This is a genomic window from Amycolatopsis melonis (genome assembly GCF_040064235.1).
In the GTDB taxonomy this organism is placed as follows: Bacteria; Actinomycetota; Actinomycetes; order Mycobacteriales; family Pseudonocardiaceae; genus Amycolatopsis; species Amycolatopsis melonis.
The window spans coordinates 18,115-75,785 of record NZ_JBDZYD010000021.1 but is presented as its reverse complement, the minus strand read 5'-3'; the positions used below and the strand labels follow the sequence as shown (position 1 = coordinate 75,785).

At 72.2% G+C, this 57,671-nt stretch carries 45 protein-coding genes; 28 read left to right on the top strand and 17 right to left on the bottom strand.

What is annotated here, in order from left to right; translation table 11 throughout:
- Positions 1-64: 64 nt before the first annotated feature.
- Positions 65-1,081, top strand: coding sequence for an endo-1,4-beta-xylanase (locus ABJI51_RS41460; RefSeq protein WP_348956681.1), 1,017 nt, complete (start codon positions 65-67; stop codon positions 1,079-1,081).
- Between the two features lie 78 nt (positions 1,082-1,159).
- Here ABJI51_RS41460 and ABJI51_RS41455 read toward each other — a convergent pair whose 3' ends face one another.
- From ABJI51_RS41455 to ABJI51_RS41430, 6 genes are all read right to left on the bottom strand, one after another.
- The gene (locus tag ABJI51_RS41455) at positions 1,160-2,092 is read right to left on the bottom strand and encodes an acyl-CoA desaturase (RefSeq protein ID WP_348956680.1); all 933 of its coding nucleotides are present in this window, start codon (positions 2,090-2,092) and stop codon (positions 1,160-1,162) included.
- A gap of 303 nt (positions 2,093-2,395) precedes the next feature.
- On the bottom strand, positions 2,396-2,599 hold the full coding sequence (locus ABJI51_RS41450) for a cold-shock protein (protein WP_348956679.1): 204 nt from the start codon (positions 2,597-2,599) through the stop codon (positions 2,396-2,398).
- A gap of 99 nt (positions 2,600-2,698) precedes the next feature.
- Positions 2,699-3,982, bottom strand: a complete 1,284-nt coding sequence (locus ABJI51_RS41445) for a class I SAM-dependent methyltransferase (protein WP_431605718.1) — start codon at positions 3,980-3,982, stop codon at positions 2,699-2,701.
- Positions 3,964-5,355 (bottom strand): FAD-binding oxidoreductase, encoded by a 1,392-nt coding sequence (locus ABJI51_RS41440; protein ID WP_348956677.1) that lies wholly within the window; start codon positions 5,353-5,355, stop codon positions 3,964-3,966. Before ABJI51_RS41440 ends, ABJI51_RS41445 begins: the two co-directional genes overlap by 19 nt.
- A gap of 269 nt (positions 5,356-5,624) precedes the next feature.
- Positions 5,625-6,164, bottom strand: a complete 540-nt coding sequence (locus ABJI51_RS41435; RefSeq protein ID WP_348956676.1) for a DivIVA domain-containing protein — start codon at positions 6,162-6,164, stop codon at positions 5,625-5,627.
- On the bottom strand, positions 6,161-6,598 hold the full coding sequence (locus ABJI51_RS41430) for a DUF6292 family protein (protein ID WP_348956675.1): 438 nt from the start codon (positions 6,596-6,598) through the stop codon (positions 6,161-6,163). Before ABJI51_RS41430 ends, ABJI51_RS41435 begins: the two co-directional genes overlap by 4 nt.
- Before the next feature lie 222 nt (positions 6,599-6,820).
- Here ABJI51_RS41430 and ABJI51_RS41425 point away from each other — a divergent pair, with 222 nt between their 5' ends.
- The 6 genes from ABJI51_RS41425 to ABJI51_RS41400 all read left to right on the top strand — a co-directional run bounded on the left by ABJI51_RS41425 (position 6,821) and on the right by ABJI51_RS41400 (position 18,839).
- Positions 6,821-7,261, top strand: coding sequence for a DUF6292 family protein (locus ABJI51_RS41425; RefSeq protein WP_348956674.1), 441 nt, complete (start codon positions 6,821-6,823; stop codon positions 7,259-7,261).
- 7 nt (positions 7,262-7,268) lie between these two features.
- On the top strand, positions 7,269-7,754 hold the full coding sequence (locus tag ABJI51_RS41420) for a flavin reductase family protein (RefSeq protein WP_348956673.1): 486 nt from the start codon (positions 7,269-7,271) through the stop codon (positions 7,752-7,754).
- A gap of 45 nt (positions 7,755-7,799) precedes the next feature.
- The gene (locus ABJI51_RS41415) at positions 7,800-9,614 is read left to right on the top strand and encodes a S9 family peptidase (protein WP_348956672.1); all 1,815 of its coding nucleotides are present in this window, start codon (positions 7,800-7,802) and stop codon (positions 9,612-9,614) included.
- Positions 9,615-9,617: 3 nt separating this feature from the next.
- Positions 9,618-11,459, top strand: a complete 1,842-nt coding sequence (locus ABJI51_RS41410; RefSeq protein WP_348956671.1) for a S9 family peptidase — start codon at positions 9,618-9,620, stop codon at positions 11,457-11,459.
- Between the two features lie 451 nt (positions 11,460-11,910).
- Positions 11,911-16,455, top strand: coding sequence for a HAMP domain-containing protein (locus tag ABJI51_RS41405; RefSeq protein ID WP_348956670.1), 4,545 nt, complete (start codon positions 11,911-11,913; stop codon positions 16,453-16,455).
- 14 nt (positions 16,456-16,469) lie between these two features.
- The gene (locus ABJI51_RS41400) at positions 16,470-18,839 is read left to right on the top strand and encodes a SpoIIE family protein phosphatase (protein WP_348956669.1); all 2,370 of its coding nucleotides are present in this window, start codon (positions 16,470-16,472) and stop codon (positions 18,837-18,839) included.
- Here the strand turns inward: ABJI51_RS41400 and ABJI51_RS41395 are convergent.
- Entirely contained in the window at positions 18,829-19,926 is a 1,098-nt protein-coding gene (locus ABJI51_RS41395) for a calcium:cation antiporter (protein ID WP_348956668.1), read from the bottom strand. The genes ABJI51_RS41400 and ABJI51_RS41395 overlap by 11 nt on opposite strands.
- Before the next feature lie 51 nt (positions 19,927-19,977).
- On the bottom strand, positions 19,978-20,892 hold the full coding sequence (locus ABJI51_RS41390) for a LysR family transcriptional regulator (protein ID WP_348956667.1): 915 nt from the start codon (positions 20,890-20,892) through the stop codon (positions 19,978-19,980).
- A 70-nt stretch (positions 20,893-20,962) separates the two neighbouring features.
- Between ABJI51_RS41390 and ABJI51_RS41385 the strand changes: the two genes are divergently transcribed.
- From ABJI51_RS41385 to ABJI51_RS41375, 3 genes are all read left to right on the top strand, one after another.
- Entirely contained in the window at positions 20,963-22,696 is a 1,734-nt protein-coding gene (locus tag ABJI51_RS41385; RefSeq protein WP_348956666.1) for a pyruvate dehydrogenase, read from the top strand.
- Positions 22,697-23,852: 1,156 nt separating this feature from the next.
- On the top strand, positions 23,853-24,245 hold the full coding sequence (locus tag ABJI51_RS41380) for a hypothetical protein (protein WP_348956665.1): 393 nt from the start codon (positions 23,853-23,855) through the stop codon (positions 24,243-24,245).
- Between the two features lie 83 nt (positions 24,246-24,328).
- Complete coding sequence (locus tag ABJI51_RS41375; RefSeq protein ID WP_348956664.1) at positions 24,329-24,979, top strand: GmrSD restriction endonuclease domain-containing protein; 651 nt, start codon at positions 24,329-24,331, stop codon at positions 24,977-24,979.
- A 69-nt stretch (positions 24,980-25,048) separates the two neighbouring features.
- On the opposite strand, the gene ABJI51_RS41370 is transcribed toward ABJI51_RS41375, so the two are convergent.
- A complete protein-coding gene (locus ABJI51_RS41370) occupies positions 25,049-26,278 on the bottom strand; it encodes an HNH endonuclease signature motif containing protein (protein WP_348956663.1) in 1,230 nt (409 codons plus the stop codon).
- A 34-nt stretch (positions 26,279-26,312) separates the two neighbouring features.
- On the bottom strand, positions 26,313-27,161 hold the full coding sequence (locus ABJI51_RS41365) for a fructosamine kinase family protein (protein WP_348956662.1): 849 nt from the start codon (positions 27,159-27,161) through the stop codon (positions 26,313-26,315).
- Between the two features lie 54 nt (positions 27,162-27,215).
- On the opposite strand from ABJI51_RS41365, the gene ABJI51_RS41360 reads away from it, so the two are divergent.
- Positions 27,216-27,572: an MmcQ/YjbR family DNA-binding protein gene (locus tag ABJI51_RS41360; protein WP_348956661.1), complete on the top strand. Its 357-nt coding sequence runs from the start codon at positions 27,216-27,218 to the stop codon at positions 27,570-27,572.
- On the opposite strand, the gene ABJI51_RS41355 is transcribed toward ABJI51_RS41360, so the two are convergent.
- From ABJI51_RS41355 to ABJI51_RS41345, 3 genes are all read right to left on the bottom strand, one after another.
- On the bottom strand, positions 27,497-28,354 hold the full coding sequence (locus ABJI51_RS41355; protein ID WP_348956660.1) for a GNAT family N-acetyltransferase: 858 nt from the start codon (positions 28,352-28,354) through the stop codon (positions 27,497-27,499). The genes ABJI51_RS41360 and ABJI51_RS41355 overlap by 76 nt on opposite strands.
- 80 nt (positions 28,355-28,434) lie before the next feature.
- A complete protein-coding gene (locus ABJI51_RS41350) occupies positions 28,435-30,501 on the bottom strand; it encodes a putative Ig domain-containing protein (protein ID WP_348956726.1) in 2,067 nt (688 codons plus the stop codon).
- Between the two features lie 106 nt (positions 30,502-30,607).
- Positions 30,608-30,832: a hypothetical protein gene (locus ABJI51_RS41345; protein ID WP_348956659.1), complete on the bottom strand. Its 225-nt coding sequence runs from the start codon at positions 30,830-30,832 to the stop codon at positions 30,608-30,610.
- Positions 30,833-31,106: 274 nt separating this feature from the next.
- Between ABJI51_RS41345 and ABJI51_RS41340 the strand changes: the two genes are divergently transcribed.
- A complete protein-coding gene (locus tag ABJI51_RS41340; protein ID WP_348956658.1) occupies positions 31,107-32,306 on the top strand; it encodes a phospholipase D-like domain-containing protein in 1,200 nt (399 codons plus the stop codon).
- Between the two features lie 43 nt (positions 32,307-32,349).
- On the opposite strand, the gene ABJI51_RS41335 is transcribed toward ABJI51_RS41340, so the two are convergent.
- On the bottom strand, positions 32,350-35,325 hold the full coding sequence (locus tag ABJI51_RS41335; protein WP_348956657.1) for an AfsR/SARP family transcriptional regulator: 2,976 nt from the start codon (positions 35,323-35,325) through the stop codon (positions 32,350-32,352).
- Positions 35,326-35,625: 300 nt separating this feature from the next.
- Here ABJI51_RS41335 and ABJI51_RS41330 point away from each other — a divergent pair, with 300 nt between their 5' ends.
- A complete protein-coding gene (locus ABJI51_RS41330) occupies positions 35,626-35,994 on the top strand; it encodes a DUF488 domain-containing protein (RefSeq protein WP_348956656.1) in 369 nt (122 codons plus the stop codon).
- A 52-nt stretch (positions 35,995-36,046) separates the two neighbouring features.
- Here ABJI51_RS41330 and ABJI51_RS41325 read toward each other — a convergent pair whose 3' ends face one another.
- Entirely contained in the window at positions 36,047-37,084 is a 1,038-nt protein-coding gene (locus ABJI51_RS41325) for a LacI family DNA-binding transcriptional regulator (protein ID WP_348956655.1), read from the bottom strand.
- A 152-nt stretch (positions 37,085-37,236) separates the two neighbouring features.
- On the opposite strand from ABJI51_RS41325, the gene ABJI51_RS41320 reads away from it, so the two are divergent.
- The 13 genes from ABJI51_RS41320 (at position 37,237) to ABJI51_RS41260 (ending at position 52,077) form a co-directional block, all read left to right on the top strand.
- Entirely contained in the window at positions 37,237-38,751 is a 1,515-nt protein-coding gene (locus ABJI51_RS41320; protein ID WP_348956654.1) for a sugar ABC transporter ATP-binding protein, read from the top strand.
- Positions 38,748-39,788, top strand: coding sequence for an ABC transporter permease (locus tag ABJI51_RS41315; protein ID WP_348956653.1), 1,041 nt, complete (start codon positions 38,748-38,750; stop codon positions 39,786-39,788). The genes ABJI51_RS41320 and ABJI51_RS41315 overlap by 4 nt, the downstream gene beginning before the upstream one ends.
- Positions 39,781-40,770, top strand: a complete 990-nt coding sequence (locus tag ABJI51_RS41310; RefSeq protein WP_348956652.1) for an ABC transporter permease — start codon at positions 39,781-39,783, stop codon at positions 40,768-40,770. The genes ABJI51_RS41315 and ABJI51_RS41310 overlap by 8 nt, the downstream gene beginning before the upstream one ends.
- 5 nt (positions 40,771-40,775) lie before the next feature.
- On the top strand, positions 40,776-41,837 hold the full coding sequence (gene rhaS, locus ABJI51_RS41305; protein ID WP_348956651.1) for a rhamnose ABC transporter substrate-binding protein: 1,062 nt from the start codon (positions 40,776-40,778) through the stop codon (positions 41,835-41,837).
- 64 nt (positions 41,838-41,901) lie between these two features.
- The gene (locus ABJI51_RS41300; protein WP_348956650.1) at positions 41,902-42,246 is read left to right on the top strand and encodes an L-rhamnose mutarotase; all 345 of its coding nucleotides are present in this window, start codon (positions 41,902-41,904) and stop codon (positions 42,244-42,246) included.
- A complete protein-coding gene (gene rhaI, locus ABJI51_RS41295) occupies positions 42,243-43,406 on the top strand; it encodes an L-rhamnose isomerase (protein WP_348956649.1) in 1,164 nt (387 codons plus the stop codon). The genes ABJI51_RS41300 and rhaI overlap by 4 nt, the downstream gene beginning before the upstream one ends.
- Positions 43,407-43,408: 2 nt before the next feature.
- On the top strand, positions 43,409-45,439 hold the full coding sequence (locus ABJI51_RS41290) for a bifunctional aldolase/short-chain dehydrogenase (protein WP_348956648.1): 2,031 nt from the start codon (positions 43,409-43,411) through the stop codon (positions 45,437-45,439).
- Between the two features lie 16 nt (positions 45,440-45,455).
- Entirely contained in the window at positions 45,456-46,874 is a 1,419-nt protein-coding gene (locus tag ABJI51_RS41285; protein WP_348956647.1) for an L-fucose/L-arabinose isomerase family protein, read from the top strand.
- Positions 46,875-46,918: 44 nt separating this feature from the next.
- On the top strand, positions 46,919-48,271 hold the full coding sequence (locus ABJI51_RS41280; RefSeq protein WP_348956725.1) for a rhamnulokinase: 1,353 nt from the start codon (positions 46,919-46,921) through the stop codon (positions 48,269-48,271).
- 90 nt (positions 48,272-48,361) lie between these two features.
- On the top strand, positions 48,362-49,765 hold the full coding sequence (locus tag ABJI51_RS41275; RefSeq protein ID WP_348956646.1) for an MFS transporter: 1,404 nt from the start codon (positions 48,362-48,364) through the stop codon (positions 49,763-49,765).
- Positions 49,765-50,541, top strand: coding sequence for an isocitrate lyase/PEP mutase family protein (locus tag ABJI51_RS41270; protein ID WP_348956645.1), 777 nt, complete (start codon positions 49,765-49,767; stop codon positions 50,539-50,541). Before ABJI51_RS41275 ends, ABJI51_RS41270 begins: the two co-directional genes overlap by 1 nt.
- Entirely contained in the window at positions 50,525-51,079 is a 555-nt protein-coding gene (locus ABJI51_RS41265; protein WP_348956644.1) for a maleylpyruvate isomerase N-terminal domain-containing protein, read from the top strand. The genes ABJI51_RS41270 and ABJI51_RS41265 overlap by 17 nt, the downstream gene beginning before the upstream one ends.
- 29 nt (positions 51,080-51,108) lie before the next feature.
- A complete protein-coding gene (locus ABJI51_RS41260) occupies positions 51,109-52,077 on the top strand; it encodes an RNA polymerase subunit sigma-70 (protein WP_348956643.1) in 969 nt (322 codons plus the stop codon).
- On the opposite strand, the gene ABJI51_RS41255 is transcribed toward ABJI51_RS41260, so the two are convergent.
- The gene (locus ABJI51_RS41255; protein ID WP_348956642.1) at positions 52,074-52,682 is read right to left on the bottom strand and encodes a response regulator; all 609 of its coding nucleotides are present in this window, start codon (positions 52,680-52,682) and stop codon (positions 52,074-52,076) included. The genes ABJI51_RS41260 and ABJI51_RS41255 overlap by 4 nt on opposite strands.
- Positions 52,679-53,761, bottom strand: coding sequence for a sensor histidine kinase (locus ABJI51_RS41250; RefSeq protein ID WP_348956641.1), 1,083 nt, complete (start codon positions 53,759-53,761; stop codon positions 52,679-52,681). Before ABJI51_RS41250 ends, ABJI51_RS41255 begins: the two co-directional genes overlap by 4 nt.
- Before the next feature lie 32 nt (positions 53,762-53,793).
- Here ABJI51_RS41250 and ABJI51_RS41245 point away from each other — a divergent pair, with 32 nt between their 5' ends.
- Both ABJI51_RS41245 and ABJI51_RS41240 read left to right on the top strand, forming a co-directional pair.
- The gene (locus ABJI51_RS41245) at positions 53,794-54,282 is read left to right on the top strand and encodes a DinB family protein (RefSeq protein WP_348956640.1); all 489 of its coding nucleotides are present in this window, start codon (positions 53,794-53,796) and stop codon (positions 54,280-54,282) included.
- A 109-nt stretch (positions 54,283-54,391) separates the two neighbouring features.
- Entirely contained in the window at positions 54,392-57,571 is a 3,180-nt protein-coding gene (locus tag ABJI51_RS41240; RefSeq protein ID WP_348956639.1) for a TIM-barrel domain-containing protein, read from the top strand.
- Positions 57,572-57,671: the final 100 nt, after the last annotated feature.

Here is a 57,671-nt window from a genome sequence, read left to right as displayed (position 1 = left end):
TCACTGAAACCCGATTTGAAATGGTTCGAAACTTTCGGTCGCCCGGAAACGCAGGAAGGTGAAGATGCTGAGAAGAATTCCGAAGAAACGTGCCCTTGCGGCGGTCGCCGCCGTCATGGGTATTGCCGTGTGGCAGGCGCCGTCGGCATCGGCGTCGGTTCCGCTGCAATACACCACGCACCGTTACGTCGGCAGTGCCGTTGCGGCGCAGTACCTGGCGAGCGAACCGGACTACCGGGCGGTGCTCACCCGGGAATTCGACAACGTGACACCCGAGAACGAGATGAAGTGGGGCACGGTCGAAGCCGTGCGCGGGCAGCCGGACTGGTCGGGTGCGGACGCGATCGTCGAGTACGCCCAGCGCACCCACAAGACCGTCCGCGGGCACACGCTCGTGTGGCACTCCCAGCTGCCGGACTGGGTGTCCGCGCTGCCCGCGGCCGAGCTGCGGCAGGTCCTGCGCGACCACATCACCACGGAAGTCAAGCGCTACAAGGGAAAGATCCGCGCCTGGGACGTCGTCAACGAGATCTTCAACGAGGACGGCACCCGGCGTGACACGGTGTTCCACCAGAAGCTCGGCGACGGCTTCGTGGCCGACGTCTTCCGCTGGGCGCACGCGGCCGACCCGGCGGCGAAGCTGTACATCAACGACTACAACATCGAAGGGATCAACCCGAAGAGCGACGCGGTCTACGACCTGGTGAAGACGCTGCGGCGGCAGGGTGTGCCGATCGACGGCGTCGGCATCCAGGCGCACCTGTCGATCCAGTACGGCTTCCCGGCGCAGTTCCGCGAGAACCTGACGCGGTTCGCGAAGCTCGGCGTGCAGACCGCGATCACCGAGGCGGACGTCCGGATCCCGACCCCGCCGGACGCGGCGAAGCTGGCCACCCAGGCGGACTACTTCGGCAGGCTGTGGGACGGCTGCCACGCGGTGTCCCGCTGCGTGGAGTTCACGACGTGGGGCTTCACGGACCGGCATTCGTGGGTGCCGGACGTGTTCCCGGGCGAGGGCGCGGCGTGCCTGTTCGACGAGAACCTGCACCCGAAGCCGGCCTACTTCCGCATCAACCCCTGAGACGGCGAAAGCCGTGAAGGCCTCCTGACCGGCCACAAGAGCCGGTCAGGAGGCCTTCACGGACGATCCGGACGGCGTTCAGCGGGCCAGTGCGGCCAGCCGCTTGGCGGTCGGCCACCGCACGTTCCACGCCCAGCCGAGCTTCTCGAACAGCCAGATCACCCGTGCCGAGACGTCGAGCTGGCCACGCAGGACGCCGTGGCGGGCCGAGGTCGGGTCGGCGTGGTGGGTGTTGTGCCAGGACTCGCCCATCGACAGGATCGCCAGCGGCCAGAAGTTCGCCGACCGGTCGCGGCTGGTGAACGGCCGCTCGCCGATCATGTGGCAGATCGAGTTCACCGACCACGTCACGTGGTGCTGGAAGGAGATCCGGGCCAGGCCCGCCCAGAGGAACGCGGTCAGCGCGCCCTGCCACGACAGCGTGATCAGCCCGCCGAGCAGCGGCGGCAGCAGCAGGCTCAGCAGCACCCACACCGGGAAGAGGCGGTCGACGACACGCATGTCGCGGTCGCTCGCGAGGTCCGGGGCGAACCGGTCGATGTTGGTCTTGTCGCGGCCGAACAGCCAGCCCATGTGGGCGTGCCAGAACCCGCGGGCCAGCGCCACCGGGGACGTGCCGAACAGCCACGGCGAGTGCGGGTCGCCTTCGCGGTCGGAGAAGGCGTGGTGACGGCGGTGGTCGGCGACCCAGCCGATCACCGGGCCCTGGGCGGCGAGGCCGCCGGCGATGGCCAGTGCGACCCGCAGTGCCCGCTTCGCGCGAAACGAGCCGTGCGTGAAGTAGCGGTGGTAGCCGACGGTGATGCCGAGCGTCGACACGACGAAGAACGCGCCACCGATGACCAGGTCGAGCCAGCTGACGCCCCAGCCCCAGAACACCGGGACGGCCGCGGCGAGCGCGAGGAACGGGACCAGCAGGAACGTGCGGATGGTGATCAGCTCGGCGACCGTCTGACGGCCGGAGAGCACGGGTTTGGGGATGGATCGGGGAGCCTTCACGGAGGCGGTCATGCATTACTCGTTTCGAAGTCTGCGCCGCGCTGCAGGAGACCCGCGCGCGGGGGACCGGGGTGGAAACACCCGGTGGTCAGCGGTGATCGGGGGTGGCCCGGGGGAGGGTGGGTGGTCGCCGCTCCTGATCGGCGATCGGCCCTGCCTGCCACGTGAGGCGGGAGTGAAGCCGGCCCGGACGCCGGCATGCGAGGTGCTCCCGCTTCTTCCGAGGCTACACGAGCACCGCGGGTTCGCAGCGTGGCGGAAACGAGGAAGGCCCCCGCCCGGGTGACGGGCGGGGGCCTTACGGTGCCTCGTGGCTCAGATGACGCTCACGCGCTGGGCCTGCGGGCCCTTCTGGCCCTGGCCGATTTCGAACTCCACCCGCTGACCCTCGTCGAGCGACCGGAAGCCGTTGCCCTGGATCTCGGAGTAGTGGACGAACACGTCCGGACCCCCGCCGTCCTGGGCGATGAAGCCGAAGCCCTTTTCACCGTTGAACCACTTGACACTGCCCTGAGCCATACCCATACCTACTCTTTGTAGTGAGCCTGGGCGTCCCGTTCGGACGCCCTGGTCTCGCCACCATCCTCCCAGAAGTGCCCGCGCGGGGCACTCCCGGTCTCAAACTCCCCAGTCGGGGCGCAGCGGCATGCCCATCCCGCCCTCGCTGTCGGTCCGCACGCCGAGGATCTGGTGCAGCTCGATCTCGCGCCGTTCGAACGCCAATCGGCAGGCCGCGAGGTACAGCGCCCACACCCGGCTGCGGCCGGCGCCCGCTTCGGCGACGGCCTCGTCCCAGTGCTCGTCGAGGTTGGCGCACCAGCCGGCCAGCGTCTTCCCGTAGTGCTCGCGCAGGTTCTCCGAGTGCCGCACCTCCAGCCCGGCGTCGTGCATGGCCGTGACCAGTTCGCCGGGGGCCTCGAGCTCGCCGTCGGGGAAGACGTAGCGGTCGATGAACCCGCGCGAGCGGTGCGCGACGCTGGTGTCCGGGTTGGTGATGCAGTGGTTGAGCAGCCGCCCGTGTGCCTTGAGCTTGCCGGCGAGGAACCGGAAGTAGCCCGGCACGTTCCGCGCCCCGATGTGCTCGGTGAGGCCGATCGACGAGATCGCGTCGAATCCGGTCTCGGTGACGTCCCGGTAGTCGAGGTGCCGGATCTCGGCGCGGTCGGCCAGGCCCAGCGCGACGATGTTCTTCTGCGCCCACTGGGCCTGCTCGCGCGAGAGCGTGACGCCGATGGCCTCGACGCCGTAGTGCCGCACCGCGTGCGCGACCATCCCGCCCCAGCCGCAGCCGACGTCGAGCAGCCGCATGCCGGGCTTGAGTCCCAGCTTCCTGCACACGAGGTCGAACTTGTGCGCCTGCGCCTCCTCCAGCGAGGCGTCCTCGGTGGGGAAGACCGCGCACGTGTAGGCCATGGACGGGCCGAGGACCAGCTCGTAGAACCGGTTCGACACGTCGTAGTGGCTGGCGATGGCCTCGCTGTCGCGGGCCTTGGAGTGCCGCAGCGCGGTCAGCCCGCGCCGGAACCGGCTCGGGTGCTCCTCGGGCGGCGGCTGGACCGGCCGCAGGTGGCGCGGGCCGAGCTTGCGCAGCAGCCACAGCCGGTCGGCCGGGGTGAGTTGGTCGACCTGGGCCGACAGCGCGCGCAGCGCGGTGTAGATGTCGCCGGAGACGTCCAGCGCGCCGGCGACGTAGGCGCGGGCGAGGCCGAGGTCGCCGGGGGAGGACATCAGGTAGTCCAGCGCGAGCGGCGAGCGCACCTGGATGGCGACCGGCGCGTCGGCGGGGCCGCTGCTGCTGCCGTCGTAGGCGGTGATCGACACCTGGGCGCGCGGGCCGAGCAGCCGCTCGAAGATGGTTCCGACCGGGGTCATGTTCGTTCCTTTCACCGGCGGCGGACGCATTTCTCGTAGAGGCCGAGCAGCCGCCCGGCCGGGTCGTAGGCCCGCTTGAGCTCGCGGTAGGCATCGCCGTTGTAGAGCCGCCAGAACTCGTCCTCGGTGTAGAAGCTGTCCGAGTAGAGGGACTTGCGCCCGCCGAGGCGGGTGACTTCGGCTTCGATCATCCGGTTGTGCGTGCCGTCGCGCTCGCCGGGGTCCAGCGGCACGGCCGACCAGAAGCCGAAGTTGACGTACAGCTCTTCGGGGTCGAGTTCGTACAGCGGCCAGCGGACGCCGCCGGGCCGCTGCCGCAGCGGGCAGATCCAGACGGGACTGATCGGGATCTCGCGTTCGAAGAATTCGAGGAACTCCGCGGCCCGGCTCAGCGGGACCTCGATGTCCTGCACGATGGTCTCTTCTGGCGGCATCCGCCGGAGCTTGAGCAGCCGTTCGGCGATCCGGAACCGCCGGTCGAGCGCGACGGCCTTCCAGTACACCGAGGACCGCAGGAACCGCCGGCCGAGCAGCAGCCGCGGCAGCCGGTGCTGGACGCCGAACGCGCGCGAGCACCAGAACCAGTCGGTGTCCCAGCGCCAGAGGTAGTCGCGGACGGTGAGGTGATCGGTTTCGCGCCGCTGGATCGAGCGGTAGTAGATGTCGAGCCAGGTGTAGTCGCTGGTGGCGGGCGCGCTGTCGGTGAAGGTGCCCAGCGTCAGGTACAGCTCGCCGGGCCCGAAGATCGTGCCGTCGACGAAGTCGTGCTCGCCGCTGTCGCAGGCCTCGCCGAGTGCGCGGAAGTAGGTGTCGCGGTCGTGGTACCGGACGTGCCGGAGTGCGACGAACGGCTTGACCGGTTCGAGCAGGATCCGCAGCCGCAGCGCGTAGCCGAGGGTGCCGTAGGAGTTCGGGAAGCCGTGGAACAGCGCGCGGTGCTCGTTGTCCGGCGTGGCGACGACGATCCGCCCGTCCCCGGTGAGGATCTCCATTTCCAGCACCGATTCGTGCGGCATGCCGTGGCGGAACGACGAGGACTCGATGCCCAGCCCGGTCACCGCACCGCCGAGGGTGATCGTCTTCAGCTGCGGCACGACCAGCGGCATCAGGCCGTGCGGCAGTGTGGCGTCGACGAGCTGTTCGTAGGTGACCATCCCTTCGACGTCGGCGGTCCGGGTCACGGGGTCGACGCGCAGTACGTGGGTGAATCCGGAGACGTCGAGGCCGGGATGTTTCGAGGAGGCTCTCGACCGGAAGAGGTTCGACGTCCGTTTCGCCAGCCGCACGGTGCTGTCCCCGGCCACGGCGGCTAGCTGCCGTCTCAGGACGTCGACGCGGGCTTCGTGCTCGGGGAACGCCGGGCCCGGACGGGCTTCGGGCACCCCCGCCTGATCGATGGTCACGCCATGATCCTGCCTGACGCCCAGGCGTGCCGCACTGTGCCCTCGTGCGGCGTTTCCTGCCGGAGCGGAACACGGGTGGGGAGGGGGTTCGGCGTTGGGGAGCCGGCTGCCCGGCTGTGGGGTCGCAGGCTTGGTCGGCGAGGCGGCCGCCCGCGCGGGATCAGGCGGCCGCGCGGAGCCGGTTCGGCCTCGGCGAGGCGCGTGGCTGCGCGCTGCTCGATCGCGGCGTTGTCCGGCTTGCTCGGCGAGGCGGCAGCCCCGCGCGGGGGTCAGGCCACCGCGCGGAGCGGGGTTCCCTCGGCCAGGAGGGTTTCCGCGTCGGCGAGGAACGCGTCGATCTCGGCAAGCCGCGCCGCCGTGCGGCGCTCGACTGCCGCGATGCGGTCGGCTCTCTGCCGGGCTTCGTCGACGATGCGGTAGGCGTGCGCGCGGGCATCAGCGTCGCGGCGGCGGGCCGTTTCGTCCGCTTCACGCACGATCGCGTCGGCGCGCCTGCGGGCCGTCGTCACGATTTCCGCCGCTTCGGTGTTGGCCAGGTCGAGGACCTGGCGGACGCGGTCGCCGACCGCGGCCGGGTCGGCCGGGGCCCGGCACAGCCGGTCGATGCGGGCGCGCAGTTCCGCGTTTTCCGAGCGGGTGCGCTCGAGTTCGCGCGTCAGGTTCTCCGCTTCCGCCACGGCCGCGTCGCGGTCGGCCGTCACCAGGCGGATCTCGGCGAGCAGTTCCTCCATGCGCTCGTCGACCTGCTCGCGGTCGTAGCCGCGGAACGTCAGCGCGAAGCTCTCCGGGAGGGGCAGCGGCGCCGTCATCGGGCCGCGGCCGGGTGGCGCAGCAGCGCGGCCAGCTCGTCGGCGGTGCCTGCCGTGCGCAGGACGACCGGGTCGGGACGGCCGATCGTGTGGTCGTCCTCGTGCAGCGCGGTGACGAACCGCGCGACCCGGCGCGGCGACGGCGCGATCGTGGAGCCGCCGAGGTAGCGCAGGACGATCAGGTCTTCGCCCGAGTGCGTCTCGATGGCCGCGGACCAGCCGCGTTCCTCGTCCCAGAGCAGGGCGACGTCGCGGTCGGGGTAGTGCGGCAGCCGGGTGTCGAGGGCGACGTAGGCCGAGATCGGGCTGTCGTGGTCGAGCGTGCAGGACTCGAGGCCGATCCCCAGTTCGGCGGTGACGTCCCGGAGGTAGCCGAGCAGGGCGGGGACGGCGGGGTGCTGGTAACCGGTCGGCAGGGTGATCGATGCGGTCACGGGGTCGTGCGGCCTTTCTCGGACACGGAGGCGGGGGTGGTGCGCTCCTGGGTTCGTCAGGCACCTTCCGTTCTAACATGTCATCGAAACGATGACAAGCGAGATGTCGCCGGAAGGACGACATGCGGTGCGAGGTATGCCGGGATTGAGCGCCCGGCCGCCGGGGTACCCGGACGGGGGACCGCGGGAATCCCGCGGCGGGACGGGGAAAGCGAGGCGGCGTTGAGCATTCTGATCGACTTCGGGCGCGACACGGAGTTCTCGTTCGAGCGGCGGTTGCGGGGGTACGTCGGCGCGGTGGCCCGGGCGGTCGGGGTGGGACTGGAGTCCTGCACGCTCGACGCGGGCACGCCCGCCGCCGCCTACATCGCGCTCGACTGGCGTCTCGCCCGGTTCCCCGGCCACGACCTGGCCCTCGTGTGGGACGAGGTCAACGGCTGGGCGGCGGCGATCGAGAACGCTCACGGCGACGCGGCCACGATCCTGAGATACCTGGGCGGCGAGGTGGTCCCCGAACCCCGCGCGGTGGTGAAGTTCCTCGCGGCGGTCCGCGCCGGCGACCCGGACGCGGGCACGCTCGAAGCCCCGGCGCTGCGCGAACCCGGCGACCACGAGCACCTGCTGGCCCTGGCGCCGGAGGCGAGCCCCGCGGCCGGTGGTTAGGAGCGCGGTGAACGGCGAGTTCGACGCCCTGGTCGGCGCCTTCGACTACCCGATGTACATCGTCACGTGCACCGACGGGACGCGGCTCGCGGGCTGCCTGGTCGGCTTCGCGGCGCAGTGCAGCATCGCGCCGCCGCGGTTCATGGCCTGGCTGTCCGAGAAGAACTACACGTGCGAAGTGGCCCGCGACGCCGACGTCCTGGTCGTCCACCGGCTGACCAGGACCGACCGCGAGCTGGCACGGCTCTTCGGCGGGACGACCGGGTTCGACGCCGACAAGTTCGCCCGCTGCGGCTGGCATCGCGGGCCGGGTGGGGCGCCGGTGCTCGACGACTGCCCCGGATGGTTCGCCGGCGAGATCCTGTCCCGCGAGGTCACCGGCGACCACGTCGCCCACCTGCTGCGCCCGGTCGCGGTGGAAGCAGGCGGGGCGGCCGAGCCGCAGCTGGGGTTCCAGGACGTCCGCGACTTCGAGCCGGGCAACGAGGCCTGACCGGCGATCTTGCCGGACGTGCCGCGGCGACGGCAGGATCGCGGCATGACGCAGCTGACGGCGGAAGCCGTGGTGGACTGGGCCGTGCCGCGGACACCGCAGGTTTCCCCGGACGGCCGCTGGGTGGTGTTCGGCAGCGCGACAGTGGGCAGGCACACCGAAAGCACCCTCTGGCTCGCGCCCGCCGACGGCAGCGCATCGCCTCGGCAGCTCACGACGGACAACGGGCGCGAGCCACGCTGGGCTCCGGATTCCGGCTCGGTGTTCTTCCTGTCCGGCCGGGACCAGGTCCACCGGGTCGGCCTCGGTGGTGGCGAAGCGGAGCAGCTGACGGACCGGCCCGCGGGAGTCCGGGCGTGCGTGCCGCTCGCGGACCCGAAGCGCGTGGTGCTGATCGCGCCGGACGAGCGGGAGCCTGCCGGCCCCCGGATCCGCACGGTCACCGCGGACGGCACCCACGACACCGGCAACCATCCCGACCGGCTCTGGCTGCTCGACTTGGCCACCGGCACGATCGAACCGCTCGCCGCCTTCGGGGAACGGCACGTCGTCGAAGCCGCGGCCCGCCCGGACGGCGGTGCCCTCGCCGTGCTCACCTGGTCGGTCGCCGAGCAGGATCCCGGCCTGTTCGAACCCGGGCTGCACGTCGTCGACCTCACGGAGGGCACCGTGCGCGAGCTGGGGGTCCCGGCGCTCTCGGCGTCGTCACTTTCCTGGTGGCGCGGCGAATCCGGGTGGCGCCTGTGCTACCTCGGCCTGACCCCGCCCGGCCTGGTCGGTGGCTTCGCCGTGTTCGACGGACAGCACCGCAATCTCACGGCGGGCATGACGGCCTGCCCGACCGAGCTGATCGCCGCGGACCCGCCGCTCGCGTTGTTCGCCGAAGGCCTCGACACCGCCGTCCGGCGGCTCGACCCGGTCACCGGGAAGTTCGCCGAACTCCAGCGTTTCCGGGGCCACCTCAAGGAATTGTCCGGCGATGGAACCACCATTGCGGTGGTGGCGAGCACGGCCGCGGCGCCACCGACTGTCCACATCGGACCTCCGGAAGGCCCGCTCACCCGCGTCGGCGCGCTCCCGCTGCCGGACATCCAGTGGGCCGGCCAAGAACGTCTCGCGTATCAGGCCGAAGACGGCCTGGAGCTGGACGGCCTGCTGCTCCTCCCGCCCGGCCGGACCCGCGCGGACGGGCCGTTCCCGCTCGTCACGGTGGTCCACGGCGGCCCGCACGACCGGTACGCCGACGGGTTCAACCTCGGCTGGTTCCCGTCCGGCCAGTGGCTGGCGACGGCCGGTTTCGCGGTGTTCCTGCCGAACGCCCGCGGCGGCCTCGGCCACGGGCACGCGTTCGCGGCGAGCGTGGCGGGCGACGTCGGCGGCGCGGAGTTCACCGACGTCCTGACCGGCATCGACCTGCTGGTGGCCGACGGCGTCGCCGACCCGCACCGGCTCGGCATCGCGGGCTGGAGCCACGGCGGTTTCGTGGCGGCTTGGGCGGTCACGCAGACCGGCCGGTTCGCCGCGGCGCTCGTCGGCGCGGGTGTGACCGACTGGCCGCTGCTGGCGGCCACCGGCGAGCACACCCGCTTCGAAGCCGCACTCGGCGGCCGCGAGAACAGCCCGATCACCTACGCCGGCCGCATCCGCACACCGGTCCTCATCCTGCACGGCGAGAATGACACGAACGTCCCGCTCTCCCAAGCCGAACTGCTGCACCGGGCGCTGCGGGACCGCGAGCACGAGTACGTGGTCTACCCGCGGGAGAACCATGCGATCCGGGAACGCGGTCACCAGCTCGACGTGCTCCGGCGGACCCGCGAGTGGTTCTCCCGGTGGCTCACGCCCGCCGGCGGGGCGTGACCCATGGGCAAGCTGACGGCGGAGGCCGTGGTCGACCGGATGGTGCCGCAGACGCCGAGGGTGTCGCCGGACGGCCGGTGGGTGGTGTTCGCGAGTGCGCCGGTGGGCCACCCCGGCGAGCACCCGGTGAGCGGGCTGTGGCTGGCACCCGCGGACGGGAGTGAGCCGCCCCGGGCGTTCGCCGACGCCGCGGCCGAGGACCGCGAGCCGAGGTGGTCGGCCGACTCCGCGTGGGTGTACTTCCTGTCCGACCGGGCCGGACGCGGGACCGCGCAGCTGCACCGGGCCGGGCTGGACGGCGTGCCGGAGCAGCTGACGGACTGGCGCACCGGTGTCACCGGCTTCGTGCTGCCGGACGGTGGTGCGGTGGTGCTCGTCGCGCCGGAGGAGAAGGAAGCGGCGGCCGACCCCCGGGTGCAGGTGGTGCCGTCCGGTTCCGGCTCCACGTGGGACACCGTCGCCCGGCCCGACCGGCTCTGGCTCCTCGATCCCTCGACCCGCGCTGTCCGCCCGCTCGGCGACTTCGGCGCGCGGCACGTCGTCGAGGCTGCCGCCCGGCCGGACGGCCACACCCTCGCCGTGCTCACCTGGTCCGTCGCCGACCGGGAGCCGGGGCTCTACGACTCCGGTCTGCACCTCGTGGACCCGGCCACCGGTGCCCGGCAGGATCTCGGCGTCCCGGCGCTGGAGGCCGAGTCGCTGACCTGGTGGCGCGACGACACCGGCTGGCGCCTGGCCTACCTCGGCCTCACTCCGCCGGGCCCGATCAGCGGCCGCGCGATCTTCGACGCCGATGGCCACCGGAATCTCACCGCCGGGATGAGCGTCTGCCCGGTCGACCTGGCGAGTGCGGGCGACGGCCGCTTGCTGGCCCTGTTCGCCGAAGGCCTCGACACCACGATCCGGCGCCTCGACCCCGCCGGCGGCACCTTCGCCGAACTCGGCCGCGCGACCGGTAGCCTGCTGGACCTGAGCGCGGGCGGGGACCGTATCGCGGTCGTCGCCAGCACCGCCACCAAACCCGAGACCGTCCACTGTGGATCACCCGGCGGCCCGCTCATCCGGCTGGGTGAACCGCAGCCGGGCGGAATCCGGTGGGGCAGCCAGGAACGACTGTCCTATCGCGCCGAAGACGGCCTGGAACTCGACGGCCTCCTGATCCTCCCGGCCGGCCGGACCCGCGCCGACGGGCCCTTCCCGCTGGTCACCCTCGTCCACGGCGGACCGTACGACCGCTACGCCGACCGGTTCCAGCTCGGATGGTTCCGCCAGGGCCAGTGGCTGGCCGCGGCCGGGTTCGCGGTGTTCCTCCCGAATCCCCGCGGCGGCCTCGGCCACGGGCACGCCTTCGCGGCGAGTGTCGCCGGTGACGCCGGAGGCGCGGAGTTCACCGACATCCTCACCGGGATCGATCTGCTCGTCGAGGCGGGCGTCGCCGACGAAGACCGGCTCGGGATCGGCGGTGGGAGCCACGGCGGGTTCGTGGCCGCCTGGGCCGTCACGCAGACGGATCGCTTCAAGGCAGCCGTCGTCAACGCAGGCATTGCCGACTGGCCGCTGCTCGCTGCGACCGGCGAGCACGGCCGCTACGACCTCGCCCTGGGCGGCCGGGAAAACAGCCCCATCACGTATGCCGGCCGGATCGCGACCCCCGTCCTCATCGTGCACGGCGAGAACGACACGAACGTCCCGCTGTCGCAGGCCGAACTCCTGCACCACGCGCTCCGGGACCGGCCGCACGAATTCGTCGTCTATCCCCGGGAAGGACACTCCCTCCGCGAACGCGGTCACCAGCTCGACTACCTGCACCGCACCCGCGCCTGGTTCTCGGACCTGCTCGCCTAGGTCCGGTGCCGAAGCCGCCCGGCGGTCGCGATCGGGGGGTGGGCTGAAAGGCGCTTTCCTCGCATCCGGCGAGAGGAAAGGCCCGTTCGCTGCACTAGGTGAGACGAAAGGGCCGTTCGGCCCACGGCGAAGGGGGAGCCGCCGCGGCAGGCCACCTTGGGTGCGTCCGGACAACCGCGTGGGGCGTTCCACAGTGGAGTGTCCACCGTGGAGGAAAAATCCGGGCACGCCGAACCCCGCCCTGCTCCGGCATTCAGCCGAATGGGTCAATGCGTTGGATGGCCTGGGGGAAAAGGAAAGGGCTTTCGCACACCGCCGGGAAACGCGCGTGGACACGGGCGCGGCTGGTTGCTCAACCGTTGCGATTCAGCATAGTGCATCTGCACTATGCTGAACGCTCCGGTGCCGAAACCGGGACAACCGAAGAAACGGGTGGCGGATGGGTGGGACAATGGTCGAAGGGACGCGCCCGGGTCCGGGGGCGGACGCTTCGGGCGTGGGCGAGGCGGGAGAGCAGGAGCTGCGCCGGCTGCTGGCCGGCCTGACCGCGGTGCGTGACGGCGACTTCGGGATCCGGCTGCCCGGGGGTGCCGACGGCCTGCTCGGCGAGATCGCCACCGTCTTCAACGGCATGGCCGACCAGCTGTCGCTGTTCACCTCCGAGGTCACCCGCGTCGCGCGGGAGGTCGGCAGCGAGGGACAGCTCGGCGGGCAGGCGAAGGTCCCCGGGGTCTCCGGCACGTGGAAGGACCTCACCGACTCGGTGAACGCCATGGCCGGGAACCTCACCACCCAGGTCCGGGACATCGCCCAGGTCGCCACCGCGGTCGCGAAGGGCGATCTGTCCCAGAAGATCGACGTCGACGCGCGCGGGGAGATCCTGGAGCTGAAGGACACCGTCAACACGATGGTGGACCAGCTGTCGTCGTTCGCCGACGAGGTCACCCGCGTCGCCCGCGAGGTCGGCAGCGAAGGGCGGCTCGGCGGGCAGGCCCAGGTGCCCGGCGTCGGCGGTGTCTGGCGTGATCTCACCGATTCGGTGAACTTCATGGCGGGGAACCTGACCGACCAGGTCCGCAACATCGCCCAGGTGACCACGGCGGTCGCGAAGGGCGACCTGTCGCAGAAGATCACCGTCGACGCGCGCGGCGAGATCCTCGAACTCAAGAACACCATCAACACGATGGTCGACCAGCTGTCGTCCTTCGCCGACGAAGTCACCAGAGTGGCGCGCGAGGTCGGCACGGAAGGGCGGCTGGGCGGCCAGGCCGACGTCAAGGGCGTCTCCGGCACCTGGCGTGACCTCACCGACTCGGTGAACTTCATGGCCGGGAACCTGACCGACCAGGTCCGCAACATCGCCCAGGTCGCCACCGCCGTCGCGAAGGGCGACCTGTCCCAGAAGATCAACGTCACCGCCCGCGGCGAGGTCCTCGAACTGAAGGACACGCTGAACACGATGGTGGACCAGCTGTCCGCGTTCGCGGACGAGGTCACCCGGGTGGCGCGCGAGGTGGGCACCGAGGGACGGCTGGGCGGCCAGGCCGACGTCAAGGGCGTCTCCGGCACCTGGAAGGACCTCACCGAGTCGGTCAACGTCATGGCCGACAACCTCACCGCGCAGGTCCGCTCGATCGCCCAGGTCACCACCGCGGTCGCCCGCGGCGACCTGTCCCAGAAGATCCGGGTCGACGCGCGCGGCGAGATCCTGGAGCTGAAGGACACCATCAACACGATGGTCGACCAGCTGTCCGCCTTCGCCGACGAAGTCACCCGCGTGGCCCGCGAAGTCGGCACCGAGGGCAACCTCGGCGGCCAGGCGACCGTCCGCGGCGTGTCCGGGACCTGGAAGAACCTCACCGACAACGTCAACGTCATGGCGTCCAACCTGACCGGCCAGGTCCGCTCGATCGCCCAGGTCGCAACCGCGGTCGCACGCGGTGACCTCTCGCGCAAGATCACCGTCGAGGCCAAGGGCGAGGTCGCGGCGCTGGCCGACGTCATCAACACGATGGTCGACACGCTGTCCGCGTTCGCCGACGAGGTCACCCGCGTGGCCCGCGAGGTCGGCACCGAAGGCATGCTGGGCGGCCAGGCCCGCGTGCCGAACGTGGCCGGCACGTGGAAGGACCTCACCGACAACGTCAACTCGATGGCGAACAACCTCACCGGGCAGGTCCGCAACATCGCCCAGGTGACCACCGCCGTCGCCCAGGGCGACCTGACCCGCAAGATCGACGTCGACGCGCGCGGCGAGATCCTGGAGCTCAAGACCACCATCAACACGATGGTCGACCAGCTCTCGGCGTTCGCCGCGGAGGTCACCCGCGTCGCGCGGGAGGTCGGCAGCGAGGGCCGCCTCGGCGGCCAGGCCGAGGTCGAAGGCGTGTCCGGCACGTGGAAGCGGCTGACGGAGAACGTCAACGAGCTGGCCGGGAACCTCACCCGGCAGGTCCGCGCGATCGCCGAGGTGACCAGCGCGGTCGCCGAGGGCGACCTGACCCGCTCGATCACCGTCGACGCCTCCGGCGAGGTCGCCGAGCTGAAGGACAACATCAACTCGATGGTGGAGTCGCTGCGCGAGACGACGCGGGCGAACCAGGAGCAGGACTGGCTGAAGTCGAACCTGGCCAAGATCACCGGCCTGATGCAGGGCCGCCGCGACCTCGCGGTCGTCGCGGCCGCGGTGATGGACGAGCTGGTCCCGCTGGTCAACGCCCAGTACGGCGCGTTCTACCTGGCCGACGACACCGCCGAAGTGCCCGAGCTGCGGCTGGTCGGCGCCTACGGCCACCCGGACGACGGCGACGGCCCGGCGGTGCGGTTCCGGATCGGCCAGTCGCTGGTCGGGCAGGCCGCGCGCAGCCGCCGCCCGATCGCCGTCGACGAGGTCCCGCCCGGCTACGCGACGATCTCCTCCGGCCTGGGCAGCACCGCGCCTGCCAGCCTGATCGTGCTGCCGATCGTGGTCGAGGACCAGGTGCTCGGCGTCATCGAACTCGCGTCCGTGCACGGCTTCACCCCGGTGCACCGCGCGTTCCTCGAACTGCTGATGGAGCAGATCGGCGTCAACGTCAACAGCATCGTCGCCAACGCCCGCACCGACGAGCTGCTCGGCGAGTCCCAGCGGCTCACCGCGGAGCTGCAGGCCCGCTCGGAGGAACTGCAGGCCCGGCAGGAGGAACTCCAGTCGTCCAACGCCGAGCTGGAGGAGAAGGCGGCGCTGCTGGCCACGCAGAACCGCGACATCGAGACGAAGAACCTCGAGATCGAGCAGGCCCGCCAGGAACTGGAGGCGCGTGCCCAGCAGCTGACGCTGGCCTCGAAGTACAAGTCGGAGTTCCTGGCCAACATGAGCCACGAGCTGCGCACCCCGCTCAACAGCCTGCTCATCCTGGCCCAGCTGCTCGCGCAGAACCCGACCCGCAACCTCACCGCCAAGCAGGTCGAGTACGCGGGCATCATCCACTCCGCGGGCTCGGACCTGCTGCAGCTGATCAACGACATCCTCGACCTGTCGAAGGTCGAGGCCGGGAAGATGGACGTCACCCCGGAGCAGGTGTCGCTGCGGGGCCTGCTGGACTACGTCGAGGCGACCTTCCGCCCGATGACCTCCCAGCGCAACCTGGACTTCCGGATCACCGTCGCGCCCGGCTCGCCCACCGAGCTGGTCACCGACGACTCGCGGCTGCGGCAGGTGCTGCGCAACCTGCTGTCCAACGCGGTCAAGTTCACCGAGGTCGGCGGGATCGAGCTGCACATCGAGCCGGTCGACCCGGCCACCCTGCCCGGCCCGCTGCGCGCGCACGGGCCCGCCGTCGCGTTCCGGGTCACCGACACCGGCATCGGGATCGCCGAGCACCAGCTCGAATCGATCTTCGGCGCGTTCCAGCAGGCCGACGGCACCACCAGCCGCAAGTACGGCGGCACCGGGCTCGGCCTGTCGATCAGCCGCGAGATCGCCCAGCTGCTCGGCGGGTACATCACCGCCGAGAGCACCCTCGGCGAGGGCAGCACGTTCACGTTCTCGCTGCCGGTCGCGCGGCCGGACTTCGCGCAGCTGCCCGCGGGCGAGCATCCCGTCGCCGCGGTCGAGCCGGGCGAAGCCGGCCTCACGCCGCCCGCGCCCCGCCCGCACCGGCGGCTGCTGGTCGTGGAGGAACGCCAGCACGGGCTGCTCACCCTCGTCGCCGAAAGCGCCGCCGCGGACCTGGCCGACAGCCGGGACATCGGCCTCTCGCCCGCCGACGTCGAAGTCGTGACGGCGGTCGGCACGCAGGAGGCCGCGGCCGCGCTCGCCGCCGACGCCTACCACTGCGTGGTGCTCGACCTGGACCTGCCGGACCGGGCGGCGTTCACGTTCCTCGACGCGATGCAGGGCGACAGCGCGCTGCGGCTGGTGCCGGTGCTCGCGCACAACAGCCGCCGCCTCGACGGCGAACTGGAGCAGCTGGTGCGCTCCCGCGCCGACGTCCAGTCCCTGGAAGTGCTGTCCGGCCTGGACGAGCTGCGCGAGCGGATCGCGCTGCACCTGTCGGCGGAGGAGCCGGGGGCCGTGCTGCCGCTGGTCCGCCCGGACGAGCCTGCCGCGCCGGTACGGGCGGCCGACGTCGACACCACCCTGGCCGGGCGCACGGTGCTGATCGTCGACGACGACCCGCGCAACGTCTACGCGCTCACCAGCATCCTGGAGCTGCACGGGATGCAGGTGCTGCACGCCGAGGACGGCCGCAAGGGCGTCGAGACGGTCGCGGCGCACCCGGGCATCGACCTGATCCTGATGGACGTGATGATGCCGGAGATGGACGGCTACACCGCGACCGCGAAGATCCGCGCCATGCCCGAGCACGCCGGCATCCCGATCGTCGCGGTGACGGCGAAGGCGATGCCCGGCGACCGCGAGAAGAGCCTCGCCTCGGGCGCGACCGACTACGTGACCAAGCCGGTCGACGCGGACGATCTCATCGCCCGCATCAAACGGCACGTGACGGCCTGAACGGGGACAGCTGCGTGCCTGCCCGAGAAGACGGCGCCGCCGTCCCGGCCGAGGTGTCGGCCAACCTGGCCCGCCTCGCCGACACCGTCGCGCGCCTGCGCGGCGAGGTCGACCACGCGCACGCCGTCGCCGACGGCCGCGCGCTGATCGAGCTGGCCAAGGGCGTGCTGATGGAACGGCTGCACTGCACGCCGTCCGACGCCGCCCGCCAGCTGGAGACCCTGGCCGGGCGCGCCGGGATGACGCCGCTGGAGTTCGCCGCGGACGTCGTCGGCGAGGCCGCCGAGGACCGGATCACCGAAGTGGCGCAGGAGTTCCTGGCCCGCGCCGAAGGCGAGGAGGAGTCCGTCGCGGTGCGGCTGCGGACCGCCGAGAGCGGCGTGCTCGCGGCGGGGGACACTCAGCGCGTCGCGGAGTCCATTTTGGACCATGCGCTGCGGCCGCTCGGCGCGACCGCCGTCGCGGTGTGGCTGGCCGGGCCCGACGGCTCGCTGACTCTGGCCGGGTCGGCCGGGTTTTCCGCCGAAGAGGCGGCGCGCTGGCGGTATGTCCCGCCCGGCGTGGCGACCCCGGCGCGCAGCGCGCTGATCGAACGCGACACCGTGTGGCTGCCGGCGCTCGCCGCGGCCGGGCTGCCCTCGATCGGGCAGCACACGCTGTCCGGCGGCGGGCGGGTAGCCGTGCCGACCGGCACCGGCGGCCGGATCATCGGCGTCGTCGAGATGTGCTGGCCCGAGCCGCTGCCCGCGGAGCCGGGGCGGCAGCGCCGCCAGCTGGAGGCGCTGGCGGAGCTGTGCGCGCACACGCTCGACACCTGGGACGGCGTGCTCGCGCCGGGGGCGTCCGGCGACGTCCTCGGCGAGCTGGCCGACTTCATCGACGGCCTGCACGACCCGGCCGTGCTGCTCACGCCGTGCCTCGACGGCGGCGACCGGCTCAGCGACTTCCGCATCCACCACGCGAACGTCCGGTTCGCCGACCCGGGCGGGCGGCCGCGCAGCCGGATCGTCGGCAGCAGGCTGCTGGAGGCGTACCCGCGGGCGGCGGGGGAGAGCGGGCTGCTGGACAAGATCCAGCGCGTCTACGCCACCGGCGAGCCGTTCCGCGCCGAGAGCATGGCGATCACGACGCTGGTCGACCAGGTGCCGCTGACCGTGCTCTCCGATGTCAACCTGACGCGCTTCGCCGGCAACGTGCTGCTGATCCTGCGCATCCAGGACGACGCGGCGAAGCTCGCGGTGCTGCTGCAGCACGCGCAGCGGCTGGGCCGCATCGGCGGGTTCGAGGAGAACTCCGTCACCGGGGAGATCACCTGGAGCGACGAGCTGTTCTCGCTCTACGGCCTGCCGCCGAACGCCGTGCCGCTGTCGCTGCACGACCTGGCCCGGCACGCGCACCCGGACGACGCGCCGGCGATCGGCCGGTTCCTGCGTGCGGTGCTGCACCACAAGCGGCCGTCGTCGACGGCGTTCCGGTTGCAGCGCCCGGACGGCGTCGCCCGGCACATCCGGGTGGTGGCCGAGCCGGTCGTCGACGGCCGGGGCGAGCTGGTTGTCATCCGCGGCGCCTACCAGGACGTCTCGGCACAGCACTGGACCGAGGTGGCGCTGGCCGCGACCCGGGACAGGCTGGCCGAGACCGAGCAGGAAGCAATCGAGCGCAACCGGCTCGCCCTGCAGCTGCAGCACGCGATCATGCCGCCGGCGAAGGGCCCGATCGACATGCCGGGCCTGCGTGCCGCGGTGCGGTACCGGCCGGCGGAGAAGGAACACCTCGTCGGCGGCGACTGGTACGACGCGGTGGCGCTACCGACCGGCGAGGTGCTGCTGTGCGTCGGCGACGTGGCCGGGCACGGCATCGACGCGGCGACCGGGATGGTGAGCCTGCGCAACGCCCTGCGCGGCCTCGCGGCGACCGGCGCCGGCCCGGCCCAGCTGCTGACCTGGCTGAACCTGGTGGCCTACCACCTGACCGACCACGTGACCGCGACCGCGGTGACGGCGGTGTACGACCCGGCCAGCCGCACGCTGCGGTGGGCGCGGGCAGGCCACCTGCCCCCGATCGTCCGCCACCGCGACGGCACGGCGACGACGTTGCCGCTGGTCCGCGGCTCCCTGCTGGGCGCGGTCCGCGACGTCGCGTACGACGAGGCGGAGCTGCGCCTCGACGAGGGCGACATCCTCCTGCTCTACACCGACGGCCTGATCGAGCGGCGCGACCGCCCGGTCCAGGACTCGGTGTCCCGCCTGGTGACCCTGGTGGAGGGCCACGACGGCGAGCTGGAGCACCAGCTGGACACCCTGCTGACCTACAGCACGGCCGACACCGACGACGACACCTGCGTGGTCGGCATCGAGGTCACCACGGCACTGGTCAGGGGTTGATCGCCAGGACGAGGAACCCGGCCAGCAGCACCAGGTGCACGCCGCCCTGAAGGCGGGTCGCGCGACCCGGGACGACGGTCAGGACGCTCACCACGACGGTGAGGGCCAGCAGCACGATCTGGGTCGAGCCGAGGCCGAGCAGCAGCTGGCCCGGCAGCCAGACCGACGCCAGCGCGATGGCCGGGATGGTCAGGCCGATGCTCGCGATCGCCGAGCCGTAGGCCAGGTTGAGGCTGATCTGCATCCGGTCGCGCTGGGCCGCGCGCACCGCGGCCAGCGTTTCCGGCAGCAGCACCAGCAACGCGATCACCACGCCGACGAACGACTGCGGGAACCCGGCCGCGCGCACGCCCGCCTCGATCGCCGGCGACTCCACCTTCGCCAGCCCGACCACCGCGACCAGCGCCAGCAGCAACAGCGCGAGGCTGCCCAGCGCCGCCCGGTTCGACGGCGGATCGGCGTGATCCTCTTCCTTGACTTCGCCGTCGGCGGCCACCGGGAGGAAGAAGTCGCGGTGACGCATCGTCTGCGTCAGCACAAATGTGCCGTACAGCGCCAGGGAAGCCAGCGCGGCGAAGGTCAGCTGCGCCGGGGAGAACGCCGGGCCGGGGGTGCTGGAGGTGAACGTCGGCAGCACCAGGCTCAGGGTGGCCAGCGTCGCGACGGTGGCCAGCGCGGCGCCGCTGCCCTCGGGGTTGAACAGTGTCGCGCCGTAGCGCCGGGCGCCGACGAGCAGCGCGATGCCGACGATGCCGTTCGTCGTGATCATCACCGCGGCGAACACCGTGTCGCGCGCCAGCGAGCCCGCTTCCGGGCCGCCGGACACCATCATCGTGACGATCAGCGCGACCTCGATGACGGTGACCGCGACCGCGAGCACCAGCGACCCGAACGGTTCCCCGACGCGGTGGGCGACGACCTCCGCGTGGTGCACCGCGGCCAGCACGGTCGCGCCCAGCGCGACGGCGACGACGGCCACGAAGACCGGCCCGAGGTCGCGGCCCCACGACAGCGCCAGCACGAGCACGCCGAGCACCGGCGTGACGGAGGTCCAGGACAGCAGGAAGGATCTCAGTGCGGCGACCATACCTCCACTTTGGCATATCCGCCGGAATCCCGCGGCCCGCCGGGGCGAGCCTCACACCGTCGCATGTGGACGGTCGAGGTCGGGCGGCACCAGCCGCGGTCCGGCGCCGAGGACGTGGCGGCGGAAGGTTTCGCTCAGCGGCGGGAGATTCCGCCCGGCCGCCCACGCGAGGCCGATGTCCCGCGTGGCGTCCACATCGGTCAGTTCCAGGTGCGGCGCCGGGAATGCCGCCGTGTGCGGCAGCGGGACCACGGCCACGCCGAGCCCGGCGGTGACCAGCCCGCGCAGCGTCTCGACCTCGTCGCCCTCGAACCCGACGCGCGGGCTGAACCCGGCCTCGGCGCACAGCCGCTCGGTCGTTTCGCGCAGCGCGTACCCGGGCCGCAGGAGGATGAACGTCTCGTCCGCGACGTCGGCGAGGCGGACGCGGCGGCGGCGCGCGAGCCGGTGCTGCGGCGGCACCGCCAGCCGCAGCGGCTCGACGAGCAGGCGCGTCCAGGCCAGCTGGGCGTGCTGCGGGTCGCCGCTGGTGAGGACGAGGTCCGCGGTGCCGCCGAGGAGTTCGGCTTCGAGGCCGGCCTCGCCGTGCTGCCGCAGCTCGAAGCGCGCGCCGGGGTGTTCGCGCAGGAAGTCGCGCAGCACCGCGGGCACCAGCCACGTCCCGAAGGTGTGCAGGAAGGCCAGCGGCACGACACCGGTGCCCGGCGCGACGATCTCGCCGACCTCCCGCAGTCCCTGGTCGAGCTGGTCGAGCACGAGGTCGACGTGCCGTTTGAAGGCGTGCCCGGCCGGGGTCAGCCGCAGCACCCGCCCGGACCGGCGGAACAGCTCGGCGCCGGCGTCGCGCTCCAGCCGCCGCAGGGCGCGGGAGAGCGCGGGCTGGGTGAGGTGGCCGCGCGCGGCGGTCTCGGTGACGGTCGCGCCCTCGGCGACTTCGCGGAAGAGGCGCAGCGTCTGCACGTCCATGCCGTCAGTGTATGGATTATCCCCCAATCAGGCATTGGACGCATGTGTCTGCCCAGGTCACGCTGGAGGTATGGCAACCGTGGCAGAACAGCTGGTCAGGACCCTCCGGGACGCGGGGGTCGAACGCATCTACGGCATCGTCGGCGACAGCCTCAACCCGATCGTCGACGCGGTCCGCCGCACCGACGGCATCGACTGGGTGCACGTCCGCCACGAGGAGACCGCCGCCTTCGCCGCGGCGGCCGAGGCGCAGGTCACCGGCAAGCTCGCGGTGTGCGCGGGCAGCTGCGGGCCGGGCAACCTGCACCTGATCAACGGCCTGTTCGACGCCCACCGCACGGGCGCGCCGGTGCTGGCGATCGCGTCGCACATCCCGTCGAACCAGATCGGCACGGGCTTCTTCCAGGAGACCCACCCGGACCGGCTGTTCGCCGAGTGCAGCCACTTCAGCGAGCTGGTGGCCGAGCCCGAACAGCTGCCGAGGCTGCTGCGGATCGCGACGCAGGCGGCCGTCGGCAAGGGCGGCGTCGCCGTGCTGACCATCCCCGGCGACCTCGCCGACCGCAAGGCGACCGGGCCGCTCACCGAAAAGCTCCCGCTCGTGACGCCGTCGCCTGCCGTGCCGCCCGCCGAGGTCGTCCAGGAACTGGCGGACCTGCTGAACTCGGGCGAGAAGGTGATGTTGTTCGCCGGCGCGGGCGTCCGCGGCGCGCACGACGAAGTCATGGCGGTGGCGGGGAAACTGGCCGCGCCGGTCGGGCACTCGCTCGGCGGCAAGGAGTGGATCCAGTACGACAACCCGTTCGACGTCGGCATGAGCGGCCTGCTCGGCTACGGCGCCTGCTACGACGCGATGCACGAGGCCGACCGGATCGTGTTGCTGGGCACGGACTTCCCGTACGACAACTTCCTCCCGCAGGCGCGGACGGTCCAGATCGACCACGACGCGTCGCGCCTCGGCCGCCGCACGCCGCTGGACCTGGCGGTGCACGGCGACGTGAGGGAGACGTTGCGTGCGGTGCTGCCGCTGCTGCGTCCCCGCGGCGGCCGTGCGTTCCTCGACCGGATGCTGCGCGAGCACGTGCGGAAGCTGGAGAAGGTCGTCGGCGCGTACACGACGAAGATCGAGCACCGCCGCCCGATCCACCCCGAGTACGTCGCGTCGGTGCTGGACGAGGTCGCGGCCGAGGACGCGGTGTTCACTGTGGACACCGGCATGGGCAACGTCTGGGCGGCCCGTTATCTGACGCCGAACGGCCGCCGCCGGGTACTCGGCTCGTTCCGGCACGGCAGCATGGCGAACGCGCTGCCGCACGCGATCGGCGCACAGCTGGCCCAGCCGGGCCGCCAGGTGGTGTCCCTGTCGGGCGACGGCGGCCTGTCGATGCTGATGGGCGACCTGCTGACGCTGCCGGCGTACGACGTCCCGGTGAAGGTGGTGGTGTTCAACAACGCGACGCTGGGCATGGTGAAACTGGAGATGCTGGTCGACGGCCTCCCGGACTTCGGCACCGACCACCCCCAGGTGAACTTCGCGGCAATAGCGGCGGCATGCGGCGTGTTCTCGACACGGGTCGAGGACCCGGCGGACGTACGCGGCGCACTGGAGAAGGCCTTCGCCCACCCAGGCCCGGCGGTGGTCGAGGTGGTGACCGACCCGAACGCGCTGTCGATCCCGCCCCGCATCACCGGCGAGATGGTCCGCGGCTTCGCGCTGGGGGCAACAAAGACGGTGCTCAACGGCGGCGTGGGCAAGATGGTCGACCTGGCCCGAGCCAACCTCCGCAACACCCCACGGCCATAGCCCCGGCTACCCACGGTGGTGTTCGACCACTCGTTCGGCTGCTGGGGCGCGGAGGGGTAGGCCTCCTACCGTCGAGAGAGCGCTCGCCGACCGGCGACTCGGCGACTCGGCGTGGGAGGTGTGGACCGGCGTGCTCGTGGCACTCCAGCACCCGACCGACGGCCGCCCCAGGCCCCCGGCAGTGGAGTACGTGGTGGGGCTGCTGCAGTCGTGGGGACCGGGCCCGGACCACCTGACGGGGCTGGCTCTGGTGGGAATCAGCGTGCCGGGCCGGGGCGGTCCGCGGTCTGTGGACGCGCTGGTGTTCACGCCATGTGGGGTGGTGGTGATCGCGGCCGGAGAGCCGGGCCCGGTGACGTGGCCCGGGCCGCGAGAGCGGGCTGCCGCGGCAGTGGAGGCGGCGAGGGGCGCGCTGGCCGGGCAGGAGGGCGGAAGGTATGTGACCGGGCTGGTGGCGATGGTGCCGCGGGGGAATGGCCGGGAGGTTGGCTCGGCTGGGCTGAGGGAGGCCGGGGACGGGGTTGGCTCGGGTGGCGAGGTCGGGGCGAGCTGGGCCCGGGCCGGGGTTAGCTCGGCTGGAGAGGCCGGGGCGAGGTGGGCTGGGGGCAAGGTTGGCTCGGCTGGTGAGGCCGGGCTGAGGAGGACCAGCGGCGAAGTCGCCGCGGCTGGGGTGACTGGTGAGGCCGGGCCAAGGTCGGCTGAGAGCGGAGTTGGTTCGGGCGGGGCGACTGAAGGGACCGGGTCGAGGTGGGACGGGGGCGGGGTTGGCTCGGCTGGGGAGGCCGGGCTGAGGAGGACGAGCGGTGAAGTCGCCGCGGCTGGGGTGGCTGGGGAGGCCGGACCAAGGTCGGCTGAGAGCGGAGTTGGTTCGGGCGGGGCGACTGGAGGCACCGGGTTGAGGCAGGTCGGAGTTGATCCGGCTGGAGGCACAAGGCCGAGGCGGGCGGAGCGCGAGGTTGGCTCGACCGGAGAAGCCGGGCCGAGGTCGGCTGAGAACGGAGGCGGCCCAGCCGGAGCCACGACCGCCCGCGGCCGCGGATCCGAACCACCGCTGGGCTCGGCCGGATCCGCACCCACCCAGCAACCCGTCTCCGCGCCCGCACCGCACCCGTGCATCCCCGCGGCCGGATCGCCGCCAGTTCACGATGTCGCCGTTGTGCTCGCCGAATCTGCGGGGCTGCGGCGGATCATCCGGCAGCACAACCGCTGGCGGACCGTCTGGTCGGCCGATGACGTCCTCGACGCCTGCTACGCCCTTTCCCTCGCCCACCTCGCACCCTCCCGGGCCGCGCTGCTTGCCGATGGCTTCCCGGCGCGGGTGCCCGTCGTGACGCCGCTGCCGCAGCTGCCCGCCGTCCTTTCGCTTCCGCCCGAACCCGCGCCGCCCGTGCTGCGGGATGAGCCGCAGATTCTGCCGCGCGCTGCCGTTCTCACTCGGGTGCGGCCGATCCGGCAGGTTCCGTGGGGACTGCTCGTCGTGCTGACCCTGCTCGTCACGCTCGGTGTTGTTGCCGCCGTTTTCGTTGCGCAGGTCTTTCACGGCTCGTGAAGATCGCGTCAGTCCGCCCTGTTGCACCGTTTCCAGGCCGGGGCGGCTGGGCACTTACCCGGCAGACGTGAAAGGGGTTCACGATGCCGCGCGCGTTTTCGCTGGTCCTGCTGGCCGTCCTGGCCGGCTCCGCCCTCACCGGCTGCAAGCTCGCCTCTGGACTGCCTGCCGGGGGACCGGCCACCACCGCCGCGCCGCCGGTTGCTCCGGCCGAGGCGCGGACGGAGCTGGCCGCGCTCAAGATCGCCGTGCGCGGCACCATGGACGGCTACAGCCGCGAGAAGTTCCCGCACTGGGACAAGGTCGACGCCAACTGCGACGTCCGCGAGCAGGTCCTCAAGCGCGACGGCCAGGACGTCACCACCAGCGCCGACTGCGCCCCGAAGTCCGGCACGTGGGTCAGCCCCTACGACGGCGCGACCTGGCACAAAGCGTCCGATGTGGACATCGACCACATGGTCCCGCTCGGGCAGGCCTGGATCAGCGGCGCCAAGACGTGGACCCAGCAGCGGCGCGAGCAGTTCGCCAACGACCTCGTCCGTCCGCAGCTGCACGCCGTCACCGACAACGTCAACCAGCAGAAGGGCGACAAGGCCCCGGACCAGTGGAAGCCGCCGCTGGTCTCCTACTGGTGCACCTATGCCATCGACTGGATCGTCGTCAAACGCAACTACGGCCTGACGATCACCGTCCCGGAGCGGACGGCACTCGAAACCATGCTCGGCCATTGCTGACGCTCGGCCGCAGCTTGTCTTGAACGCGTGGGTGTAGGCCCGTAGCCGTGTGGCTGCGGGCCTGTCCCGTCACGCTGCGAAGGGCAGCGGTTCGTGGAGGTTGTTGCGCCGGGGTTTTCGGCGCCTGTCCAGCCACACTGGTGGCAGGAACTCCGGTAGGCCGTCGGCCGCGATCCGCACGTCCCACCCAGACCGGTGCAGCAGCCGATGGTGGTGGGCGCACATCAGGACCAGGTTCCCCAGCTCGGTAGGGCCGCCTTCGGACCAGTGCCGGATGTGGTGACCCTGGCAATGCCGTGGCGGCCGATGACAGCCCGGGAACGCGCACCCGCGGTCCCGCAGATACAACGCCCGCCGGATCCCGGGTGGAACCAGCCGCCGCAACCGCCCGACATCCAGGGGCTCACTGTGGCTACCCAGCACCGCCGGGATGACCATGCAGTCGCAAGCGTGCAGCCGCGCCTCGGCGGCAGAAATCGTCCCGGTATCACCGAGCAGAGCCTTGCCGATACCGGTCTTCAAGTCTTCCAGCGAGATCGCGACCATCACATGCGCCCGCTCACCAGCCTGCATCGGCAGCTCCGGCGAGTTGGCTGCGAGATCCATCGCATCGGAGAACGCATCGCCGTAGCGTTCCAGCGGCGATCGTAGATCCGGGCCTTCGTCGGTGGAGCGGCGCTGGGCCAGGGCATCCAGCACCGCACTGGCCCGGGTCCCGGTCTCGTCGTCGAACCGGCCGTGCAGCTCCCATACCCCGGATCTCTTGCGCCGCAACGATAACTCACGGTCCGGGCGGGCGGGTTCGGTCTCGGCCGGTTCCTGCCCGTCCGGGACAAGGTGGGCCAGAATCCGCGCACCAAGGGTCGCGACCTGCTTGTGCCCGGCATCAGCGGCGAAGCTCAGCAGGTCCTGCTCAACCCGATCACGATGCTCAGGCGGAACATCCCGCAACACGGTGACGATCGTATCGATCATCGGATCGCTTAAGCGTCCTTCGCGGGCCACCGAAGCGACCTCGGGAGCCAAGGGAGGTATAGGAGTGCCATCAAGGGCAAGCCCGGGATGAAGCTGCCGAGCCCGCTTGACCAAGACCTCGGCAGCCTGCCGAGGCAGATCGGCCAGATGCTCCAGAAACCGCGCCACGGAACGGTATCCGAACATCTCCATCACGCCGCGCTGCTCGATCCCGACCAGGATGGCGCCGATTTCCGCTTCCCTGGACCGGATCTCCGCGAACAGCTCACCGAGCCGGTCGGCGAGGGCCTCCGGTTCGGCGTTCCACACAGCGTTGGTGGTCATGACCCCAGAGTGCCCGGCAGTCGAACATCTGTCATCACTCGAACCGGTGAAACGGTTCCAGAACGGCCCGCGCCGCCGCCACGGCCTGCCCGGCATACGACTGTCCGAACAGGACAGTGTGGACCAGCAGCGGGAACAGCTGGTGCAGCCCGATCCGCGCGGCCCAGCCGTCGGCCAGCGGGGTTTCCTCCTGGTACGCCGCCATGACGCGGTCGAGGTGCGGGCAGCCGAACAGGTGCAGCATCGCCAGGTCCGTCTCGCGGTGCCCGCCGTGGGCTGCCGGGTCGATCAGCCAGGCCTCGTGGCCGTCCCACAGGACGTTGCCGTTCCACAGGTCTCCGTGCAGGCGGGCCGGTGGCTCCGCCGGGGCCGCGAACCGCTCGCACGCACGCTCGAACACCGCCGCTTCCGCCGGGCCGAACGTGCCCGCGTCGACCGCGGCGCGGACGTACGGCAGGACCCGGTGCTCGGCGTACCAGGACGCCCAGTCCTCGCCCGGGACGTTGGCCATCGGGGCCAGGCCGATCCACGCGTCCGCGGGCCCGTCCGGGGGAGCGGCGCCGAACGCCGGTGCGCCGGACGCGTGCAGCCGGGCCAGGCCGCGGCCGAGCCGTTCCGCCGCCTCCGCGGAGGGGCGTCCGTCCGGGACGCGGTCGATGACCAGCCAGTTCTCGTCGAAGCCGTGCACCGCGGGCACCCGCACCACGCCGGGCTGGGCCAGCCAGCGCAGCCCGGCCGCCTCGGCTTCGGCCGCGCCGGGGGCGTGCCCGTGCTTGGCCACCACCACCCGCTCGTCGTCGAGCGTTGCCTCGCGGAGGTCGCCGGAAAGCCGCCGCGATCCGGTGACGGCGTGCCCGGTGAGCCGGGCGACGGGCTCGGTCATGTCCCGCACCGTACCGGCGCGCTACGGTGGTCGCCGGAGACAGGGGGAACGAACGTGACGGTGCAGGTCCGGGAACTCGAGCAGCTGCTCGGCAGGCTGGCGGAGGTCGAGCGGTCGGAAGCGCGCGACTACTCGTCGTTCAGCGTGCGCGGCAAGCGGTTCGGGTACTTCTGGCCGCGGACCCGGACCGTCGGCCTCAAGCAGGAGATCGCCGAGCAGCTGGCGCTGGTGTCGGAGCGGCCGGACGTCTTCGAGGTGCAGTTCACCGCCGGCGGCTTCGGCTGGGTGGTGGTGTACCTCGACGGCATCGAGGCCGACGAGCTGGCCGAGCTGGTCTACGAGGCCTGGCGGCTGTCCGCGCCGGAGGACCTCGTCGCGGCGGTGCCCTTCACCAGGATCGCCCGCGCGTAGAGCAGGTCGAACCCCTGCCGCTGGACGTTCTGCTGCGACTTCGAGCCCGGCTGCGTGGTGACGACCGCGAGGTCGCACCCGGCCGCCGCGGCCGCCGCCAGCCGCGCCCGCAGCAGCGACGTCTGGACGCCGCGGCGCCGGTGGGACGGCAGGGTCGCGGCGCCGGTGAACTGCGCGATCCCGTCGGTGACCCGGAAACTCGCGCCGCCGGCGAACTCGCCGTCGCGTTCGGCCAGGTACCGGCGGACCCCGGTCATGTCCCGCAGCGCGTTCACCAGCGTCTCCCGCGGGAAGTCCTCGTGCGCGGGCAGGCCTTCGGTATCGGCGACGGCGGACGCGTCGGCGACCTTGGCCAGCCACGTTTCCAGCTCGTCGTCGCGCACCGGCCGGATGTCCTTGGGAAACGCTGTGTCGCCGACCCGGCGCCCGAGCACGTTCTCGTAGGACTCCAGGCGGTACCCGCGTGCGGTCAGGAAGGCACCGACCGCGGCGTCGCCGAGCTGACACAGCTCGACCTGCACCGGGGTGCCGGACGCGGCGAAGGCGGCCTCGATCTCGTCGAGGGCACCGGCGTCCGGAAGGCCACCGAAGCCGAGCCCGGCGACCTTGGTGAACGGCGAATCCGGCTCGGCGAGGCTCGCGACACCCCCGGCGAGCGGGCGGGCGAACCCGTCGCCCCGCCGGGCCCGCGAGCCGGCCCCCGCCTCGACGACCAGCCGGACCTCGGCGCGTTCGATCCGCCCGGCCAGCGCCGTGCCGCAAAACAGCCGTTCCCCGTCCACGTCCCCACGATGGCGGACGCGGACGGGGAACTCCACCGGTTTTGTCGGTGCCCTCCGGTAGCGTGGAAAACGGGGTCTGCTCAGCCCTCCACGCGATGCGAAGCCCAGAACGACGTGAGGTCCGTCGACCCGGCCGCCGCCTGTGCCGCGGCCTTGAACTCGGCCGTGGTCGAGACGCCGTACCAGTGCGACTGCGCGTACGACTTCAGCAGGTTCGCCATCGCCGTGTCCCCGATCAGCCGCCGCAGGTCGTGCAGGGTGCACTTGCCGTAGCCGTAGACCACCGTCGAGTACCGCGACGAATGCGCGTCCCAGTAGGCCATCGAGTTGGTCAGCTTCTCCGCGCTCGACTGCCACGTGATGCCGCAGCCGCTGCCGGTGATCCCGCGGTAGAGATCGGTGGCGTAGTCGGTGAAGCTCTCGTCCAGCCAGGGCGAGTTGTATTCGTCGTCGCCGACGATGCCGTACCACCACTGGTGGGCGATCTCGTGCGGCAGCGCGGTGTTCGACACGAGGTCGAGCACGAAACCGGGATACTCCATGCCGCCGAACCAGAAGTTGTTGTCCAGCACCACGTCCAGCTCGCCGTACGGGTAGTCGCCGAACCGGCCGGAGTGGACGTCGACGGCGTCCGCGGCCAGCGACAGCATCGAGTTCGCGCTGCTGGTGGAGATCCCGCTGACCGAGTAGACGTTCACCCGCACGCCCTTGCCGGACGTCGTGGTGATCTTCGCGAACGGCCCGGCGGCCCACGCGAAGTCGCGCACCTTGGCCGCCACCGCGTGCGTGGTGGTCGTGCTGCCGCTGGTCGTCTCGGTCGACGTGCCGGTGGCCGGGGTCAGCAGCGCCGACGGGTGCACGAGCGTGACGTCGAAGTCGCCGATCACGGTGTAGAACGACTCGCCGTTGTTGGTGTACGGGTCGAGGTGCCAGCCGGCGCCGTCGCGGACCGCGAGCACCGGCAGCGCGTTGCCGATCATGTTGTACGCGCCGTCGTGGCCGAACCGGTCCGCGCCGCTGGGCACGACGATCTTCAGGTCGAACCCGATGGTCGCCGACTGGCCCTGCGCGAGCGGCGTGGGCAGCGTGATCTTCATGGCGGTGCAGTTGACGCTCAGCGCCGACGGCGTGCCGCCGGTGACGTTCGTGACCGTGATCGGCGTCGACGGGCAGCTGCCGTGGTAGTTGTCCCACAACCGCAGGTACACCTCGGGCAGCGCGGTCGCCGAGCCGTTGGTGAAGCCGACGCTCTGGTGGCCGGTCCAGGTGTCGCCCGCGGTGTTCGACGTCAGGTTGACGGTGTAGGCGGGGTTGATCGGCGTCCGCGTCCCGTCGGCCGGGGCCGCGGTGATCGTCCAGGAGAAGGTGGCGCTGCCGCTGTTGCCTGCCGGGTCCTTGGCCGTGACCGTCACCGACGAGGTGCCCGCGGTCGTCGGCGTGCCGGTGATCCTGCCCGTGCCCGCGCCGATCGTCAGCCCGGCGGGCAGGCCGGTCGCGCTGTAGGTGAGGGCGTCGCCCTGCGGGTCACTGGCCTGGATCTGCAGCGACACGGCCTGGCCGACCGCACCGGTCTGGGCACCGGGCGAGGTGACGACCGGGGAGGCCGACGTCCCGGCCGTGGTCAGCGAGAAGTCGTCGAGCAGGAAGTTCGTCGCCAGGCTCGAATCCTCGGTGCCGGTGATCTTCAGCGTGACCGTCTGGCCGAGGTAGCGCGAGACGTCCACGGTGCGCTGGACGTACCCGGTGTTCCGGTCGAGGTTCGAGTAGGTCGCGAGGGTGTCGGAACCGGCCTGGACCACCAGCTTGTCGTAGGCGGTGGCGGTCGTCGTCTCCTTGGTGTCGACGTGCGCCCACCACGACAGCGTCGCCGAGGCGCACCCGGCGGGCAGGGTCAGCGACTGGGACAGGGTGTCGGTGTGCGTGCTGCCGTAGCCGTCCAGCCAGGCGGCCATCGTCCCGCCGTGCGCGGGTTCCTCCGCGGTGGCCGCGGAGATGACCCCGCTGCTCTGGGTCCACGGCGCGGTGCCGGTTTCGAATCCGCCGTTGCCGACGACCTGGTCACCGCAGGCCGCGGCGGCCTGGGCGGGTGTGGCGGTGACGGCGACGCCCAGCAGGCCCGTGGCCGCGGCGAGCGCGGCAGAAAGCACCCTCGATCTCATGGAGGCAGTCCTTTCCCGGCTCCGCCCGTGGGAGCCAGGAGAAGCGTCCTCTGCGGCCGGGGCCGCAACAACCCGCCATGAGTCGGGTTCGCGGTCAGGCGTGCTGCTGGAGCACGTTCAGCAGGATCACCAGCAGCGCGACGGCGCCTGCCACGGCGAGCAGCGCGGAAACCGCGGACCGGATCATTTCCCCGAACCCCTTGGCGGCGCGGGCGCGGGAGGCCGTGTAGTTGGCGCGGGCGTCCCGTGCGGTGTGGACGCGGCTGCCGACGAGCAGCCCGGCACCCAGGGCCAGCAGAACGGCGATGAAGACGGACACGAGCAATTCCTTCCATGTCGGGAACGAGGGACGGTGTCATTTCTAGACCCGACGGACAGCTTGCGCCACGGCCGATCGGCACTGGTGGGAAGTGGTGCGGCCGTCCGCGGTGGTTATCCGCGGTTTCCACTGTCCGGCAAGGGGAATTCGGCTGCCCGCGGCGAGTCCACTGTGGGTTTCCCGGTGCCATGATCTTTTCACGCGTATTGCGGGAAAACGGTCTTATATACGCACGGTGTACGTATCTTGTACGCCGGGTTGCGAGCTTGGCGAGATGATTCCCCAGATCAGGGCGCTCGCCGCGGCCGTGGCCGTCGCGGGCACGATGCTCGCGGTGCCCGCGACCGCCGCGACGGCGGCCGACAGCAGCGGCATGGAAGCGATCTTCAACAACCCGCCCGAAAACGGCGACCGCGACCACTCCATCGAAACGCGGCTGGTGCAGCTGGCCGACGCCACCCCGGCCGGCGCGGAGATCCACATCTCCCTCTACAGCTGGACGCGTCCCGCGCTCGCCGAGGCGATCAAGGCGGCGCAGGCCCGCGGGGTCAAGGTGCGGATCGCGCTCGACGGCGGCGCGGACGACGACCCGGCCAACACCGCGATGCCGATCCTCAAGTCGGCCGGGCTCACGCAGCTGGTGTTCTGCGGCACCGGCGGCGACAACACCGGCTGCATCGCCCACGACGGCAGCCCGCACTCGATCAACCACGACAAGCTGTGGATGTTCTCCGAGACCGAGGGCAAGAAGGACGTCGTCGTCATCGGCTCGTACAACCTGACCTCGGTGCAGGGCAACATGTTCAACAACGCCCTGCTCACCTACGGCGACCCCGGCCTGTACGGCTTCTACCTCGGGCACATGCAGAAGATGCTGGCGCAGAAGAAGGACAACAACTACTACGCCAACGCCGGCTACTTCAAGTCCACGGCCAGCATGGTCACCAGCTACCTCTCGCCCCGTGCGGACTCGGGCGGTGGCACGTCCGAGGAGTTCGCCACGGACACGTGGGCGCAGCTGCTGAAGTGGATCACCAAGTACGAGGCGGGGTGCTCGCTCAACGTGGTGCAGGCGAACATCGCCGACTCGCGCACGCCGGTCGTCACCGAGCTGGCCCGGATCGCCAAGCTGGGCTGCAAGGTCCGGATCGTCTACGACGAGATGGGCACCGCGGCACTGGCCGCGCTCAAGGGCAAGGCGAACATCACGCTCAAGCGGTTCAGCGTCCCGGTGAACGACCGCCGGATCACGGTCCACTCGAAGTACATGCTCTACACCGGCCACTACAACGAGACGGGCAACCGGTCGATCGTCTTCACCGGCTCGCACAACATCTCCGGCGCGGCACTACGTGACAACGACGAGATCCTGATCAAGGTCGAGAACCCGGCCGTCAGCGCGGCCTACCAGGACAACTTCGCGACGATCCTGTCCCGCGCGAAGTGCTCGGCCCCGCCCACGGGCACCTGCTGACCCGCCGTCACCTCCGCGGTTCCCAGGTCCGTGAACGGCACATTCACGGACCTGGGTCCAGGGCGGCGAGAGCGCGCGTCTCGAGGGGCCGGTAGCCCGCCTGGGACGCCAGCTTCACCGCCGCTTCGCCGTGCGTGCGGGCCTGCTCGAGGTCGCCGAGGGCGACGGCGGCTTCCGCAAGGCCGGTCAACGCCGCCGCTTCGCACCACGCGAAGCTCGTTTCGCGGGCGATGCCGAGGGCCGCGGTGAGGTGGGGGACCGCGGCGGCCGCGTCGCCCAGCCTCAGGCACGTCTCGCCCCACGCCGCCAGCGCCGACGCCTCCGTGCCGCGGTCGCCGATGCGGCGGGTCAGCTCCACCGCCTCCGCCGCGTCGGCGAGCGCGCGGGTGCCGTCGCCCGCGCGGGCCTCCAGTACCGCCCGGCCGGACAGCGCCGCCGCTTCGCCGTACTGGTAACCCAGTTCGCGGTTGGCCGTCAGTGCCCGCTCGTAGAACTCCGCGGCGGCCGCGTTGCCGAGGTCGCGGTGGACGTGGCCGAGGTCGACCAGCAGCACCGCCACGCTGAACCGCGCGCCGTCGCGCTCGGCGATCTCCAGTGCGCGGCCGAAGTGGGCGAGGGCTTCGGTGAAGTCGCCGACCTGGCCGCACGCGAACCCCAGGTTGGCCAGTGCCATCGTGATGCCCGGCATCGCGGACTCCTCGCACAGCCGCAGCGCCTCCCGGCCGCACGCGATCGCCTCGTGCGCGTCGCCGAGCCGCTGGTGGACCGCGCTGAGGTTGTTGAGCGCCGCGGCTCGCCCGGCGGGCCAGTCCGCCGCCAGCCCGTCGGCCAGCACCGTCGTCAGGTGCGCGCGGGCTTCGGTGTAGCGGCCGCTGTTCACCCCGGCGAGCGCGATCGACAGCCGCATCGCCGCCTGTGCCTGCCGGTCGCCGCCGTCCTGCGCGGCGGCCAGTGCCGTCGTGGCCGTGTCGATCCACTCGGTGTGGTGACCGCGGTGGTGGAAGAACGCCCGCAGCGCGTCGGTCAGGTGCCAGGCGTACTCGCGCGGGCCGTGCGCCGCCGCGTGCTCGACGGCGGCGGCGAGATTCGGCCACTCGGTGTCGAGCCAGGCCAGCGCGTCCTCGGTGCCGTCGAAGACCTGCTCCGGTTCCGGCCGCGGCAGCCGCAGGAAGTGCGGGATGAGCCGGCGGCCCGCCGCGTCGGCGGTCGCGAGGTAGTGCTCGAAGAGCCGCCGCTGGGCCGCGTCGCGGTCGTCCGGGGTGTCGTCGGCGGCTGCCCGGCCGGCCGCGTAGCTGCGCAGCAGGTCGTGGAAGCGGTAGCGGCCGGGCAGGTGCCGCTCGACGAGGTTCGCCGCGGTCAGGGCCTTGAGCTGCTGCCCCGCGCGGCCTTCGGCGACATCCGCGAGCGACGCGGCCACCGGCGGGGTGAACGTCTGGCCCGGCACCAGCGCGAGTCGCCGGAACAGCAGCCGGTGCTCGGCGGGCAGTGCGCGGTACGACACCGAAAACGCCGTCGTGACGGCACTTTCCTCGGCGCCGTCGACGGCCAGCCCGGCCAGCGGGTCGCCGACGGCCAGCTCACGGGCCAGCTCGGCGATCCCGGACGTCTCCCCGGCGGCGAGGTTCGCCGCGGCCAGCCGCAGGGCCAGCGGCAGGTGCCCGCACAGGCGGGCCAGCTCCGCCGCCGCGGCGGGCTCGGCGGCCACCGCGGGCGGCCCGAGCACGGTCTCCAGCAGCTGCCGCGAGTCCTCCGCCGGCAACGTCGACAGCGGCAGCGGGCGAGCCCCGGTCCGGGCGATCAGGTCGCCGAGCCGCTGGCGGCTGGTGACCAGCACGGTGCCGGACGACGGCAGCAGCGGCGTCACCTGCGCGCTGTCCCGGGCGTTGTCGAGCAGGACCAGCACCCGGCGGTCGGCCAGCAGCGAGCGCCACAACGCCGTCCGCCCGTCCGGGTCCGGCGGGATCGCCCGCGGGTCCGTGCCCAGCGCACGCAGCAGCTGCGCGGCCGCGACGGCCGGGGTGAGCGGCTCGTGCTCGGCGTCGAACCCGCGCAGGTCGAGGTAGAGCTGCCCGTCCGGGAACCGGTCGCGGACCCGGTGCGCCCACCGCACGGCGAGGGCGGTCTTGCCGACGCCCGCGGTGCCGGTGACCACGCGGATGTCCGGCCCGTGCCCGGCGGCGGGTTCGTCGAGCAGGGCCAGCTCGGCGGCGCGGCCGGTGAAGCCGCGGACGTCGTGGGGCAGCTGCGCCGGGCGCACCGGCTCGGGCGGCGGCTCCGGCGTGGCGGTCAGGGCCGGGTCGGCGGCCAGGATCGCCGCTTCCAGCCGGGTCAGCTCCGGCGCCGGGTCGAGGCCCAGCTCGGTGGCCAGGCGGGTGCGCAGGGCGCGGAAGGCGGCGAGGGCGGCGTCGGTGCGGCCTTCGCGGTGCAGCGCCAGCATCAGCTGGCCGACGAACCGCTGCCGCAGCGGGTGCGCGGCGACCAGCGCCGTCAGCTCGGCGAGGACGTCCCGGCCGCGGCCGAGCCGCAGCTGCGCGTCGATGCGGTCTTCCAGCGCGCTCCAGCGGGCCTCGTGCAGCCCGGCCAGCAGCCGCTCGGCGACGTCGGCAGACGCGGCCCCGGCGAGCGCGTCGCCGCGCCAGAGCGCCAGCGCCTCGTCCAACAGGGTGACGGCGTCTTCGTCGCCGGCCGCGCGGGCCCGGCGGACCAGCGCGGTGAAGCGGTGGGCGTCGATCGTGTCGGGGCCGGCATGCAGGACGTACCCGCGGCCGTCACTGGCCAGCTCGGGACCGCCGGCGGCGCGGAAGACGGCCCGGATGCGCGAGACCAGCGCCTGGACGGTGTTGCGGGCGCTGGCCGGGGGAGCGGTGGGCCAGAGCAGGTCGACGAGCCGGTCGAGCGACACCGCGCGGCCGGCTTCCAGGAGCAGGACGGCGAGGACGAGCCGCTGCTTGCGGGAGCCGAGATCGACCGGGACGCCGTCCGCCGTCGCCTCGACGGCGCCGAGGACGCGGAACTCCACCCGGTCACCTCCGTTCACCCGGCCGGGCGTGCAAGCGTACTGCAAGCGGGGTGCAGGGTTACTCCGCGATCCTGGCGGGGCTGAAGGACACACCCCGACGATGTCCACGGCCGGCTCGGCCGCCGACGGAAACGAGGGATTTTCGGCTGTCGCCCTCGGGCGGCACGAGCTGGGGGTAGGGCCACCCCGGCGGTCACTCCCCCCTGACCGCCGCGGTGGCCCTTTGTTCTGGTCCGCTGCTCTGTCCCCTGCTCTGTCCGCCGAGTGGCGGGCCGCGCGGGCGCGACGCAGAATGCGCGCATGCAGCCGACGGTCGTCCGGGTGGCGCGCCTGACCGACCCGGCCGGGCCCGCCGACGGCGTCCGCGTGCTCGTGGAACGGCTCTGGCCCCGCGGCACGGCCCGCACGGCGGTGGTCCTCGACGGCTGGTACCGCACCCTGGCCCCGTCCGACGAGCTGCGCACCTGGTACGGCCACGACCCGGACCGGTTCGCCGAGTTCGCCCGGCGCTACCGCGCGGAGCTGCGCGAGCCGGACCGCCGCGCGGCACTGGACCGCCTCCGCGAGCTGGCCGGCAACGGCCCCCTGACCCTCCTGACGGCCAGCGGCTCACCCCCGATCAGCCAGGCCGCGGTCCTGGCCGAGATCCTCACCGCCGAGACGTCATGAAAGAGTCGTTCACCTCGCCTGGCGTCATGAAAGAGTCGTTCAGGACGTCCGGTCAGCGGAGGGTGGAGGCGCGGACCACCAGCTCCGGGGTGAAGACCACCTGACGGTGCTCGTGGTCCGGTTCGGTGGTCTCGGCCAGCAGGAGTTCCGCGGCCGTGCGGCCGAGGCTGCGGCGGGGCTGGCGGACCGAGGTGAGCGGGACCGCGGCCGCCGCCGCGAACTCGATGTCGTCGTAGCCGATGATCGCCAGGTCGTCCGGGACGCGCATGCGGAGGCTCGCGCACGTCTGGAGCAGCCCCAGCGCCACCAGGTCGTTGGCGCAGAACGCCGCCGTCGGGCGGACCGGGGCGGGCAGGCCCGCCAGCCGCTCGCCCGCGCCGCGGCCGTCGGCCACCGTCAGGGCCGTCGTCGTCAGGTCGACCAGGTGGTCCGGGCCGAGGCCGGCGGCCGCCAGGGCCCGCAGCGCGCCGAGACGGCGTTCGCGGACCTGGCCGACCGACGTGTGGTTGCCGATGAACGCGATCCGCTCGTGGCCCTGCTCGATGAGGTGCCGGACGGCGATTTCGCCGCCGTGGACGTCGTCGACCGCGACCGAGCAGTGCGTGGTGTCGCCGGGGGTGCGGTCGACGACGACCACCGGCGTGCCGCGGCGCGCGATCTCGCCCAGCAGCGGCAGGTCCGGGTCGACCGGCGTGATCAGGATGCCCTGCACCCGCTGCTGTTCCAGCCGTCCGAGGTAGGCCGCCTCGCGCGCGGGCCGGTGCGCGCTGTTGCAGAGGAACAGCGACAGGTCGCTCGCCTCGGCGGCGTCCTCCATGCCGGCGGCGACGTCGGTGAAGAACGGGTTGCTGCCGTCGAGCATGACGTAGGCCAGCACGCGGCTGCGTCCCGCGCGCAGCTGCCGCGCGGATTCGTTGCGCACGAACCGCAGTTCGGCCATCGCGGCCTCGACCTTCGCCCGGGTCGCCGGGCTCACCCGGTCGGGCCGGTTGAGCACGTTGGACACCGTGCCGAGCGAGACGCCCGCGGCCGCCGCGACGTCCTTGATGCCCGCCGCCCGCGGCTCGGCTCCGGGCTCCTTGAGCACCAATCCCACTCCCTCGTTGAAACGTAACATCACCACGAACAACCTGGTGGAGACGCCGTTTGGCCACGACTTCGCCGATGCATTGACTTCCTCTTCCGCCGCATAGTAGCTTCACCGCACCACTTTTGTGAAACCTTTCAATCCCGGAGGTCGCAATGACGCGGCAGAACCCGCCAGGCCCGCTGCTGGAGGTGCGGGGCGTGACGAAGTCGTTCGGCGCGGTCGCGGCGGTCGCCGGGGTGAGCTTCGGCCTCCACGCCGGGGAGGCGCACGCGCTGGTGGGGGAGAACGGCGCGGGTAAGTCCACGATCGTCAAGATGCTCGCCGGGGTGCACAAGCCCGACGAAGGCACGCTGCTGCTGGACGGGCAGCCGGTCGAGTTCGGTTCCCCGGCCGACGCGAAGGCCGCCGGCATCGCGGTGATCTACCAGGAACCCACGCTGTTCCCGGACCTGAGCGTCGCGGAGAACATCGTGATGGGCCGCCATCCCCGCAGGAGCCTGGGCCGGATCGACCGGGCGGCGATCCGCGCCGAGGCCGAACGCCTCTTCGCCCGCCTCGGCGTCCGCATCGACCCGAACCGGCCCGCGCGCGGGCTGTCCATCGCCGACCAGCAGATCGTCGAGATCGCCAAGGCACTCAGTGCCGACGCCCGCGTCCTGGTCATGGACGAGCCGACCGCCGCGCTCACCCAGGTCGAGGTCGACCGGCTCTTCGCCGTCGCCCGGACGCTGCGCGGGGAAGGCGCGGCGATCATGTTCATCTCCCACCGCTTCGAGGAGATCACCGCGCTCTGCCAGCGCGTGACGATCCTGCGCGACGGGCGGCACGTCTCGACCGACGCCCTCGGCGACGTCACCGTCGACGAGATGGTCAAACGCATGGTCGGCCGGGACCTCGACGCGCTGTTCCCCAAACAGGACGTCGAACCCGGCGCGGTCGTCCTCGAAGTCGAGGGCCTGGCCAGGGAAGGCGTCTTCCGCGACATCTCCTTCTCCGTGCGCGCCGGGGAGATCGTCGCCTTCGCCGGGCTCGTCGGCTCCGGCCGCTCCGAGGTCGTGCAGGCCGTCTTCGGCGTCGACGAACGCGACGCGGGCGTGGTCAAGGTCGGCGGAAAGAAGCTCAAGCCGCACTCCTCCCGCGCCGCGATGGCCGCCGGGATGGCGCTGGTCCCCGAGGACCGCCGCCAGCAGGGCCTGGTGATGGACCTGTCGATCGAGCGGAACGTGACCCTGCCGCGGTCGCGTGCCCTGGCGAAGCTCGGCCTGCTGACCGGGGCGAGCGAACGCCGGGAAGCCCGCCGCTGGACCGAGCGCCTGCGCACCAAGTACGGCCGCCTCGGCGACCCCGTCGGCACGCTCTCCGGCGGCAACCAGCAGAAGGTCGTGCTGGCCAAGTGGCTGGCGATGGCGCCGAAGGTGCTGATCGTCGACGAGCCCACGCGCGGCATCGACGTCGGCACGAAGGCCGAGGTGCACCGGCTGATGTCGCAGCTGGCCGCCGAAGGCGTCGCCATCGTGATGGTCTCCTCGGAACTGCCGGAGGTGCTGGGCATGGCCGACCGCGTGCTGGTGATGCGGGAGGGCCGGATCGTGGCCGAGCTGCTGCGGGCCGACGCGACCGAGGACGCCGTCATGCTCGCCGCGATGGGCCAGGGAGCCGCCGCATGACCGCGACCAAGGAGGCTCCCGTGACCGCGCCGGCCACTGTCCACTCGCGACGGTCGTGGACGGCGAACGTGCTGAAGGCGCGCGAATCCGGGATCGTGCTCGCGCTCGTCGTCCTGGTCGCGTTCACCGCGACGCAGAACTCCCGGTTCCTGTCCGGGCAGAGCATCCGCGACATCCTGCTCGGGACGGCGATCCTGGCGGTGCTCGCCGTCGGGCAGGCGATCGTGATGATCACCCGCAACATCGACCTGTCGGTCGGCTCGGTGCTCGGCCTCTCGGCGTTCGCGGCCGGCACGCTCATGAAGGACAACCCGGGCCTGCCGGTGATCGTCGCGATCCTCGCCGGCCTCGCGCTCGGCGCGGTCTGCGGCCTGCTCAACGGCGTCCTCGTCCGCTTCGGCCAGGTGCCCGCGCTGGTCGTCACCCTCGGCACGCTGTACGCCTACCGCGGGGTCAGCTACTTCTGGGCGGGCGGACGGCAGATCAACGCCGACAAGCTGCCCGCGTCCTTCCTCGACTTCGGCACGGCGTCGCTGCTCGGCGTGCCGTGGCTGGTGCTCATCGCACTGCTGGTCCTGGTGCTCGCCGGGATCGTGCTGCGCAGCTACCCGGCCGGGCGGCAGCTGTACGCGATGGGGTCCAGCCCGCAGGCCGCCCAGCTGGCCGGCATCCGGGTGGGCCGCAACACCATCGCGGCGTTCCTGGTCAGCGGCGCGCTCGCGGGCCTGGCCGGGGTCCTGTTCGCCGCCCGGTTCGGCACCGTGGACGCCGCGGCCGGCACCGGCTACGAACTGAACGTCGTGGCCGCGGCGGTCGTCGGCGGGGTCGCGGTGTTCGGCGGCAGCGGCTCGGTCTGGGGCGCGGGCCTCGGCGCGCTCCTGCTGACCGTGATCGGCAGCGCGCTGGCGGTGCTCGACATCAACCAGTTCTGGCAGCAGGCCATCGTCGGCGCGCTGATCCTGCTGGCCATCGGCGCCGACCGGCTCGTGGCCGTCCGGGTCGCCAAGGCACTGAAGAAGAGGGACTCCCATGTCTGAACGGGGAAGCCGGCTGCTCAGCTGGGACACCGCGGTCATCGTGGTGACGGTGCTCGTCCTGGTCGTCGCCTCCGGCGCCGTCGAGAACTTCGGCACCAGCCGCAACTTCACCTTCCTGCTGCTCGACCTGCTGCCGATCGCGCTGGTCGCGCTGCCGATGACGTTCGTCATCGTCACCGGCGAGATCGACCTGTCGGTGGCGAGCACGCTCGGCCTGACCTCCGCGGTGATGGGCTCGCTGTGGGACGCCGGGATGACGATCGAGTCGATCATCCCGCTGTGCCTCGTGCTCGGCGCGGTCCTCGGCGCGCTGAACGGCTTCTTCGTCACCGTGCTGAAACTGCCCTCGCTCGCGGTCACGATCGGCACCTTGGCCCTCTATCGCGGCTTGGCGTTCGTCGTGCTCGGGGACAACGCGGTGGCGGACTTCCCGCGCGCGTACACCAGCTGGGTCACCGGCACGATCGGCGACGGGCCGATCCCGAACGTCCTGATCCCGCTGGTCGTGCTGGCTCTGCTCTTCGGGATCGTGCTGCACGCGACCCCGGTCGGCCGCAGCGTCTTCGCGGCCGGGGCGGGGGAGCAGGCCGCGCGGTTCGCCGGCATCCGCACCGGGCGCCTGAAGTTCTGGCTGTACGTCGTCAGCGGCGCGGTCGCGGGCCTCGCCGGGGTGCTGTGGACCCTGCGGTACTCCAGTGCCCGCGCCGACAACGGCTTCGGCCTCGAACTGGCCGTCGTGGCCGCCGTGCTGCTCGGCGGCGTGTCCATCTTCGGCGGCAAGGGCACCCTGCCCGGGGTGCTCGCCGGGGTGGTCCTGCTGGCGTCCCTGCAGAACGCGCTGCGCCTGCAGGACGTGTCCAACGAAGCCCTCAACATCGTGACCGGCGTGCTGCTCATCGTGTCGGTCCTGCTCCCCAACATCGTGACTTCGGCCCGCACGGCAGTGCGTCGCCGTCGGCAAGCGATCTCCCCGGAAAGGTGACGAAGATGTCCCGACGGTTCCTCACCGGTGCAGTGTCGGCCGGGCTGGTGCTGGTCCTCGCCGCGTGCGGCGGCACGACCAAGAACGACAACGCCGGTTCCGGCGGCCAGCAGTCCACCGCGGCGGCGAACCCCGGCGCCGCGGCGAAGGAGGGCGTCAAGATGGCGTTCCTGCCCAAGCAGCTCAACAACCCCTACAGCGACATCGAGGTCAGCGGCGGCAAGGAGGCGCTTGGCGAGCTGAAGGGCGAGTACAAGCTGGTCGGGCCGAACGACGCCAGCGCGTCGTCGCAGGTCAGCTACATCAACACGCTGATCCAGCAGCAGCAGGACGTCATCGGCATCGCCGCGAACGACCCGAACGCGGTCTGCCCGTCGCTGAACCAGGCCCGCAGTGCCGGCATCAAGGTCGTCGCCTTCGACTCCGACGCGGCCAAGGACTGCCGTGACGTCTTCATCAACCAGGCCACCACGCAGGGCATCGGCGAGCAGCTGGTCAAGCAGGCGAAGGAACTGTCCGGCGGGTCCGGCGAGATCGCGATCCTGTCGGCGACCCCGAACGCCACCAACCAGAACGCCTGGATCGACGTCGCCAAGAAGGAGCTGGCGAAGCCGGAGAACGCGGGCCTGAAGCTGGTCAAGATCGCCTACGGCAACGACGACGACCAGAAGTCGTTCCAGGAGGCACAGGGCCTGCTGCAGTCGTTCCCGAACCTCAAGGTGATCGTCTCGCCGACCACGGTCGGCATCGCGGCCGCCGCGCGTTACGTCAGCACGTCCAGCTACAAGGGCAAGGTCGCGGTGACCGGCCTCGGCACGCCGAACCAGATGCGCGCGTTCGTCAAGGACGGCACGGTGAAGCAGTTCGCGCTGTGGAACCCGGCCGACATCGGGTATCTCGCCGCGTACGCGGGTGTCGCGCTGAAGTCCGGCCAGATCACCGGCAAGCAGGGTGAGAAGTTCAAGGCGGGCAAGCTCGGCGACTACACCATCGGCGAGAACGGCGAGATCGTCCTCGGCCCGCCGACGACGTTCGACGCGAACAACATCGACAAGTTCAACTTCTGACGCTGTTCAGACTCCCGGCGGGGCCGTGACGGGCGGCCCCGCCGGGCTCCACAAAGGACGGACTGTGCCCCGATACTGCTTCTGCCTGCAGGTCAAGCCGGATCGGCTGGCCGAGTACCGCGCGCGGCACCGCGCCGTGTGGCCGGAGATGCAGCAGGCCCTGCGCGACACCGGCTGGCGCAACTACTCGCTCTTCCTGCGCGAGGACGGCCTGCTGATCGGTTACGTCGAGGCCGACGACCTCGCCGCCGCGCAGGCCGCGATGGCGCGGACCGAGGTCAACGCCCGCTGGCAGGCGGAGATGGCGGAGTTCTTCACCGGCCTCGACGGCGGCCCGCCCGACGAAGGCTTCCGGCTCCTGGACGAGGTCTTCCACCTCGACCCCACCCCTGTCGCGGAAGGACAGTGATCGCCGTGGACGTGAAAGCGGCTCTGCGGGCCCAGCGCATCGAAACGCCGTCGTGGGCGTACGCGAACTCGGGCACCCGGTTCAAGGTGTTCCCGCAACCCGGCGTGCCGCGCACGCCGGAGGAGAAGATCGCCGACGCCGCGATGGTCCACAAGCTCACCGGCGTGGCGCCGAGCGTGGCGTTGCACATCCCGTGGGACAAGGTCGACGACTACGGCGCCCTCACCGCGTACGCGCGGGACCTCGGCATCGAGATCGGCGCCATCAACACCAACGTCTTCCAGGACGAGGACTACAAGCTCGGCTCGGTGACCAACCCCGACCCGGGCATCCGCCGCAAGGCGACCGACCACCTGCTCGAAGCGATCGGCATCATGGACGCGACGGGCTCGCGTGATCTGAAGCTGTGGTTCTCCGACGGCATCAACTACCCGGGCCAGGACGACCTCCGCGACCGCCAGGACCGGCTCGCGGCCGCGCTGCGCGAAACCTACGACCGGCTCGGGCCGGATCAGCGGATGCTGCTGGAGTACAAGCTGTTCGAGCCGGCGTTCTACGCCACCGACGTCCCGGACTGGGGCACGTCGTACGCGCACTGCGTCGAGCTGGGGGAGAAGGCGACCGTCTGCATCGACACCGGCCACCACGCTCCGGGCACGAACATCGAGTTCATCGTGGCGTTCCTGCTGCGGGCTGGGAAGCTGGGCGCGTTCGACTTCAACTCCCGCTTCTACGCCGACGACGACCTGATGGTCGGCGCGGCGGATCCGTTCCAGCTGTTCCGGATCATGTACGAGATCGTCCGCGCCGATGCGCTCGACCCGGCCTACGGTATTGCGTTCATGCTCGACCAGTGCCACAACATCGAGGCGAAGATCCCGGCGATCATCCGCTCGGTGATGAACGTGCAGGAGGCGACCGCGAAGGCGCTGCTGGTCGACCGGGCCGCGCTGCGGGCCGCCCAGCAGGCCGGGAACGTCCTCGAAGCCAACGCCGTGCTGATGGACGCCTACAACACTGACGTCCGGCCGCTGCTGGCCGAGCTGCGGGAGGACGCCGGGCTCGACCCGGACCCGATCGCGGCCTATCACCGCAGCGGATACCAGGAGAAGATCGTGGCCGAGCGCGCCGGCGGCACGCAGGCCGGATGGGGAGCATGAGCATGACCGTGCCGGAGCAGCTCATCGCGCGCAGCAACGCGCTCGGGGCCGACCCGCGCAACACCAACTACGCCGGCGGCAACACCTCCGCCAAGGGTGCGGTGACCGACCCGGTCACCGGCTCTCCCGCCGAGGTGCTGTGGGTCAAGGGCTCCGGCGGCGACCTCGGCACGCTGACCGAGGCCGGGCTGGCGGTGCTGCGCCTGGACCGCCTGCGGGCCCTGGCCGACATCTACCCGGGTGTCGAGCGCGAGGACGAGATGGTCGCCGCGTTCGACTACTGCCTGCACGGCCGGGGCGGGGCGGCGCCGTCGATCGACACGGCGATGCACGGCCTGGTCGAGGCCGCGCACGTCGACCACCTGCACCCGGACTCCGGCATCGCGCTGGCCACGGCGGCCGACGGCCCGGCACTGACCAAGGAGTGCTTCGGCGACCGCGTCGCCTGGGTGGACTGGCGGCGGCCGGGCTTCCAGCTGGGTCTCGACATCGCCGCGGTGAAGGCCGCGAACCCGCAGGCCATCGGCGTGATCCTCGGCGGCCACGGCATCACGGCGTGGGGCGCGACCTCGGAGGAGTGTCAGCGGAACTCCCTGGAGATCATCCGGACCGCCGAGGAGTTCATCGCCACCCGGGGTGCCGCGGAGCCGTTCGGCCCGGTCGTTCCCGGTTTCGAAGCCCTCCCGGACGCCGAACGGCGTGCGCGTGCCGCGGCCCTGGCGCCCGTGATCCGCGGGCTGGCGTCGACCGACCAGCGGGTCGTCGGCCACTACACCGACAGTGACGTCGTGCTCGACTTCCTGGCTCGCGAGAAGCTCCAGCCGCTCGCCGCGCTGGGGACGTCGTGCCCGGACCACTTCCTGCGCACCAAGGTGCGGCCTCTCGTGCTCGACCTGCCCGCGACGGCTCCGGTCGACGATATCCTCGCCCGGCTGAAGGAATTGCATACCGAATACCGGGCGGAGTATGCCGCCTACTACGAGCGGCATGCGACGCCGGATTCGCCCGCGATGCGCGGCGCCGACCCGGCGATCGTCCTCGTGCCGGGCGTCGGGATGTTCTCCTTCGGCAAGGACAAGCAGACCGCGCGGGTGGCGGGCGAGTTCTACGTCAACGCCATCAACGTCATGCGCGGCGCCGAAGCCGTGTCCACCTACGCGCCGATCCCGGAAAGCGAGAAGTTCCGGATCGAATACTGGGCCCTCGAAGAGGCCAAACTCCAGCGGATGCCGAAACCCAAGCCCCTCGCCGGGCGGATCGCCCTGGTCACCGGGGCCGGGTCGGGCATCGGCAAGGCGATCGCGCAGCGGCTCGCCGCCGAAGGCGCCTGCGTCGTCATCGCCGACCTCAACGGCGAAGCCGCCGCCGAGGTCGCCGCCGGGATCGGGAACGCGGACAAGGCGCACTGGGTCCTCGCCGACGTCACCCACCCCGAAGCCGTCCAGGCCGCGGTCGACGCGACCGTGCTCGCCTTCGGCGGCATCGACCTGGTCGTCAACAACGCCGGCCTGTCCATCTCGAAGCCGCTGCTGGAGACCACCGAGCGCGACTGGGACCTCCAGCACGACGTCATGGCCAAGGGCTCGTTCCTGGTGTCCCAGGCCGCGGCGAAGGCCATGGTGGCGCAGGGCATCGGCGGCGACATCGTCTACATCTCGTCGAAGAACTCGGTGTTCGCCGGCCCGAACAACGTCGCCTACGGCGCGGCGAAGGCCGACCAGGCCCACCAGGTCCGGCTGCTGGCCGCCGAGCTGGGCGGGCACGGCATCCGCGTCAACGGCGTCAACCCCGACGGCGTCGTCCAGGGCTCGGGCATCTTCGCCGGCGGCTGGGGTGCCCAGCGCGCGGCCGTCTACGGCGTGCCGGAGGAGAAGCTCGGCGAGTTCTACGCCCAGCGCACCATCCTCAAGCGCGAAGTCCTGCCGGAACACGTGGCGGCCGCGGTGTTCGCGTTGACCGGCGGCGAGCTGACCCACACCACCGGCCTGCACGTGCCGGTGGACGCCGGAGTGGCGGCCGCGTTCCTGCGCTGAGCCCGGGAGGAAACCGATGATCGACCGCATCACCCCGCGCCGCACCCGCGTCGGCCTCGTCTCCGGCGGGCTCGGCGCGTACTGGCCGCAGTTCCCGTCGCTGCTGCCCCAGCTGCAGGCTTCGGCACGGCGGGTCGCCGCCCGTCTGTCCGAAATGGACTGCGAAGTGGTCGACGCCGGGTTCGTCTCGGACGCGGCCGAAGGCGCGGCCGCGGCGGAGAAGCTGCGCGTGGCCGGATGCGACCTGATCATCGGTTTCCTCACCACGTACCTCACCTCCAGCATGCTGGCCCCGGTCGCGCAGCGCTCGGGCGCGCCGGTGCTGCTGCTGAACCTGCAGCCCACCGAGGCGATGGACCACGAGACCTTCGACACCGGCGCGTGGCTGGCCTACTGCGGTGCCTGCCCGCTGCCGGAGATGGCCAACGCGTTCCGCCGCCTCGGCGTCGAGTTCCGCTCGGTGTCGGGGTACCTGGAGGACGAGCGGGCCTGGACGCGCATCGGGCGGTGGATCAGGGCGGCCGGGGTCGCCGCGGCACTGCGGCACGGCCGCCACGGCCTGCTCGGGCACCTCTACCCGGGCATGATGGACGTCTCGACCGACCCGACACTGGTGTCCGCCCAGCTCGGCGGGCACGTCGAGATCCTGGAGATCGACGACCTGCGCGTGCGTGCCGAGAAGGTCACCGACGCCGAGACCGCGGCCCGCGTCGCGCTGGCACGCGAAGTGTTCACTGTGGACGAGTCCGTTGTGGACGAAGATTTCGCCTGGGGCGCCCGGGTTTCGGTCGCCCTCGACCGGCTCGTCGAGGACTTCGCGCTCGACTCGCTGGCCTACTACCACCGCGGCCTGGACGGCGAGACACACGAACGCGTCGGCGCCGGGTTCATCCTCGGCGCGTCCCTGCTCACCGCGCGCGGTATCCCGGCGGTGGGCGAGTTCGAGCTGCGGACGTCCCTGGCGATGCTGATCATGGACCGGCTCGGCGCGGGCGGCTCGTTCACCGAGCTGCAGGCACTGAACTTCCGCGACAACGTCGTCGAGATGGGCCACGACGGCCCGGCGCACCTGGGGATCAGCGCCCGCAAGCCGTTGCTGCGCGGCCTCGGCGTCTACCACGGCAAGCGCGGCTGGGGCGTGTCGGTGGAGTTCGACGTCAGGCACGGCCCGGTGACGCTGTGCGGGCTGGGACAGGGGCGTGACGGGACGTTCACGATCGTCGCGTCCGAAGGCACGGTCGTGCCCGGGCCGCTGCTGCGGATCGGCAACACGACCTCCCGCGTCGACTTCGGCTGCGACCCTGGCGAGTGGACCGACGCCTGGTCGGCCAGCGGCATCGCGCACCACTGGGCGCTGGGCACCGGCCACCGCGTGGCCGAGCTGACGGCCGTCGCGGACCTGCTCGGCCTGGAACTGACGGTGGTGCGCCCGTGAAACGCGTCGCGGCGGTCGACCTCGGCGCGTCGAGCGGACGGGTGATGGCCGGAACTGCCGGGCCGTCGACGTTGCGCGTCGAGGAGGTCCGGCGGTTCCCGAACGGCGGCGTCCGCGCGGGACCGGCGCTGTACTGGGACATCCTGGGGCTCTACCGCGAGACGCTGGCCGGGATCGGCGACGCCGGCCGGGTGGACGGCATCGGCATCGACTCGTGGGCGGTCGACTACGGCCTGCTCGACGAGCGCGGCGCGCTGCTCGGCAACCCGGTCTGCTACCGCGATTCCCGCACCGACGGCGTGCCGGCGAAGCTCGCGGCCACGATCCCCGACCGCGAGCTGTACGACATCACGGGGTTGCAGCAGCTGCCGTTCAACACGCTCTACCAGCTGGTCTCCGAAGGCGACCGGCTGACCGCGGCGGCCACCATGCTGCTCATCCCGGACCTGCTGAACTACTGGCTGACGGGATCGATCGGGGCCGAGCGCACGAACGCGTCGACCACGCAGCTCTACGACGTCCGGGCGCGGACATGGGCCACTTCGCTGGCTTCGCGGGCCGGGATCCCGCCGCGCCTGCTGCCGCCGCTGCGCGACCCCGGCACGATCGTCGGCGAAGCACCATCCGGTGTCCCGGTCATCGCGGTCGGCTCGCACGACACGGCGTCGGCCGTGGTGGCCGTGCCCGCTTCCCCGGGAACGAACTTCGCCTACATCTCCTCGGGCACGTGGTCGCTGGCCGGGCTGGAGCTGACGGCACCGCAGCTGAGCGACGCGGCACTGGCGGCGAACTTCACGAACGAAGGCGGCGTCGACGGCACTATCCGCTTCCTGCGCAACGTGATGGGCCTGTGGGTGCTGTCGGAGACGATGCGCACGTGGTCTGCTTCGGACCTGCCGGGCCTGCTGTCCGCCGCGGCCGGGTCGCCCGCGCTGGCGGCGGTGGTCGACATCGACGCCCCGGAATTCCTGCCCCCGGGCGACATGCCGGAGCGGATCGCGGCGGCCTGCCGGGCCACGGGCCAGCGACCGCCGTCCGGCCGCGCGGCGACGGTCCGGTGCATAGTGGACAGCTTGGCCCTGGCCCACCGCCGCACGATCCACGAGGCGGCGACCCTGACGGGCCGCAGCGTGGACGTGGTCCACATCGTCGGCGGCGGCGCCCGCAACGAGCTGCTGTGCCAGTCGACGGCGGACGCGTGCGGCGTCCCGGTCCTGGCAGGCCCGGTCGAGGCGGCGGCACTGGGGAACGTGCTGGTCCAGGCCCGGGCGCTGGGGGAGGACCTGCCCGACCTGGCGGCCATGCGGGCCCTGGTCCGCGAGACGCAGGAGATCCGCCGTTACGAGCCGAGGGGTACGGCGGACTGGGCAGCCGCGGAGGCCCGCCTGCGCGGCTGACCTCCCCGCCGATTCCTCTGTGCCGATTCTTCTGGGCCGCGCCCGGTGTCCAAGCCTGCGGAACCACCCGCAGCCTCCAAGGAGACACCAGTGCGCGTCGAAACCCCGCCCACCCCCGCCGCCGGGACGGCCAGACAGCGGTGGGTGCTCGCCCTCACCGCGGTCGCCTCGATGATGGTCGTCCTCGACACGCTCGTCGTCGCGACCGCCCTGCCCGTGATCAGGGCAGACCTCGGTGCGTCGGTCACCGAGCTGGAATGGACGGTCAACGCCTACGGCCTGACCTTCGCCGTCCTGCTGATGACCGCCGCGGCCGCCGGGGACCGGTGGGGACGGCGGCGGGTCTTCGCGGCAGGACTTGCGCTGTTCGGCACGGCTTCGCTGGTCTGCGCGCTCGCGCCGGACGCGCCGACCCTGATCGCGGGACGGGCGCTGCAGGGCGCGGGCGCCGCCTTCGTCATGCCGCTCGCCCTCGCCCTGCTGGGCGCCGCGTTCCCGCCGGAGCTGCGGCCCAAGGCACTCGGCGTCTTCGCGAGCGCGAGCGGGGTCGCCGTCCCCCTCGGCCCGCTGCTCGGCGGCGCCGTCGTGGAAGGCGTCTCCTGGCCGTGGATCTTCTGGATCAACGTCCCCGTCGCGGCGGTCCTGCTGCTGCTCGTGCCGTCCCGGATCGACGAAGGCCGTGGCCCGGACGCGGCTCTCGACCTGCCGGGACTCGTCCTCGCCGGGCTCGGGTCGTCCGGCGTCGTGTGGGGGCTGGTCCAGGGCAACGCGGCAGGCTGGACGAGCCCGGTGATCGCCGGGCCGCTCCTCGGCGGCCTGGTGGTGCTGGGCGTGTTCGCCGCTTGGCAGCGGCACGCCCGGCACCCGATGCTGCCGCTGCACCGGTTCCGGTCCCGGCGGTTCGCCGCGGGCAACGTCGTGATCTTCTTCCACTGGGCGTCCGCGCTCGGTGCGGTGTACTTCATGGCCCAGTTCCTGCAGGAAGGGCTCGGCTTCGGGCCGCTCGCCGCGGGGCTGGCGCTGGCGCCGTGGGGCCTGACCACCGCGGTCGTCCCGCAGGTTGCGGGACGGCTGGCCGGCCGGTTCGGCGAACGGCCGTTCATCGTCGCCGGGCTGGGCCTGCACGGCCTCGCGATGCTCTGGATCGCCGTGGTCGCCGACCCCGGCGGGACGTACTGGGCGATCGTCGCGCCGCTGGTGCTGTCCGGGACCGGCATCGCCCTGTGCCTGCCCGCCGTGCAGAGCGCGGTGCTGTCCTCGGCCGAGCCGCGGCTGATCGGCAAGGCCTCCGGCGCCTTCAGCGCGATGCGGCAGTTCGGCGGCGCGTTCGGCGTGGCGATCGTCGTACTCGGATTTTCCCTGTCCGGCAGCTACGCCTCGCCGGAAGCGTTCACCGGCGGGTTCACCACGGCCCTCGTGGCCGCCGCCGTCCTCGCGGCCGCGGGTGCGCTGGCCGGTTGTCTCGTCTCTCGCCGTGAACCGAAGGAGCAGTGATGTCCGACCTCAAAGCCCACGCCGACCTGCTGCGCGAACTCCACCACGGGGACCTGCTGGTCCTGCCGAACGCCTGGGACGAGGAAAGCGCCGAACTCGTCGCCGGCGCCGGGTACCCGGTGGTGGCGACCTCGAGTGCCGCGGTCGCGGACGCGCTCGGCCACGAGGACGGCGAGCGGGCGCCGTGGCGGGAGATGTTCGCGGCCGCCGCCCGGATCGCGGCCGCCGTCTCGGTGCCGGTGACCGTCGACGCGGAAGCCGGGTACGGCCTGGAACCGGAGCAGTTCGTGACGCAGCTGCTCGAAGCGGGCGCCGCCGGCTGCAACCTGGAGGACACCGACCACCGCGCCGGCGGGCTCGTCGACACCGAGGCCCAGGCCGACCGGCTCGCCGCGATCCGCGCGGCCGCCGACGCGGCAGGCGTCCCGATCGTGCTCAACGCGCGAATCGACGCCTTCCTGCCTTCATCGGGAATTCCGGAGGAGGACCGGCTGACCGAGGCCATCCGGCGCGGACGGCGTTACCGCGAGGCCGGGGCGGACTGCGTCTACCCGATCGGCGTGTCCGCCCGCCACGACCTCGGGCAGCTGGTCGCCGGGGTGCCCGGGCCGGTGAACGGCAACACCGGCCCGGAGCTGGACCTGGCCGCACTGGCGTCGCTGGGGGTCGCCCGCGTGTCGTTCGGGCCCCGGTTCTACCGCGCGGGCCTCGCCGCGATGCGCGACGCCCTCGCCGGGCTGCGCCGGATGGAGACGCCCGGTGGCTCCCGCGGCTGAGGCGGTCCTCGCGGGCGCGCTGGACTACGCGGTGACGTCGGCGGCGCAGATCGGCACCGCCGGGCTCGGCCGCCGGTCGGCGTGCCCGGGGTGGACCGTGGCCGACGTCCTGGGCCACGCCACGCAGTCGCTGCGCTGCCTGGCCACCGCGCTGGACTCCGGTGCCGTGCCGGAACCGGGCCCGGCGGGGTGCCGCGACCTCGGCCGCGCGGCGAGCGCGCTATTGGCCGCCGCCCGCACGACGCGCGCCCGGATCGCGGTCGACGGCCTGCGGCTGCCGTGTCACCGGCTGATCGTCGTCGGCGCGATCGAAGCGGCGGTCCACGCCTGGGACGCCGGCGGCCCGCCGCTGCCGGAGGACCTCGCCGTGGCGCTGCTCGCCGAGCTGCCGCTGGTGCTCGGCCGCGGCGTCCGGCACGGGTTGTTCGCGGACCCCATCCCGCTGCCGCCGGGCCGTCCGGCGGCCCAGCGCCTGCTCGCGGCGCTGGGCCGCAACCCGGCCGATTCCTTTTCCCGGCCGCCGGAGTCCAATCGGTAGCCTGATCCAGACCAGCAGGGGAGTGTGTCGTGTCGTCGGAGGCGATCCCGCGGGAAGAAACCGAGCAGCTGCGTGACGAGTTCAGCTCGCTGCGCCCGGCCCTGGTCGCGCACTGCTACCGGATGACCGGCTCCTACCAGGACGCCGAGGACGCCGTCCAGGAAACTTACCTGCGTGCGGTGCGCGGGCTGGCCGCGTTCGAGGGTCGTTCGTCGCTCAAGACCTGGCTCTACCGGATCGCGACCAACACCTGCCTCACCGAGCTGAAGCACCCCCGGCGGCGCGTGCTGCCCTCGGGGATCGGCGCGCCTGCCGACGATCCCGACGCCCGCGTCTTCACCGACGACGCGCGCGCGTGGCTCGAGCCGCTTCCCGACGCCGTGCTCGGCGATCCCGGGGAGGTCGTCGTCCGGCGTGAGGCGGTGCGGCTGGCGCTGATCGCGGCACTGCAGCACCTGCCGGCGCGGCAGCGGGCGGCGTTCCTGCTGCGGGAGGTCCTCTCGTGGTCGGCCGCCGAGATCGCCGAGGCACTCGGCATCAGCGTCCCGGCGGTGAAGAGCCTCCTGCAGCGGGCCCGCGCCCGCCTCGACGAGCTGGATCCCGGCGACCGGTCCCCGGGCCCGGACGTCGAGCAGGCGCTGCTCGACCGCTACATCGCGGCCTTCGAGGCCGAGGACGCCGCCGGGATCCGCGCGGTCATCCACGACGACTTCAGCCTCGAAGCGGTCCCGCATCCGGTCTGGTTCAAGGGGCTGGCCGTGTGCCTGCCCTTCATCGAGCGGCACGCCTTCGGCTTGGCGGGCGGTCCGGTCCGGCTGCTGCCCACCCGCGCCAACGGCCAGCCCGCGGCGGGCAGCTACCGCCGCGACGCCGCCGGGGTCCTGCGTGCCGAAGGCCTGTGGGTCTACACGGTCACCGGCGACCGCTTTTCCGGGGCGGTCAAGTTCGTCGGCGCCGGCTTCGTCACCGCCGCGGGGCTGCCGGAGCGGCTGGCCTAGAGCCAGCCGCGCTCGTCGGCGATCCGCACGGCTCCGACGCGGTTGCGTGCCCCGGTCTTGGCGATCGCCGCGGAGACGTAGTTGCGGACCGTGCCTTCCGAGAGGTACAGCCGGGACGCGATCTCCGCGATCGTCGCGCCGGAGCGGGCGGTGATGAGCACGTCGCGTTCGCGGGCCGTCAGCGGGGATTCGCCCGCGGTCAGCGTCGCGACCGCGAGGGCCGGGTCCACCACCTTCTCGCCGGTGTGCACGCGCCGGATCGCGTCGGCGAGCACGTCGGCCGGCGCGTCCTTGACCACGAACCCGGCCGCGCCCGCCTCCATCGCGCGGCGCAGGTAGCCGGCGCGCCCGAACGTCGTGAGCATGACGACGCGGCAGTCCGGCACCTGCTCGGCCAGCACCGCCGCCGCGGCGAGCCCGTCCAGGCCCGGCATCTCGATGTCCAGCAGCGCGACGTCGGGCCGGTGGGCGCGGGCGGCGCCGACGACCTCGTCGCCGCGGCCGACCGAGGCGACGACCTCGAAATCGTCCTCCAGCGCGAGCAGGGCGCACAACGCCTGGCGGACCAGCTCCTGGTCGTCGGCGAGCAGCAGGCGGATCGTCACAGCGTGACCTTAAGCCGCCAGCCGCGCGGCCCGACCGGTCCCGCTTCGAGGGTCCCGCCCGCGGCGGCGACGCGCTCGCGGAGGCCGGTCAGCCCGGACCCCGCGGCCGCGGGCGTGCCGTTGCCGTCGTCGGCAACCTCCACAGTGGACGCACTCAGCGAGACCGTGCACCGGCTCGCGCGGGCGTGGCGCGCCACGTTGGTGAGGCCCTCACGCACGATCCAGCCGAACAGTTCCTGGCGGTCCGGCGCGACGACGTCGGTGGCCGTGGGCAGGTCGGCGGCGACCCCGCAGGCACGCAGCAGCTCACGGCCGCGGGCCAGCTCCCCGGCGAGCGTGACCTCGCGGTAGCCGGAGACGGCCGCGCGCACGTCGGTCAGGGCCTGGCGGGCCAGCGACTCGACGGCGGACATCTCCGCGCCCGCGCGGGCGGCGTCGGCGGTGACGAGCCGCCGGGCGAGGGTGCTCTTGACGGTGATCGCGGTGAGCGAGTGGCCCAGCAGGTCGTGCAGGTCCCGCGCGATCCGGGTGCGCTCGGCCTCCGACGCGAGCCGCGCGACTTCGGCGCGGGCTTCCCGCAGCGCGGTGTTGGCCCGGAACGCCTCGGCGAAGGCGGAGACCATGAGCACGGTGAAGACCAGCGCGACGGCCTGCGTCCAGCCCGGCCCGCTGTGCCAGGGGCGCACCGCCCACGGCACCACGACGGCGGCGACGGCCGAGACGGCCACGAGCACGACGGCCCGCCGCCGGGGAAGCCGCGGCGCGGCCAGGGAGAGCACGACGGCGGCGAGGAAGAAGGCATCGCCGTACGCGAACGGCAGCGCGGCGGCGAACAGCACGGCACAGCAGCCGACCAGCGACCAGAACCGCCGTATGGTCCGCTGAGCCGCGGCGTTCGCGGCCAGGAGGTAGCAGACCGCGAAGGCGGCTACGACGAGACACCCGGCGACCGCGGCAGGCCCGGCCGAGTGCTGCAGGACCGCCGCCATGGTGACCGCCGGATAGGCGAGCATGCCCGCGTCGAGCAGCCGCAGCCGCCAGCCGCGCACCCAGCGCTGCACGTCCCCGGCCCCGTCCACGACGGGAACGCTACCGGCCCTAGGTTGGGTCCATGGCGGAAACCCAGCGGCAACCCGTTCCCCGCAACGACCGTGGCGAGCTCGACACCGCGACGGCGTTCCTCACGTTCGCCCGGGAATGCGTGCTCAAGAAGACCGAAGGGCTCACCGAGGAACAGCTGCGGCGCGTCATGGTCGGCTCGGGCACCTCGCTGCTCGGGCTGGTCCACCACCTGACCGGGGCGGAGCGGGTGTGGTTCGGCCATCACCTCGCGGGCGGCCCGGACGACGGCGACCTCGGCATGGCGGTCCCGGCGGACCGGTCCGCGGACGACGTCCTGGCCGGCTACCGCGCGGCGATCGAGGAGAGCGACGCGGCGATCCGGGCCGCGGGTGATCCGGACCGGCGTCTGGCGGTTCCCGTCGAGGGGACGTTCCACACCCTCCGGTGGGTGCTCGCGCACATGACCAGCGAGACGGCCCGGCACGCCGGGCACGCGGACATCCTGCGCGAGCAGATCGACGGCGTGACCGGCCGCTGATCCTGTCCCGGACAGGTTTCCCGGCTGGTCTGGACAAGTCCCGCGCGCGTGTGCTCGGATCGAACCCGGCTTTTCCAACGTTGTAAAAACCAGCCGGGACGGAGTCCGCGTGCACAGGAGAACAACGAGAACCTTCCGGCGGGCCGGTGTGCTCGCCGTCGCCGGATGCGCCGTCGCGGCGCTGACCGTCGCGGCCCCGGCCACCGCCGGGCCGGTGCGGCAGACGGTCACCGCCGGGAACGCCCGCTTCCAGGTGCTGTCCCCGACCCTGATCCGCACCGAATACGCCGGTGACGGCCGGTTCACCGACGCCGCCACCTTCAACGCCGTCGGCCGCGGCGCGTTCACGCCGACGCCGTTCACCTCCACCGTTTCCGGTGGCGTGCTCACGATCAGGACGAGCGCGGCGACCCTGACCTACCGGCTGGGCTCCGGCCCGTTCGACGGCGGCAACCTCGAAATCCGCACGTCTTCGGTGCTCGCGGCGCCCTGGCGCCACCTGACGTGCGCGGTCGGCGCGCGCTGCGAAGCCGAGGACCTGGCGGCCGACGGGCTGGGCGTCGCCACCGACCATTCCGGCTACACCGGCGAAGGCTTCCTCGCCGGCTTCGAAAGCACCGGCACCTCCGTGACGGCGGACGTCCTCGCCGCCACGGCCGGGACCTACGCGCTGACCACGCGGTACGCCAACGGCCAGGGCGGGGACGGCAACCACGTCACGCGCACCCTGTCCGTCTCGGTCGACGGCGCCGCACCGCAGAAGCTCACCCTGCCGACGACGGCCGACTGGAACACCTGGGCGGAGGCGGCGGTCCCGGTCACCCTCGGGCCGGGCCACCACAGCGTCCGCCTGGAGCGCACCGCGGCCGACTCCGGCAACGTCAACCTCGACGCACTGGCGGTGCTCCCCGCCGGAGCGCCCTTCCCGTCCTCCCGCGCCTTCGGCGGCTGCCCGGCCGGGGTGAGCTGCGAGGCGGAAACCGGGCTGCGCACCGGCTCCGCGGTCGTCGCCACGGACCACGCCGGATACTCCGGCCGCGGCTTCGTCGCCGAGCTGAACCGGGGCTCCTCCCTGACCCACCGTGCGACCGACGTGCCCGCCGCCGGCACCTACCGGCTGCACGTCCGCTACGCCAACGGCATCGGCGGCGACGGCCGTCACGAGACCCGGACCGCGTCGGTGACGGCCAACGGCGTCACCCGGACGCTGACCCTCCCGGCCACCGACGGCTGGGACGCCTGGCAGAGCGCGTCGGTCCCGGTCGACCTGAAGGCCGGGACGAACGACGTCGTCCTGGACTGCCCCGGCGACCTCAGCTGCCACGTCAACGTCGACACGCTCGCCGTCACCCCGGACGGTGCCGCCGCGCCGCCACCGCACCTCGCGCTCGGCGGGTACCGGCGCGGCCTCGACGGCGTGAACGGCGACAACGGCCCGCCCCCGCTCGCCGAGGGGCTCCTGCACCGCGACGGCTGGTACCTGCTCGACGACACGACGTCGGCGCTGTACGACACCGGCACGCGCGCGGTCACGCCGCGGCCGTCGCACGCCGGAACCCCTTACCAGGACGGCTATGTCTTCGCGTTCGGCCACGACTACAAGGCGGGCCTGCGCGACCTGGCGACCCTGACCGGGCCGCCGCAGCTGCTGCCGCGCTGGGCGTACGGCGTCTGGTACTCCGAGTACATCGACCGCACCGAGGCCGACTACCGCGACACGATCCTGCCCCGGTTCCGCAGCGAAGGCGTGCCGCTGGACGTCCTGGTGACCGACACGGATTTCAAGGCGCCGGACACCTGGAACGGCTGGCAGTTCGACCGGACGAAGTTCCCCGATCCGGCGGCGTTCTTCGCCTGGTCGCACGCGCAGGGCCTGCACAACACGCTGAACACGCACCCGAGCATCATGGGCTCGGACCCGCAGTTCGCCCGCGCGCAGGCGACCGCGAAGGGCAAGCTCGCCAAGTCCGGGTGCGGCACCGACTGCTACACCTTCGACTGGGGCGATCCGGACCAGCTCAAGGCGTACCTGGACCTGCACGCGGAAATGATGCGGCAGGGCAACGACTTCTGGTGGCTCGACTGGTGCTGCGACGCGTCGCGCTCCAGCCTCCCGGGTGTCACCCCGGACGCCTGGATCAACCAGCACTACGCCGACCTGGCCGCCCCGGCGACCGGACGGGGATTCGTGATCTCGCGGGCGTACGGCTCGCTGCAGGCGGGCGGGTACGGCAGCCCGGCCGCGCTGCCGACCGGGCCGTGGGCGGACAAGCGCAGCACGCTGCACTTCACCGGCGACACCTCTTCGACGTGGGGCACGCTGCGGATGGAGGTCGGGGTGACGCCGGCGGAGTCGGCGGCGACCGGCATGTCGGCGATCAGCCACGACATCGGCGGCCACAACGACACGACCGGCCTGCGCGGCAGCGAGACCTACACCTCGGGCGGGCAGCAGCACCAGACGTTCAAGCTGCCCGACGACCTGTACGCGCGCTGGGTGCAGCTGGGGACGTTCCAGCCGATCGACCGGCTGCACAGCAACCACAGCGACCGGCTGCCGTGGCAGTACGGCGCCGCGGCGAAGGCGTCGGCGACGAAGTTCCTGAACCTGCGCGAGAACCTGGTGCCCTACACCTACACGCTGGCCCAGCAGGCCGCGACGACGGGCGTCCCCGTGGTGCGGCCGACGTACCTGGAGTACCCGGACGAGCCGGACGCGTACGCGGCGGCGCAGAGCGAGTACTTCTACGGGCCGGACCTGCTGGTGGCGCCGGTGACGGCGCCGGGGAACACCACGTCGGTGTGGTTCCCGCCGGGGCAGTGGACCGACTACTTCACCGGGACGACGTACCAGGGTCCGGCCACCCGCCAGGTGACGGCGGATCTGGCCACGATGCCGGTGTTCCTGCGCGCGGGCGGCATCACGGTGACGCGGACGGCGGACGTCGCGAACGACGTCCAGAACCCGCTGAACCGCGCGACGGTGACGGTGGCACCGGGCGCGCCGGGCACGTTCACGCTGTACGAGGACAACGGCACGGACGCCACCCGCACCGCGATCACCTACGCCGAGCGGGCCGGCGCGCACACGGTGACGGTGGCGCCGCCGCAGGGCCGGTTCCCGGTGGCGAGTCGCGAGTGGACGGTCAAGTTCCTCGGCGTGGCGGCGGCACCGTCCCACGTCCGCGTCGGGGGAGCGCCGTCACAGGGCTGGCAGTGGGACGCGGCCACACAGACGCTGACCGTGACGGCACGCGGAGGCCGGGCACCGGTCACGGTGACGTACTGAAGGAGCAGACGGCGGGTTTGGTGGTCTGCCGCGGCTTGTCGTGAGTGCGTAAAAGTGTTCTAACACTGTTACGCACCCACCCCCCCGGCCCGGCGGCGCC

Excerpts from the sequence above, each read along its gene's own strand:
- ABJI51_RS41460 (WP_348956681.1), top strand. The coding sequence starts at position 65 with ATGCTGAGAAGAATTCCGAAGAAACGTGCCCTTGCGGCGGTCGCCGCC.
- ABJI51_RS41455 (WP_348956680.1), bottom strand. The coding sequence starts at position 2,092 with ATGACCGCCTCCGTGAAGGCTCCCCGATCCATCCCCAAACCCGTGCTC.
- ABJI51_RS41450 (WP_348956679.1), bottom strand. The coding sequence starts at position 2,599 with ATGGCTCAGGGCAGTGTCAAGTGGTTCAACGGTGAAAAGGGCTTCGGC.
- ABJI51_RS41445 (WP_431605718.1), bottom strand. The coding sequence starts at position 3,982 with ATGCGTCCGCCGCCGGTGAAAGGAACGAACATGACCCCGGTCGGAACC.
- ABJI51_RS41435 (WP_348956676.1), bottom strand. The coding sequence starts at position 6,164 with ATGACGGCGCCGCTGCCCCTCCCGGAGAGCTTCGCGCTGACGTTCCGC.
- ABJI51_RS41415 (WP_348956672.1), top strand. The coding sequence starts at position 7,800 with ATGACGCAGCTGACGGCGGAAGCCGTGGTGGACTGGGCCGTGCCGCGG.
- ABJI51_RS41410 (WP_348956671.1), top strand. The coding sequence starts at position 9,618 with ATGGGCAAGCTGACGGCGGAGGCCGTGGTCGACCGGATGGTGCCGCAG.
- ABJI51_RS41405 (WP_348956670.1), top strand. The coding sequence starts at position 11,911 with ATGGTCGAAGGGACGCGCCCGGGTCCGGGGGCGGACGCTTCGGGCGTG.
- ABJI51_RS41395 (WP_348956668.1), bottom strand. The coding sequence starts at position 19,926 with ATGGTCGCCGCACTGAGATCCTTCCTGCTGTCCTGGACCTCCGTCACG.
- ABJI51_RS41390 (WP_348956667.1), bottom strand. The coding sequence starts at position 20,892 with ATGGACGTGCAGACGCTGCGCCTCTTCCGCGAAGTCGCCGAGGGCGCG.
- ABJI51_RS41385 (WP_348956666.1), top strand. The coding sequence starts at position 20,963 with ATGGCAACCGTGGCAGAACAGCTGGTCAGGACCCTCCGGGACGCGGGG.
- ABJI51_RS41375 (WP_348956664.1), top strand. The coding sequence starts at position 24,329 with ATGCCGCGCGCGTTTTCGCTGGTCCTGCTGGCCGTCCTGGCCGGCTCC.
- ABJI51_RS41370 (WP_348956663.1), bottom strand. The coding sequence starts at position 26,278 with ATGACCACCAACGCTGTGTGGAACGCCGAACCGGAGGCCCTCGCCGAC.
- ABJI51_RS41365 (WP_348956662.1), bottom strand. The coding sequence starts at position 27,161 with ATGACCGAGCCCGTCGCCCGGCTCACCGGGCACGCCGTCACCGGATCG.
- ABJI51_RS41340 (WP_348956658.1), top strand. The coding sequence starts at position 31,107 with ATGATTCCCCAGATCAGGGCGCTCGCCGCGGCCGTGGCCGTCGCGGGC.
- ABJI51_RS41330 (WP_348956656.1), top strand. The coding sequence starts at position 35,626 with ATGCAGCCGACGGTCGTCCGGGTGGCGCGCCTGACCGACCCGGCCGGG.
- ABJI51_RS41320 (WP_348956654.1), top strand. The coding sequence starts at position 37,237 with ATGACGCGGCAGAACCCGCCAGGCCCGCTGCTGGAGGTGCGGGGCGTG.
- ABJI51_RS41315 (WP_348956653.1), top strand. The coding sequence starts at position 38,748 with ATGACCGCGACCAAGGAGGCTCCCGTGACCGCGCCGGCCACTGTCCAC.
- ABJI51_RS41310 (WP_348956652.1), top strand. The coding sequence starts at position 39,781 with ATGTCTGAACGGGGAAGCCGGCTGCTCAGCTGGGACACCGCGGTCATC.
- rhaS (WP_348956651.1), top strand. The coding sequence starts at position 40,776 with ATGTCCCGACGGTTCCTCACCGGTGCAGTGTCGGCCGGGCTGGTGCTG.
- ABJI51_RS41290 (WP_348956648.1), top strand. The coding sequence starts at position 43,409 with ATGACCGTGCCGGAGCAGCTCATCGCGCGCAGCAACGCGCTCGGGGCC.
- ABJI51_RS41285 (WP_348956647.1), top strand. The coding sequence starts at position 45,456 with ATGATCGACCGCATCACCCCGCGCCGCACCCGCGTCGGCCTCGTCTCC.
- ABJI51_RS41280 (WP_348956725.1), top strand. The coding sequence starts at position 46,919 with ATGGCCGGAACTGCCGGGCCGTCGACGTTGCGCGTCGAGGAGGTCCGG.
- ABJI51_RS41270 (WP_348956645.1), top strand. The coding sequence starts at position 49,765 with ATGTCCGACCTCAAAGCCCACGCCGACCTGCTGCGCGAACTCCACCAC.
- ABJI51_RS41245 (WP_348956640.1), top strand. The coding sequence starts at position 53,794 with ATGGCGGAAACCCAGCGGCAACCCGTTCCCCGCAACGACCGTGGCGAG.